Origin of the sequence: Vibrio sp. 10N.286.49.B3 (assembly GCF_002873395.1) — a bacterium.
GTDB lineage: Bacteria > Pseudomonadota > Gammaproteobacteria > Enterobacterales > Vibrionaceae > Vibrio.
On the sequence record NZ_MCUV01000046.1, the window covers coordinates 57,672 to 115,342 of the forward strand.

The 57,671-nt window shown below is 42.9% G+C and carries 47 protein-coding genes, 1 other RNA gene and 1 other annotated feature (2 of these 49 cut by a window edge); of the genes, 15 read left to right on the plus strand and 33 right to left on the minus strand.

Annotated features, from left to right (window positions below):
* Positions 1 to 155: the start of a sodium:alanine symporter family protein gene (locus BCU68_RS14580; RefSeq protein ID WP_157935205.1), read on the minus strand. The gene continues 1,279 nt to the left of window position 1, outside the view; only the first 155 of its 1,434 coding nucleotides appear in the window; the start codon lies at positions 153 to 155; its stop codon lies beyond the left edge, outside the window.
* A 711-nt stretch (positions 156 to 866) separates the two neighbouring features.
* Between BCU68_RS14580 and BCU68_RS14585 the strand changes: the two genes are divergently transcribed.
* A complete protein-coding gene (locus tag BCU68_RS14585; protein WP_102565476.1) occupies positions 867 to 1,055 on the plus strand; it encodes a DUF3545 family protein in 189 nt (62 codons plus the stop codon).
* Between the two features lie 124 nt (positions 1,056 to 1,179).
* Here the strand turns inward: BCU68_RS14585 and BCU68_RS14590 are convergent, their stop codons facing one another.
* The 4 genes from BCU68_RS14590 to nfo form a co-directional block, all read right to left on the minus strand.
* Complete coding sequence (locus BCU68_RS14590) at positions 1,180 to 1,731, minus strand: hemerythrin domain-containing protein (RefSeq protein ID WP_102565477.1); 552 nt, start codon at positions 1,729 to 1,731, stop codon at positions 1,180 to 1,182.
* Between the two features lie 153 nt (positions 1,732 to 1,884).
* The gene (ung, locus tag BCU68_RS14595; RefSeq protein ID WP_102565644.1) at positions 1,885 to 2,589 is read right to left on the minus strand and encodes a uracil-DNA glycosylase; all 705 of its coding nucleotides are present in this window, start codon (positions 2,587 to 2,589) and stop codon (positions 1,885 to 1,887) included.
* Between the two features lie 69 nt (positions 2,590 to 2,658).
* Positions 2,659 to 2,865, minus strand: coding sequence for a hypothetical protein (locus BCU68_RS14600; protein WP_102565478.1), 207 nt, complete (start codon positions 2,863 to 2,865; stop codon positions 2,659 to 2,661).
* 106 nt (positions 2,866 to 2,971) lie between these two features.
* Entirely contained in the window at positions 2,972 to 3,850 is an 879-nt protein-coding gene (gene nfo / locus BCU68_RS14605; RefSeq protein ID WP_102565479.1) for a deoxyribonuclease IV, read from the minus strand.
* Positions 3,851 to 4,185: 335 nt separating this feature from the next.
* Between nfo and grcA the strand changes: the two genes are divergently transcribed.
* On the plus strand, positions 4,186 to 4,563 hold the full coding sequence (gene grcA / locus BCU68_RS14610; protein WP_102565480.1) for an autonomous glycyl radical cofactor GrcA: 378 nt from the start codon (positions 4,186 to 4,188) through the stop codon (positions 4,561 to 4,563).
* Between the two features lie 88 nt (positions 4,564 to 4,651).
* Here the strand turns inward: grcA and thrC are convergent, their stop codons facing one another.
* Genes thrC through thrA form a run of 3 tightly spaced genes read right to left on the minus strand, consistent with a single transcriptional unit; the run spans position 4,652 to position 9,366 of the window.
* A complete protein-coding gene (thrC, locus tag BCU68_RS14615) occupies positions 4,652 to 5,935 on the minus strand; it encodes a threonine synthase (protein ID WP_102565481.1) in 1,284 nt (427 codons plus the stop codon).
* On the minus strand, positions 5,932 to 6,903 hold the full coding sequence (thrB, locus tag BCU68_RS14620; RefSeq protein WP_102565482.1) for a homoserine kinase: 972 nt from the start codon (positions 6,901 to 6,903) through the stop codon (positions 5,932 to 5,934). Before thrB ends, thrC begins: the two co-directional genes overlap by 4 nt.
* 3 nt (positions 6,904 to 6,906) lie before the next feature.
* Positions 6,907 to 9,366 carry a bifunctional aspartate kinase/homoserine dehydrogenase I gene (thrA, locus tag BCU68_RS14625; RefSeq protein ID WP_102565483.1) on the minus strand — a complete coding sequence of 820 codons (2,460 nt, stop codon included), beginning with the start codon at positions 9,364 to 9,366 and terminating at the stop codon, positions 6,907 to 6,909.
* A gap of 28 nt (positions 9,367 to 9,394) precedes the next feature.
* Positions 9,395 to 9,508 (minus strand) — a sequence feature (Thr leader region).
* Positions 9,509 to 9,758: 250 nt separating this feature from the next.
* On the opposite strand from thrA, the gene BCU68_RS14630 reads away from it, so the two are divergent.
* On the plus strand, positions 9,759 to 10,226 hold the full coding sequence (locus BCU68_RS14630; RefSeq protein ID WP_102565484.1) for a ribonuclease regulator: 468 nt from the start codon (positions 9,759 to 9,761) through the stop codon (positions 10,224 to 10,226).
* Between the two features lie 39 nt (positions 10,227 to 10,265).
* On the opposite strand, the gene BCU68_RS14635 is transcribed toward BCU68_RS14630, so the two are convergent.
* Entirely contained in the window at positions 10,266 to 10,748 is a 483-nt protein-coding gene (locus BCU68_RS14635; protein ID WP_102565485.1) for a putative 4-hydroxy-4-methyl-2-oxoglutarate aldolase, read from the minus strand.
* 615 nt (positions 10,749 to 11,363) lie between these two features.
* On the opposite strand from BCU68_RS14635, the gene arcA reads away from it, so the two are divergent.
* A complete protein-coding gene (arcA, locus tag BCU68_RS14640) occupies positions 11,364 to 12,080 on the plus strand; it encodes a two-component system response regulator ArcA (RefSeq protein ID WP_102565486.1) in 717 nt (238 codons plus the stop codon).
* A gap of 113 nt (positions 12,081 to 12,193) precedes the next feature.
* Here arcA and BCU68_RS14645 read toward each other — a convergent pair whose 3' ends face one another.
* From BCU68_RS14645 to BCU68_RS14655, 3 genes are all read right to left on the minus strand, one after another.
* Positions 12,194 to 12,658, minus strand: coding sequence for a hypothetical protein (locus BCU68_RS14645; protein WP_102565487.1), 465 nt, complete (start codon positions 12,656 to 12,658; stop codon positions 12,194 to 12,196).
* Between the two features lie 4 nt (positions 12,659 to 12,662).
* Positions 12,663 to 15,008: an aerobic respiration two-component sensor histidine kinase ArcB gene (arcB, locus tag BCU68_RS14650; RefSeq protein ID WP_102565488.1), complete on the minus strand. Its 2,346-nt coding sequence runs from the start codon at positions 15,006 to 15,008 to the stop codon at positions 12,663 to 12,665.
* A 131-nt stretch (positions 15,009 to 15,139) separates the two neighbouring features.
* A complete protein-coding gene (locus tag BCU68_RS14655; RefSeq protein ID WP_102565489.1) occupies positions 15,140 to 16,075 on the minus strand; it encodes a TIGR01212 family radical SAM protein in 936 nt (311 codons plus the stop codon).
* Between the two features lie 536 nt (positions 16,076 to 16,611).
* Between BCU68_RS14655 and gltB the strand changes: the two genes are divergently transcribed.
* From gltB to BCU68_RS14685, 6 genes are all read left to right on the plus strand, one after another.
* Positions 16,612 to 21,162, plus strand: coding sequence for a glutamate synthase large subunit (gene gltB, locus BCU68_RS14660; protein ID WP_102565490.1), 4,551 nt, complete (start codon positions 16,612 to 16,614; stop codon positions 21,160 to 21,162).
* The gene (locus BCU68_RS14665) at positions 21,162 to 22,631 is read left to right on the plus strand and encodes a glutamate synthase subunit beta (RefSeq protein WP_102565491.1); all 1,470 of its coding nucleotides are present in this window, start codon (positions 21,162 to 21,164) and stop codon (positions 22,629 to 22,631) included. Before gltB ends, BCU68_RS14665 begins: the two co-directional genes overlap by 1 nt.
* A 222-nt stretch (positions 22,632 to 22,853) precedes the next feature.
* Complete coding sequence (locus tag BCU68_RS14670; RefSeq protein WP_102565492.1) at positions 22,854 to 23,288, plus strand: DUF1499 domain-containing protein; 435 nt, start codon at positions 22,854 to 22,856, stop codon at positions 23,286 to 23,288.
* A gap of 79 nt (positions 23,289 to 23,367) precedes the next feature.
* Complete coding sequence (mtnN, locus tag BCU68_RS14675; RefSeq protein ID WP_102565493.1) at positions 23,368 to 24,063, plus strand: 5'-methylthioadenosine/S-adenosylhomocysteine nucleosidase; 696 nt, start codon at positions 23,368 to 23,370, stop codon at positions 24,061 to 24,063.
* A 24-nt stretch (positions 24,064 to 24,087) separates the two neighbouring features.
* Positions 24,088 to 25,041: a cobalamin biosynthesis family protein gene (locus BCU68_RS14680; protein WP_102565494.1), complete on the plus strand. Its 954-nt coding sequence runs from the start codon at positions 24,088 to 24,090 to the stop codon at positions 25,039 to 25,041.
* Between the two features lie 123 nt (positions 25,042 to 25,164).
* The gene (locus BCU68_RS14685; protein ID WP_102565495.1) at positions 25,165 to 25,785 is read left to right on the plus strand and encodes a TRIC cation channel family protein; all 621 of its coding nucleotides are present in this window, start codon (positions 25,165 to 25,167) and stop codon (positions 25,783 to 25,785) included.
* A 120-nt stretch (positions 25,786 to 25,905) separates the two neighbouring features.
* Here the strand turns inward: BCU68_RS14685 and carB are convergent, their stop codons facing one another.
* The 5 genes from carB to secA form a co-directional block, all read right to left on the minus strand.
* On the minus strand, positions 25,906 to 29,127 hold the full coding sequence (gene carB / locus BCU68_RS14690) for a carbamoyl-phosphate synthase large subunit (protein ID WP_102565496.1): 3,222 nt from the start codon (positions 29,125 to 29,127) through the stop codon (positions 25,906 to 25,908).
* A gap of 17 nt (positions 29,128 to 29,144) precedes the next feature.
* Complete coding sequence (gene carA / locus BCU68_RS14695) at positions 29,145 to 30,284, minus strand: glutamine-hydrolyzing carbamoyl-phosphate synthase small subunit (protein ID WP_102565497.1); 1,140 nt, start codon at positions 30,282 to 30,284, stop codon at positions 29,145 to 29,147.
* 480 nt (positions 30,285 to 30,764) lie between these two features.
* Entirely contained in the window at positions 30,765 to 31,574 is an 810-nt protein-coding gene (gene dapB / locus BCU68_RS14700; protein WP_102565498.1) for a 4-hydroxy-tetrahydrodipicolinate reductase, read from the minus strand.
* A gap of 92 nt (positions 31,575 to 31,666) precedes the next feature.
* Complete coding sequence (mutT, locus tag BCU68_RS14705; RefSeq protein ID WP_102565499.1) at positions 31,667 to 32,068, minus strand: 8-oxo-dGTP diphosphatase MutT; 402 nt, start codon at positions 32,066 to 32,068, stop codon at positions 31,667 to 31,669.
* Between the two features lie 78 nt (positions 32,069 to 32,146).
* A complete protein-coding gene (gene secA / locus BCU68_RS14710) occupies positions 32,147 to 34,849 on the minus strand; it encodes a preprotein translocase subunit SecA (RefSeq protein ID WP_102565500.1) in 2,703 nt (900 codons plus the stop codon).
* Positions 34,850 to 35,181: 332 nt separating this feature from the next.
* On the opposite strand from secA, the gene BCU68_RS14715 reads away from it, so the two are divergent.
* A complete protein-coding gene (locus BCU68_RS14715) occupies positions 35,182 to 35,649 on the plus strand; it encodes a DciA family protein (RefSeq protein ID WP_102565501.1) in 468 nt (155 codons plus the stop codon).
* Between the two features lie 54 nt (positions 35,650 to 35,703).
* On the opposite strand, the gene lpxC is transcribed toward BCU68_RS14715, so the two are convergent.
* The 16 genes from lpxC to rsmI form a co-directional block, all read right to left on the minus strand.
* The gene (lpxC, locus tag BCU68_RS14720; protein WP_102565502.1) at positions 35,704 to 36,621 is read right to left on the minus strand and encodes a UDP-3-O-acyl-N-acetylglucosamine deacetylase; all 918 of its coding nucleotides are present in this window, start codon (positions 36,619 to 36,621) and stop codon (positions 35,704 to 35,706) included.
* 98 nt (positions 36,622 to 36,719) lie between these two features.
* Positions 36,720 to 37,937, minus strand: coding sequence for a cell division protein FtsZ (ftsZ, locus tag BCU68_RS14725; protein ID WP_102565503.1), 1,218 nt, complete (start codon positions 37,935 to 37,937; stop codon positions 36,720 to 36,722).
* Between the two features lie 29 nt (positions 37,938 to 37,966).
* Positions 37,967 to 39,229 carry a cell division protein FtsA gene (gene ftsA, locus BCU68_RS14730; RefSeq protein WP_102565504.1) on the minus strand — a complete coding sequence of 421 codons (1,263 nt, stop codon included), beginning with the start codon at positions 39,227 to 39,229 and terminating at the stop codon, positions 37,967 to 37,969.
* Positions 39,230 to 39,251: 22 nt separating this feature from the next.
* The gene (locus tag BCU68_RS14735; RefSeq protein ID WP_241901386.1) at positions 39,252 to 40,004 is read right to left on the minus strand and encodes a cell division protein FtsQ/DivIB; all 753 of its coding nucleotides are present in this window, start codon (positions 40,002 to 40,004) and stop codon (positions 39,252 to 39,254) included.
* Positions 40,005 to 40,192: 188 nt separating this feature from the next.
* Entirely contained in the window at positions 40,193 to 41,650 is a 1,458-nt protein-coding gene (gene murC, locus BCU68_RS14740) for a UDP-N-acetylmuramate--L-alanine ligase (protein WP_102565505.1), read from the minus strand.
* A gap of 13 nt (positions 41,651 to 41,663) precedes the next feature.
* The gene (murG, locus tag BCU68_RS14745) at positions 41,664 to 42,731 is read right to left on the minus strand and encodes an undecaprenyldiphospho-muramoylpentapeptide beta-N-acetylglucosaminyltransferase (RefSeq protein ID WP_102565506.1); all 1,068 of its coding nucleotides are present in this window, start codon (positions 42,729 to 42,731) and stop codon (positions 41,664 to 41,666) included.
* A 45-nt stretch (positions 42,732 to 42,776) separates the two neighbouring features.
* Entirely contained in the window at positions 42,777 to 44,021 is a 1,245-nt protein-coding gene (gene ftsW, locus BCU68_RS14750) for a cell division protein FtsW (protein ID WP_198591747.1), read from the minus strand.
* 8 nt (positions 44,022 to 44,029) lie between these two features.
* Positions 44,030 to 45,361, minus strand: a complete 1,332-nt coding sequence (gene murD, locus BCU68_RS14755) for a UDP-N-acetylmuramoyl-L-alanine--D-glutamate ligase (protein WP_102565507.1) — start codon at positions 45,359 to 45,361, stop codon at positions 44,030 to 44,032.
* 30 nt (positions 45,362 to 45,391) lie between these two features.
* A complete protein-coding gene (gene mraY, locus BCU68_RS14760; protein WP_102565508.1) occupies positions 45,392 to 46,474 on the minus strand; it encodes a phospho-N-acetylmuramoyl-pentapeptide-transferase in 1,083 nt (360 codons plus the stop codon).
* Positions 46,471 to 47,832: a UDP-N-acetylmuramoyl-tripeptide--D-alanyl-D-alanine ligase gene (gene murF, locus BCU68_RS14765; RefSeq protein ID WP_102565509.1), complete on the minus strand. Its 1,362-nt coding sequence runs from the start codon at positions 47,830 to 47,832 to the stop codon at positions 46,471 to 46,473. The genes mraY and murF overlap by 4 nt, the downstream gene beginning before the upstream one ends.
* A complete protein-coding gene (gene murE, locus BCU68_RS14770; RefSeq protein ID WP_102565647.1) occupies positions 47,829 to 49,334 on the minus strand; it encodes a UDP-N-acetylmuramoyl-L-alanyl-D-glutamate--2,6-diaminopimelate ligase in 1,506 nt (501 codons plus the stop codon). Before murE ends, murF begins: the two co-directional genes overlap by 4 nt.
* Before the next feature lie 122 nt (positions 49,335 to 49,456).
* Complete coding sequence (locus tag BCU68_RS14775) at positions 49,457 to 51,199, minus strand: penicillin-binding transpeptidase domain-containing protein (protein ID WP_102565510.1); 1,743 nt, start codon at positions 51,197 to 51,199, stop codon at positions 49,457 to 49,459.
* Positions 51,196 to 51,513, minus strand: a complete 318-nt coding sequence (gene ftsL, locus BCU68_RS14780; protein WP_102565511.1) for a cell division protein FtsL — start codon at positions 51,511 to 51,513, stop codon at positions 51,196 to 51,198. The genes BCU68_RS14775 and ftsL overlap by 4 nt, the downstream gene beginning before the upstream one ends.
* A gap of 15 nt (positions 51,514 to 51,528) precedes the next feature.
* The gene (rsmH, locus tag BCU68_RS14785; RefSeq protein WP_102565512.1) at positions 51,529 to 52,485 is read right to left on the minus strand and encodes a 16S rRNA (cytosine(1402)-N(4))-methyltransferase RsmH; all 957 of its coding nucleotides are present in this window, start codon (positions 52,483 to 52,485) and stop codon (positions 51,529 to 51,531) included.
* Positions 52,486 to 52,689: 204 nt separating this feature from the next.
* Positions 52,690 to 53,070: RNase P RNA component class A (rnpB, locus tag BCU68_RS14790), an RNA gene on the minus strand.
* Positions 53,071 to 53,230: 160 nt separating this feature from the next.
* The gene (gene rsmI, locus BCU68_RS14795; RefSeq protein WP_102565513.1) at positions 53,231 to 54,094 is read right to left on the minus strand and encodes a 16S rRNA (cytidine(1402)-2'-O)-methyltransferase; all 864 of its coding nucleotides are present in this window, start codon (positions 54,092 to 54,094) and stop codon (positions 53,231 to 53,233) included.
* A 62-nt stretch (positions 54,095 to 54,156) separates the two neighbouring features.
* On the opposite strand from rsmI, the gene BCU68_RS14800 reads away from it, so the two are divergent.
* The 4 genes in view from BCU68_RS14800 to BCU68_RS14815 are tightly spaced (at most 13 nt apart) and all read left to right on the plus strand, a layout consistent with a single transcriptional unit that may run on beyond the window.
* On the plus strand, positions 54,157 to 55,968 hold the full coding sequence (locus BCU68_RS14800; protein WP_198591748.1) for a penicillin-binding protein activator: 1,812 nt from the start codon (positions 54,157 to 54,159) through the stop codon (positions 55,966 to 55,968).
* Positions 55,955 to 56,344, plus strand: coding sequence for a YraN family protein (locus tag BCU68_RS14805; RefSeq protein WP_102565514.1), 390 nt, complete (start codon positions 55,955 to 55,957; stop codon positions 56,342 to 56,344). Before BCU68_RS14800 ends, BCU68_RS14805 begins: the two co-directional genes overlap by 14 nt.
* Before the next feature lie 3 nt (positions 56,345 to 56,347).
* Positions 56,348 to 56,938, plus strand: a complete 591-nt coding sequence (locus tag BCU68_RS14810) for a phosphoheptose isomerase (RefSeq protein ID WP_102565515.1) — start codon at positions 56,348 to 56,350, stop codon at positions 56,936 to 56,938.
* A gap of 13 nt (positions 56,939 to 56,951) precedes the next feature.
* Positions 56,952 to 57,671: the 5' portion of a BON domain-containing protein gene (locus tag BCU68_RS14815; RefSeq protein ID WP_102565516.1), read on the plus strand. The gene runs 33 nt beyond the window's last position; 720 of the gene's 753 nt are visible here — the first part of the coding sequence; the start codon lies at positions 56,952 to 56,954; its stop codon lies beyond the right edge, outside the window.

Below are 57,671 nucleotides of genomic sequence, written 5' to 3' on the forward strand. Positions count from 1 at the left end.
TTACGGCTATTACGCAGTACACTGAACATGTGTCCAAAGTGTCTAAACTGGATAAAGCCTAAGCGGATAGTGAAGTAAACACCAACGCCAACCAATAAATATACCAGAATCGATCCCCAAAGAAGATCGTTCATTAAACCAATTAATTCTGTCACAAGAACCTCACATAGAGTTTAAACAATGATTTTGCGTCCTGCCTGATCCTAAAATCGCCTATGCCGTTGTCAATGTTGTGGTGGCACTGCTTTTGTGGTTATTTGGTGCGATATAGAATGTAAATTGTTGCCTCATGCATCCATTTTACGTAATCAATGTATTTTGACCGTGCGGATAATGCAGTGAGATCAAGGAAAAATCAATATGCAAACAGCTTCACTTAAGGGCTATTATTCACCATAAAATCACCTGTAGTTAACATTAAAACTAATAACCACACCATTGTGGCACACAAAAAATCAAACAAACAGGTAACATAAGCAGACATTATATGTTGGAAGGGAATTGATTTAGAAAAAACGAGCTAAACCTAATTCGGGCAAGGCATTTCCCCCACCGAAGAGAAAATTTGAAAAAGTGTAGAAGCAAGAGAGATGCAGATAAAAAGCGATGACCTTTAACATTCATCAATAAAGATTCGTTTAATCAATAAACCGAGTAATCATCAAAGTAATTTAATTATAAATATCAGTCTGTTTGATTGTTTTTTAATCGCCATTTGATGCTATAAATGTGAAATAGCCCCTAAAAGTGACCATCAAACCAAGCCAAGCGTAACAAATGCGAAATATATCAAGGTTATGATTAGTTTGAATGTGATATTAAATATATTCCACTTTAGCTGGTAAACACATATAAAGAGGTAGCTTATGGATAGCTTTCAACTCGATGATATTATGGATTTTGATTCATCAGTAACTCACAAGACACGCACAACGAAACCTGCCAAAAGAAAATGGCGAGAAATTGAAGCCATTAAAGATCGCAGGCGTTTACAAAAAGAGTTAATGGATATTGATATGGGCCTTGATTTCAATCTAGAAGATATCAAGCTATAGGTCTTTGGCGATAGCTGTCAAGGCGATACGATAGCCTCAACTCTCTCATGTTACACCGCTAAACAGGCGCTCTTGCGAGCGCCATTTTGATTCAGTGCTTAATCGTAAGCAGGTAAGCCCAAGTCTAGCAGCACTCTTTATCGACTTGCTTTACCCGTTCGGCTAACTGACGATAACGATCCGCAATTGTATTACCAAATACTGGGTCATCTTCTACCTGATCCCACTTAGATTCAACACACTGCCAATCTTGAGTCGTAAACGTCTTAGCGATAAGTGGCAGGATGATTTTTTCTTCTTGCTCTAAATGATGCTTTTGCTCTGCAACAAAGGTATCGAGGTGCTCAATAAAGACTTGATTGGGTACGACAGCATCTTGCAAAATCATATCGACAATCATCAAAAAGTTTTGAGTATTGTCCGCTAACGCCCGATGCTCTTGAGCTAAGTCGTCAACTAATGCCTCATCACCATATTTATCTATATAGTAATAATAGAGGATGTCCTCTTTAGGGTGATGTACCTTATCTGAGTGTTCGATAAAGTAATCGACGATTTCCTTAACTAAACTATAATTTATCGTCTGCTCATTACTCAACTGACGTCGTTTTTGACGTAAGATAGCCAACAGACGGACCATATAGCCATGCTCTCTGCGGATCCTTTCAATCATCATTATTGCTCTCCTTTTCCTTACATACTGTAAGTGTATACAAAAACAGCGCACTCCGCCTTGACAGTGCTCAGAAAGTAGACAAGACGAAGGTGAAGAAGATCAGGTTATACTCATTGCTGTGATGATGAGATCAAAGAGAATTTACTTTATCTACTATTCGTTTATATGAGGTGGGGTTAAGTCGATATGCCAATTAATACTCTGACGCTGTGTACTTTCTAAAATCTGATTAACCTTAGAGAAGTGCTGGCAGCCAAAGAAGCCACGGTAAGCCGATAACGGTGAAGGATGAGCCGAGGTTAGAACATGGTGTTTATCAGTGTCTATCATGCGACCTTTTTTCTGGGCATGTGCACCCCACAATAAAAAGATCACGTCCTGATGATGCTCATTGAGGGTGGCAATGATGCTATCGGTAAAGGTTTCCCAACCGGACTTAGCATGAGAGTGCGCCTTGCCTTGCTCAACCGTTAAAACCGTATTAAGCAATAGGACGCCTTGATCTGCCCAAGACTTTAAAAAACCATGCGTCGGGATTTCAAACCCTTCGATATCTTGCGCTAACTCTTTATACATATTTGCCAATGACGGGGGCGTTTTTACACCTGGCAATACTGAAAAGCACAGACCATGCGCTTGCTGCGGTCCATGATAAGGATCTTGCCCCAGAATAACGACTTTTACATCTTGAAATGGAGTGAATTCAAAGGCATTAAAAACAGCATCTTGAGGAGGATAAATAACTTTACCTAACTGACGCTCTTGCTCAACAAAGCTTAGGGTCGCTTGGAAGTAGTCTTGCTGCTTTTCTTGCTCAATGATGCTCTTCCAAGTCATCGATAGTGGAACGGTATTCATGATTAGCTCGCAGTTAAATAAACGAGGTAGCATTATGGTACTAAGCGATACCTCGTTCAATCACTACCATTAAGAAAAGCGAATTTGAGGAGTGCGGAAGTGCGCAGAGCTACGTGAGTAATGATGATGTACCATCACACGGTTTACGGCCTGGTAAGGTTTCATCTTTCGCTTATTAGCCGCCATGATATCAGCAATCTTATCTTCTTTTGTCGACTGAGGAGTCAACGCTTGAATTGGTTGTTCGATAGGACGAGTTGTAGTTGAAATAGTCATAAGCGGCACCTTTACTCTTAATTAAAGCCAGCATAAAAACAGGCAGACCTAATCACTAATGAAAGAAAGATGCCAACTTTCACTTAACCATAAAAAAAATGTGGATTTATTGAACTTGCAGGTGAAAATCGTTCAAAGTAGTAATTTCTTTCGCCCAAGATTCAGGGTCAATAGTCTCTAATATCAATGGCATAGCATCAAATCTTGGATCTTTTGCTATGTACTCAAAACAAGCCCAACCTATCTCACCTTGACCAAGGGAATGGTGTCTATCGACTCGACTTGCCAAGGCTACCTTTGAATCATTTATATGCATTGCCCTTAAATAGTGCATCCCCACCACCTGATCAAACTCAGCAAAGGTCGCATCACACGCCTCTTTCGTACGTAAGTCATAACCTGCTGTGAAGGTATGGCAAGTATCTAAACAGACGCCAACTCGGCTTTTATCTTTTACTTGTGCGATTATTTGTGCGAGATGCTCAAAGCGCCAACCAAGGTTACTGCCCTGACCTGCGGTATTTTCAATAACAGCGATGACATTAGGTACCGCTTCATGAGCGAGGTTAATCGACTCCGCAATGCGACTTAAGCATTCTTCTTCTGAAATTTTCTTTAAATGACTACCTGGGTGGAAATTAAGTAGCGTTAGACCTAACTGATCACAGCGCTCCATTTCATCAATGAATGCCGCTCGAGATTTTTCTAACTTCTCTTCTTCCGGCGCACCTAAGTTAATAAGGTAAGAGTCATGCGGCAGGATCTGCTCGGCACTGTAACCAAGCATTTTGCAATTCGCTTTAAAAGCACTGATGGTTGCAGCTTCTAGTGGCTTAGCCGCCCACTGTCTTTGATTTTTAGTAAATAAGGCAAAAGCTGTCGCACCAATTTTTTTGGCTCGCATTGGTGCCTGATCAACCCCACCAGCAGCTGAAACATGAGCACCGATGTATTTCTTATTTTGTTTTTTTAAATTATCTGTCATTGCTTTCACTTCATACTTTCAATGTATGTTATCAATTGATTGATTTTTCGTATGTAACTTAACTTTCTAACGGTCTAATGTAGTAAATTTACCACAAAAAGTGAAATATTCATTTATCATAAATTAGCATAAAAAAAATGAAAACTTTGTTTTCGAAGCTTTTATTGATTTAACGCAATAAAAATACCTTTCAAAAAATAAGGTTTTTAGTTGTAATTTGATCCAAATCAATATTATTATACTGGATATTCGCTATATAATACGTAGCTCAACAAAAATAATAGAAATTAAACATCATAATTAACAACCCACGATATGTGGACTAGGAGAGAGTCATGATCCAAGGTATTCAAATTACAAGTGCTGCAAACGCTGATCTACAAAACTCAATCTGGCTACTAGACAGTGAGAAAAACGAAGCTCGCTGTGTTGTTGCTGCTGCTGGCTACGAAGCTGACCAAGTCATCGCATCTGCTGATCTAGGTGAATTCGAAAGCCGTGAAGTTGCTGTTGAAGCAACGCCTCTTATCGAAGGTGGTCAACACCTAAACGTAAACGTACTTAAGCGTGAAACTCTACTGGATGCTGTTGAGCACCCAGAGAACTACCCACAACTGACTATCCGTGTATCGGGTTATGCTGTACGTTTTAACTCACTAACAACTGAACAGCAGAAAGACGTAATCGCTCGTACTTTCACTGATTCTCTATAATTAGTGCATTAAGAATATTGCTACTCTATTGATACGAAAAAAGGTGCTCACTTGAGCACCTTTTTTTATACATCTGACTTGGTATTAATTAGCCATACACTTTATGTAAGATCGCTTTTAAGCCTTCAAAGTCATTATCCATCTCTGCTGATAATGATTCCATTACGGCATGTTTCGCCAATGGTGCTGGTAAATCAATATCCGTGTCTAAGATATCATCCACCACTTCTTTGAACTTAGCAGGGTGTGCTGTACATAGGAATAGACCGGTTTCACCTTCTTGTAACTGTTCATCTAGCAAGCGGTAAGCAATCGCACCATGTGGCTCACATAGATAACCTTGCTCATAAAGATCTTTTACTGATGCTGAACTTTGTGCATCGGTCGCCATACCTTTACCTAAAGTATCTAAACCCCAACCCTTAATGCGGCAAAGCTCTTCAATTCGTGGCCAGTTATTTGGCTGACTCACATCCATCGCATTCGATGTGGTTGCAACCGTTGGTTTTGGCTCCCACTGACCCGTTTCTAAGTAACGAGGCACAGTATCATTGGCATTCGTCGCGGCAATAAAGCGCTTCACAGGTAAACCAAGCGCTTTCGCTAGTAAGCCTGCTGTTAAGTTACCAAAGTTACCACTTGGTACTGAGATAACAAGGTTTTCACGCTCTGCTTTACTCATCTGCGCAGCCGCTTCGAAGTAGTAACAGATTTGTGCCATAAGACGGCTGATATTGATTGAGTTTGCTGAGTTTAGACCAACATCTTCACGTAGTTGAGCATCATCAAATGATTGTTTAACCAACGCTTGGCAGTCATCAAAATCGCCATTAATGGCCACAGTATGGATATTGCCACCTAATGTACAAAATAGCTTTTCTTGTAGTGGGCTGATTTTGCCTTTCGGATATAAAATCACAACATTGATATCTTCCATGCCATAGAAAGCATGAGCGACAGCAGCACCAGTGTCACCCGACGTTGCCGTTAAGATAGTGATCTTGCCACCATCAGAAACCGCTTTTAAAGATTGCGCCATAAAACGGCCACCAAAGTCTTTAAAAGCAAGCGTAGGTCCATGGAAAAGCTCCAACGCATAAACGTCATCTTTTACTGACTTAATAGGTGCTGGGAACTGAAAGGCATTATCAACTAATTGAGCCACTTGCTCTGCTGGTAGCTCATCACCAATTAATGCTGATAAAATTTTGCTGCTGCGAGGAATGAAGCTTTCCGCTAGCAATGCATCGATATCATCAAATGCCGGTAAATCTGATGGGAAAAATAGCCCTTGATTGCGACCTAAACCTTGGCGTACGGCTTGGCCAAATGACACTTGTTGGTCGTTTTCTTTGATGTTATACAGCTTCATAAGTCACTTCCTGTTACTTTCGAGCCTTGCTTATCTAAACGACAAACATGCACGAATCCTTCTTGGTTTTGTACATAATTAGTTTCAAGCCACGCAGCAATACGTTGCGCGACATCTTCACTTTGGCAAACACTAAATAAAGTTGGACCACTACCTGAGATCCCTGTAGCTAACGAACCTGCTGACATCGCATATTCACGCGCTTGAGCAAAGCCAGGTAGCAGTTTCGCACGATAAGGTTCAGCAATCACGTCTTTGATCATCTTCGCTGCCAACTCAGGTTGATTGGAGTGACAAGCATGGATAAAGCCCGCGAGGTGACGACCGTGCGCGATAATATCTTGGCGACGGTATTGTGACGGTAAAATCTCACGCGCTTCAGCTGTCGAGACTTTAATGCCAGGATAAGCCATAACCCAGTACCAGTTATCAAAGCATGGTACTTCTTGACTAATCACGCCCAGCTCTTCAAGCATTAACTGAACGCCACCTAAGTAACACGGTGCGACGTTATCATAGTGAATACCGCCAGAGATTTTACCTTCCATTTCACCCATCAAAGCCAGTAGTTCCATCTCATCTAATGGCTGGTCATGAAAGCGGTTAAGGGCATCTAATGCAGCCACAATAGAGCAAGCACTAGAACCTAAGCCAGAGCCAATTGGCATGTTTTTCTCAAGCGTCATCGCAAGTGGTTTAAGCGTGATCTCTTTCTTTTTAAGCTCACGAGCAAAGACCAACCAGCAATCATAAACGATATTATCTTCTGGGTTCTCTGGCAGTTTAGCCACAAAGCGCCCTGACGTTTGTAAAGTAAACGGCGCCTCACCTGATTTAACCAAAACGCGGTCACCGAGCAAGGTACCATCAATAGGAGAGACTGCTGCCCCCAACACATCAAAGCCAACACTCACATTACCAATCGATGCAGGAGCATAAACAACAACGCCATCATTCATGTTTGTCATTAATTAAACCCCTAACTTCCAGCCTAAAGTACGCATAACATCAGAGAAAACACCAGCAGCAGTCACTTCAGTACCCGCACCGTAGCCACGCAATACCAGTGGAATTGGCTGGTAGTAACGGCTATAAAACGCCAGCGCATTTTCACCATCTTTAATCTTAAACATCGGGTCATTTTCATCAACCGCAAGCATTCTCACCTTACAGACTCCATCGGCAATTTCACCCACGTAGCGTAAGACTTTGCCTTCTTTCGCCGCATCCGCTACCAACTGAGCAAAGTAAGCATCAGCTTCTGGCAAGCGATCCATGAACTCACTCACTGAACCAGAATCATCAAAACCTGGTGGCAATGCTTGGTCAACTTCAATATCTTCTAACTCTAAAGCCATACCTGCTTCACGAGCTAAAATGAGCAGCTTACGCGCCACATCCATACCGGATAAGTCATCACGAGGATCGGGTTCGGTAAAGCCATTCGAGCAAGCAATTGCGGTAGCTTGGCTAAGCGACATGCCTTCATCTAACTTACCAAAGATGTAAGATAGCGAACCAGATAAGATGCCGTTGAATTTATCTAACTCATCACCCGCTGAAATTAAGTTTTGTAGGTTTTCAATGACCGGTAAGCCTGCACCAACCGTTGTTTCATACATCAGTTTACGACGTGAACGACGCGCAGTTTCACGAAGTTGGTGATAATAAGCCATGCTCGCGGTATTGGCTTTTTTATTCGGTGTCACAACATGGAAACCTGCCGCTAAGAAGTCAGCATATTGGTTAGCAATATCTTCACTCGAAGTACAGTCCACCAGCACAGGGTTAATGATGTGGTTTTGCTGAACTAATGCAGAAAGGCGCGATAAGCTAAACCCTTCACTGGCATTGACCATACGATCACGCCACTGCTCTAATGGTAAGCCTTCGCTATCAAGCAATAGACCTTTGCTGTTTGCTAGACCACAAACTCGAATCACAATTCCTTTGTTAGCCAGCTTAATTTGTTGACGTTGAATCTGGTCAATCAACTCACCGCCGACACCACCAACACCAACAACAAATACATCTAAGAAGTGCTTAGAGTTAAATAGGTTCTCATGACACGCTTTAATCGCTTCTTTAATTTTATCCGCTGGAATAACGGCAGAAATAGCACGCTCAGATGAACCTTGTGCAATCGCAACCACATTGACATGCACTTCCGCCAATGAAGAGAAGAACTGCGATGCCACACCTTGAGAAGTACGCATACCATCACCGACTAAGGTCACAATCGCCATATCATCAAGAAACTCAACCGGCTCTAATAAGCCATCTTTTAACTCAAGTTCAAAGTTCTCTTTCAATGCATTTTGCGCATTGAGTTTATCGCCTGCTTCAATACAGAAACTGATGCTGTATTCCGATGACGATTGAGTAATTAAGACAATGGAGACACCAGCAGAAGACATCGCACCAAAGACGCGACTTGCCATACCAACCATCCCTTTCATACCAGGGCCAGAGACGTTAACCATCGTTAAGTCACTCAGTGTCGTAATGCCTTTAATTGCTAGATTATCTTCACCAGTATCTTGACCAATTAGTGTTCCAGCACCTTGTGGGTTAAAGCTGTTTTTGATCAAGCATGGGATGTGGAATTGAGCAATCGGAGCAATGGTTTTCGGGTGCAGTACTGAAGCACCAAAATAAGACAATTCCATCGCTTCTTGATAGCTTAGTGATTTCAGTAAACGCGCATCTTCAACTAAACGAGGATCGCAGTTATACACACCGTCAACGTCAGTCCAGATTTCACAACAATCAGCGCGTAAACAAGCGGCAAGAACAGCGGCTGAATAATCTGAACCGTTACGACCTAAAGTGACCAGTTCGCCTTTCGCATTACCGGCAGTAAAGCCCGGCATGATATTGACATGACCTTGTGGTAATGGACTCTGCTTGAAGTTTTGCGTCGAGATCTCAACATCAACCATCGCTTCTAAGTGATCGCCTTGCGCGTAAAAATACTGCACAGGGTCAATCAATGCGGCAGGTTGACCTTGCGCCTCTAGCACTGCTTTCATTAGTTGAATGGAGATACGCTCCCCTTTACTAATAATGCGTGCGTTGACATGGTTTGGGCACATATTCAGTAGCGTGATGCCATGAACAAATTGACGTAATTGCTCAAGTGAAATCGCCACTTGCTGATCGAACCCGGTCGAGTCAATGTTCGGTACACTTGCTTTGATTGCATGGAATAGTTGATCAAAAGATAACTCTAATTCCGCAATGTGTGCCTCTGTATCCCCAGAAGATAAAGCACTATCAATGATGGCCACTAACTTATTGGTCGTTTTACCCGGTGCGGATAACACAACCGCTACTTCTTCTTGTTGAGCATTATTAGCAATAATTTCTGCAGCACGTAAAAACCTATCTGCATCAGCTAATGATGAGCCTCCAAACTTTAATACTCGCATCCCTTCCTCCAAACAATCAAAAATAGTATAAAAAAAGGCCTGTATCTGGTGGGATACAGGCCTTTTTGAAAATCTTTCGCTCAGCAGCCCGTCCCAACCCTATTAATGGTGGTAATAATCATGATGGTGGTAATGATTAAGCGACGGTTAATTAGCATACGGTTGTTTCTTCTATACTCTGCTATTGGTTATATCTACGTTTACCGAACTTCTTATTTCTAGTCAACAAAAAAAGACCATTTATGAGCATTTAGGTCTCATTTGACACAAAACGGTAACTTATTGCAAAAATCTCACTAAGTGCACAGTCTCACATAAAAATGATTTTTTTTTCTTCATAGCGGCTATAGGTGTGCTTTAATTACTTTATAAACGATGGCAAGGAGCAATACATGAAACGGGTAATATTTTTAATTGCTGCTTATTGCTCTTGCTCTGTTTATGCCAATACTTTGCCTTTACTGCCTGCTCAGCATAATCAATCTCCGCACAATCTTTTTTTAGTTAGCGCGAACCAAAGCAATGACGATTTCGATGTATGGAATATTGATGGTGGATATAGCTACACATTATTTAATGATATTGACTTGTATGTGGGCGCAAGAATAAATAATTCTGATGATGTCCAATCAAATGGTTTTTTAAGTGGGATGACCTATCAAGTCAGCGAGAGAATAAGCGTTAAAAGTACGCTTCACTCTTACCGTATTACGGATACTGAACTTAATGAAACCAGCACTAATATTGCCGCAGAAATTTCTAGCCGTTTACAACTGTCAGATAACCTTGATTTGCATGCCACGCTTGATTACCAAGAGTGGCAGCAAGGTATAGAGGTGGGGCTAGGCTTTCGGTTTTAATCGCCTATTCTCTACTATAAAGCGTTCATCAATGAGTCATTAAAACGCTAACAATTCAGATGACATCAACACCCCATTCCAGTCTGAGTAAATGTAATCGCCCGGTTGTATCATTTGATTTTGTAATGTGAGTGTTACATTTATCTCACCAGCATCTCTTTTTTCCGTTTTAAATGGGCAAGCAGCCAGTGCTTTTATACCGAGATCCATTTGTGACAACATAGCAACATCGCGGATAGCACCATAAACAATGATCCCTTCCCAGCCGTTTTCAATGGCAAGAATAGCGAGCTGATCGCCAAGTAATGCCTTTTGACATGAACCATTACCATCAATCACAAGTACTTTACCCTTGCCATTTAGTGATAACGTATCACGCACCTTAGAATTATCATGATAACAACGAACAGTAACAATTTCGCCAAAGAACGCATCGCGTAAACCAAAATTTTGTAACGGTAGCGATAAAAGCGTAACTTGATCTTCGTACTTATCACAAATATCTGGGGTTATATCACTCATATTTCCTCCTTGAAAAGGGTCATGACCCGCGCTAAATCAAAATTTAATCAAATATAATCGTTATAACTATTTTCATCGTCCTATATGATAAAAAGGCTTCGCTACAAGCTATATTTCCTTTTTCTTTCAAAGCTTAGCGAATACTTATGTTACCCATAAAAAAGAGCACATTTAAGCTAGATTTTATATGTTGATAGTTATCACGTTTTTACCCAAACTACTTTACCTACTGTAAATAAACAAAAGAAATATGAATAAAAATGCACTAGATCACATTACGCACGTCCCAATGCTATTGCTCTTTCCTATCTTAAATACACATTTGTTACAATTCATCTATTGATATAAATCAATAAATACCATGGAATTGTCTCACACCCATTGTTAGCAAGCTGTTAACATTATAAAATCTCCGCCAAGTATTGACAGAATAAGACTCGATAACAGGGAAATCGCGTTTTTTGGGCAACTAAATCACGGATGACGGGCAACGTAAGTATGTGTATTTTTGGATTTTTTCCTTTTATATCAAAAATACATTACCTGTATGTTATTTTTTTGCCTAGAATTTATTCTAATCAAGCACAATTCGTCATAAATTTTTAGGTACCGCCAATGCAAACCCCGCAGATTCTTATTGTTGAAGATGAGCAAGTAACACGTAACACCCTTAAAAGCATTTTTGAAGCTGAGGGATACGTTGTCTTTGAAGCCAGCGATGGTGAAGAGATGCACCAAGTTCTAACAGCAAATGCTGTTAACTTAGTGATTATGGACATCAACCTTCCAGGTAAAAATGGTCTATTACTTGCTCGTGAACTTCGTGAACAAGCTAACGTTGCACTCATGTTTTTAACAGGTCGTGACAATGAAGTAGATAAAATCTTAGGTTTAGAAATCGGTGCTGATGACTACATCACAAAACCGTTTAACCCACGTGAACTGACTATCCGCGCACGTAACTTGCTAAACCGCTCTATGAGCTCAAACACTACTCAAGAAGAAAAGCGCTCTGTTGAAAAATACGAATTCAATGGCTGGATTCTTGATATTAACAGTCGTTCTTTAATTAGCCCGAATGGCGAAGGTTACAAACTACCTCGTTCTGAGTTTAGAGCACTACTGCACTTTTGTGAAAACCCAGGTAAGATCCAGACTCGTGCTGATCTACTGAAGAAAATGACAGGTCGTGAGCTTAAGCCACACGATCGTACTGTTGACGTAACTATTCGCCGTATTCGTAAGCATTTTGAATCTGTTTTAGGTACGCCAGAGATTATTGCTACAATTCACGGTGAAGGCTACCGTTTTTGTGGTGAGCTAGAAGACTAATCCTCTTCGGTTTCTACACAAAAAAGGCTTGGTGAGTAATCATCAAGCCTTTTTTGTATCTGTGCTATTTAGAAATAATATTCTTCACTCTATTCATGCTAAAAATTGAAAACTTAATAGACCTTCTCAACCTTCACCTGGTTATCAACGAGAGTAACACTGGCTTGAGCTTGTTTAAGCTCCACTGCAACATCAACAGGCTTTGATTCATCTAGTTCAATATCTGACTGAAAAACCACTTCCCAACGTGCGGTGCTAAAGGTGCGCACCTCTAGGTTTTGCGCTGGAATATTCCACAACTGCCCGCCTTGGCGAATCGTTACGGCTTCAACTTCCATATCTGCAGCTAAATCACTCACACCACTCAATTGCAGTGAACCATGCAACAAAATAGCAGGTTCGCTACCCGACTCGGTGATCATAGGCATCATATTAAGCCATAAATTACTCTGCAGGCTTACTGCTGTTTGAGCCAACTCTGCGGTACTGGATTGCTGCCATTCAACGTGCTTATCTTGTTGAGATGCACAACCGACACTAGCTAACGCTAATACACATATTAATGCGACTTTCTTCATCTGATTACCTTTGGTTTAGCCATACTCTTAAGACGTCAATATCATTAGAGTATTCATTTTTAATTTCATCAATCCAGTCGGTGATATTCTCCCACCAAGCTGGCATGTCTGGTGACTGTGCTTTTTGGGCAACTTGCTGAATACGTTTAAGCCCTATTGCCCCAGCTGCCCCTTTAATTTTATGCGCTTCAGAAACAATACCCGCTTGATCTTTGGCAGTCATGTTTGAATCGAGAATCTTTATATAGCTAGGCATCATTTCTTCAAACATAGCGATATTTTCCAGCATAGGTTGTGCGCCAACAATACCAATATAAGACTCCAGCATCACAAAATCTAATAAGCTATTTTCTGCTTGGGTTAATACTCGTTTGGGTTCCGTTAAAGGGATAACGACCTCTGATTCAGCACCAAGCTCAGAGGTAATAAACTTATCGATAACCGATTGTAAGGCGGTGGTTGATAGCGGCTTACTTAACGCATCATCCATCCCCTGCTGCAGATACTCTTGCTTATTTTTTAAGACATTAGCCGTTAGTGCGACCAAAGGCGGCAAGTTATCATATTGCTGCCTTAAGCGCTGAGCAATTTCAAAGCCACTGATATCAGGTAATTGAATATCCAATAACACTAAATCGTACATTTGTGGTTGAAACTTCGCGAGCGCCTCTTCACCGGTCATCGCAACGGTCACGGTATGACCAAAGCTTTCCAATAAAGAGCATGCAACGGTTACATTCAATTCGATATCTTCAACCATAAAGATATTGATACTTTTTTGGCACTTCTCAGGAACAGCATCACACCCCTCACTATCAACAAGCGGCACACTTAAGCTCACGGTAAAGGTACTGCCAAAACCTTCCTCACTGCTAACCTCAATATCACCATCCATCATATTGATCAATTGTTTCGATACGGCTAAACCAATACCAGTGCCGACAGCATGGAGATTATCCACGCCAGATTTCACTTGGTAGTACATCGCAAAAATTTTATCGATTTCAACTTGCGGGATACCGATTCCAGTATCTTCAATTTCAAACACAATGTCGGCAAAGTCCCCTGCAATATCAGCACTCACTGTCATCACAACGCCACCTTCTTTGGTGAACTTCATGGCGTTATTAATTAGGTTCCACAGTACTTGACGTAAACGAGTCGCATCAACCTCAATGGCATAAGGCAGTTCACTTAATCGCTCTAAATCAAAACGCAGCCCTTTTTGTTCAGCCATCAAACCAGAAATGCTCTCAAGCTCAACAATAAACTCATCAAACTTCAAAGGAACGGGTAATAACTCTAATTTACGACGATCAAATTTATCCATATCGATAATGTCATTAAAAATATGCCCTAGGGTGATGGCACTGACATTGATGGTCTGCATATGCTGACGCTGCTGATCGTTCAATTGGGTATCTAATAGCATGCGACTCAAACCTACGATGCCATTAAGTGGAGTGCGCAACTCATGACTAATGGTTGAGATAAAGGTGGTTTTGTCTTGGCTGGCTTTCTCTAGTGACTGTTGATATTCCATGCGTTCGGTAATATCACGCCCAAAGCCCACAAGCCCCAAGTGACGCCCTTCTTTGCTATAAAAAGGCACCTTACGTAATTCAAAGAAATGTTTGCTGCCATCGGGATATTCTAACCACTGCTCATAGGTTAGTGACTTATTGTCATTAAAAACTTTCTGATCGGTTTCAATAATTTCCTGAGCCATCTCTTCGCCATACACCTCTAAAGGCGATAAACCAACCAGCTCTTTCTCTTTTTTACCCGTTAAGACTTCAACTGCGCGGTTACAACCAGAGAAAACACCATCAGAATTGCGGTAATAAATTAAATCAGGTGAGGCATCAATAAATGAACGTAATAATGCGGTTCTTTCGGCAAGTTCTAATTGGGTTTTTTCTCTTTGATAAACTTCATCTTCCAGATCCTGCATCGCTTCTTCGCGACCAATTTCCGCCTTTTCTCGCTCAAGATTCTGTTGATTTAATTGTTCTATATTTTGCTGCAACTTAAAGTTAAGTTCTCTATCACGTGAGCGCATGTCTTTTAGTTTGGCAACCAGTTTAGACAATCGCTGACGAGACTCTTCCAATTGATCCACCACGACCGATAAAAAATAGACAGCCCAAGGCGTAATTAATAGCCCAAAAAAAACCGAACGGATAATATCTCCGTTATCAACAAACCCTTTTAAAAAGAGCGTGACGACCACTTGAACAATGACCGCAAGCGCTACCATAGCTAAGGCAAGTAACATTGAAAAACGGACAATGCCAAGCTTTACCAACAAATCGACATAATATTGAGCTAGGTTTTTTATCGGCTTCATGTAGCGCTCCATGCAAAAAGATGAGTAAACATAGTAACTGACTTGATTAGATTTAAACAATAAACTCGCGCATAAAAATAAAAAAAGCCCACCAAAAAGATGAGCTTACAATGTCTTAAACCTTGTTATATCTACACGTTAGGTTTGGTGTAGACAAAGGCGTCGTCGATAAGGCTACCCTGCGCACCTTGCTTATCTAAGGCTCTACCTATTTCGGTCATCGCAAGCCAACGGTTTTCACACCATAATGGAGCCAGTAAGGTAGGTCTTCTTGCTGCTGATGAGACGCGGTGGAAAATAATATCAGCAGGCGTCATACGAATCATTTCGCTAGCTGTCGCAACGTACTCTTCTAGCTCTGGCGCAGTGAGTTTGCCTGCTTTCCATGCTTTAGCCATTGTACTGCCTTCAACAATATGCAGACCGTGTAATTTGATCCCATCAGTGCCGACGGCAAGAACCTTCTCTAGCGTTTCAATGTTATCTTCGCGCTTTTCTTTTGGCAGCCCGACAATTAAATGCGTGCACACTTTAATACCTAATGCGCGTGCTCGACGGGTAATACTTTCGTAAATAGCAAAGTCATGCCCACGGTTAATGCGTTTTAATGTGTCATTGTTTGCTGTCTGCAGACCTAACTCAAGCCAAATCTCATAACCTTGCTGAACATAGTCAGATAATAGGTCCAGTACCGCATCCGGCACACAGTCAGGGCGCGTACCTACGCATAGACCAACCATATCGGCTTCTTTTAAGGCTTCTTCGTACATGTTTTTTAATACTTGTACTTCCGCATAGGTATTCGTGTAGGCTTGAAAATAGGCGAGGTATTTTTTTGCTCGATGAATTTCACCAGCACGATCTTTTAGCTGATCGGCAATGCTCTGGATTTGAGTTTGTTCATCAGAAAAAGAAGCGACATTACAAAAAGTGCAACCACCACGACCTATTGTGCCATCTCGGTTGGGACAGCTAAAGCCACCATGCAGGGTCAGCTTATGTACTTTTTCACCATAGCGACGCTGTAAGTCTTGCCCTATCGTGTTTACCAGTTCATGTAGTTGCATTAGTAATTCGCTCGTCAATAAGAATGAAAATTAATCATGGAAGTGAAATTTAATTACATCCCTGCAAATTTCAGCCGCATAGTCTAACGTAAACCCGAGGCAAAAGGCAAAACGCATAATAAATATCAATAAAAATGCAAAATTTAATCATAACCTCGCGAATCTTGACCAATATATCCCTTTACTATTCATTTTGTTGCAAAAAAATGATCGACCGAGAGCAAGTTTAAATGGAATTAATTAAGACAAAATTGTAGGATACTGACACCTGTCCATTTTTTTTACGCCTAATAACAGCGAAAATAAAATTGGATAATTCGGTGATATTCGCTCCCACCTATATAAATCACTAGCATGTGATTAAAAAATAATGAATATCACTATGGAATGTTTTCCTCGCAAAATTTTCCCTGCGAGATACCGAATGGAATCAAATCAATTCATCATCGAATTGATTTAGAATCATAAATATAAAAGGACAAGGCATACTCGCTTTAAAGCAAGTTGCGCCTAGATTTAACTGGAAGGACGTATCTATGGTCGATCGAGAGCAAAATACACAAGGTTTGTATACTCCGGAACTGGAGCATGACGCTTGTGGTATCGGTTTTGTTGCTCACCTTAAAAACCGTAAATCTCATGAAGTTGTCACTCAAGCACTCGATATGCTTGCTCGTATGGAACACCGTGGTGGTCAAGGCTGCGATCCGTGTTCTGGTGATGGCGCGGGGATTTTATTGCAAAAACCGCACGAATTCTTATTAGAAGAAGGCGTGAAGTTAGGCATTAAACTTCCTTCATTTGAGAAGTATGGTGTGGGTGTTGTACTTTTCCCTAAAGACGAATATAAACGTCAACAGTGCCGTGATATTTTAGAACGCAATGCTCAACGCTTAGATCTTGAAGTTATTGGCTACCGTGTGTTGCCGGTTGATAACTCAATGATTGGTGCTGACCCTCTAAGTTCAGAGCCACAGTTTGAGCACGTCTTTATTTCTGGCGGCCCAGGCATTACTCCTGAAGAGCTAGAACGTAAATTGTATGTTTTACGTAACTACACGGTACGTGTATGTCTAGAAAGCATCTCGAATATCGGCGATGACTTCTACATCAACTCTCTGTCTTACAAAACCTTAGTCTACAAAGGTCAACTAACCACTGAACAGGTACCTCAGTACTTCTTGGATTTACAAAATCCATCAATGGTTACCGCATTGGCACTTGTTCACTCACGTTTCTCGACCAATACGTTCCCGAAATGGCGTTTAGCACAACCATTCCGTTACATTGCCCATAACGGTGAGATCAATACCGTTCGTGGTAATCTGAACTGGATGAAAGCCCGTGAAGCGATCTTAGAATCGGATCTGTTCACTCAAGCTGAAATCGACATGCTGCTACCTATCTGTCAAGAAGGAAGCTCGGATTCATCAAACTTCGATATGGCGTTAGAGCTACTGGTACTTTCTGGTCGTAGCCTGCCGCATGCGTTAATGATGATGATCCCTGAAGCATGGCAAGAAAATAAGAACATGGATCCTACGCGTCGTGCCTTTTACCAGTACCACGCCAATATCATGGAACCGTGGGATGGTCCTGCTTCTGTTTGTTTCACTGATGGTGTTCAAGTTGGCGCAACCTTAGACCGTAATGGTCTGCGCCCTTCTCGCTACACAGTGACAAAAGATGACTTCCTAGTGATGGCATCAGAGTCAGGTGTGGTGGATATCGAACCTGAGAATGTCGAGTACCGTGGTCGTCTACAGCCTGGTCGTATCTTCGTTGCTGACCTTGAGCAAGGTCGCATCATTTCTGATGAAGAAGTGAAAGATGGCATTGCTAACTCACAGCCTTATGAGCAGTGGGTAACCGATAACCTGTTAAGCCTAAACAAGCTACCAGAAGCAACGAACCAATATAGCCAACCTTCAAAAGAGCACCTACTTAACCGTCAGCAAGCTTTCGGTGTTAGCTCAGAAGAAGTGAATGAAATTATTGTTCCTCTAGCAAAAACGGCTTACGAGCCACTTTCTGCTATGGGTGCTGACTGGCCGTTAGCGATTTTATCGCACCAATCTCAGCATTTATCTAACTACTTTAAGCAACTATTCGCACAAGTAACCAACCCGCCGATCGACCCGATCCGTGAGCGTATGGTTATGTCGCTGAATACTTACTTAGGCCGAGATCTAAACTTACTGACTGAGTCTCCATTACACTGTCAAAAAGTAGAATTAGAATCGCCAGTCCTTTCAAACTCAGAACTTGAAAAACTGCGTGCTATTGATAATGAGCACCTACAAGCTAAGACGCTTGATATTGTTTTCCAAGTTAGTGAAGAAAGCGGCAAGTTAGAGCGTGCTCTTAAACGTATCTGCCAATACGCTGAAGATGCCGTTATTGATGGTTACTCAATCATTCTACTAACGGATCGTGCTGTTAACTCTACTCACGCTGCTATCCCTGCCATGCTAGCGGTTGGCGCTGTTCACCACCACCTAATCCGTAAAGGCTTACGTGCGAAGTGTGACATCGTCGTCGAGACGGGTGATGCACGTGAAACGCACCACTTTGCAACGCTACTTGGTTACGGTGCTAATGCGGTTAACCCGTACCTAGTGATTGAAACGATCGTTGATTTACAGCGTACAAATAAATTAGACCCTGAAGCGACCATCCGTGAGTTATTTGATAACTACCGTAAAGGCGTCAATGGCGGTCTACTGAAGATCTTCTCGAAGATGGGTATTTCAACGCTACAGTCATACCATGGTGCACAAATTTTTGAAGCGCTTGGTATCAGCAAATCTGTGGTTGATAAATATTTCACAGGTACCGTATCGCGTATTCAAGGTCTAACGATTGATGACATCGCAAAAGAAGTCATGATTCGTCACCGTATAGGCTACCCAACTCGTGAAATCCCAGTTCAACGTCTTGATGTTGGTGGTGTTTACCAGTGGAAACAGCGCGGTGAGAAACACCTATTCAACCCTGAAACGATTTCACTACTGCAAGAATCAACTCGTAATAAGAACTACGACCAATTCAAACAGTATACTCATGCGGTAGATGCACAAGGTGATAATGCGGCGACATTACGTAGCCAATTAGACTTTATCAAAAACCCAGCGGGCTCAATTCCACTAGAAGAAGTGGAGCCGATTGAGAACATTCTTAAGCGCTTTGCAACAGGTGCGATGTCGTTTGGTTCTATCTCTTACGAAGCTCACTCAACGCTTGCCGTTGCAATGAACCGTATTGGGGCTAAATCAAACTCAGGCGAAGGTGGTGAAGACCCAATTCGTTTTGATAAGAAAGAGAATGGCGACTGGGAACGTTCTGCTATCAAACAAGTGGCTTCTGGTCGCTTTGGTGTAACGTCTTACTACCTAACTAACGCTGAAGAGATCCAGATCAAAATGGCTCAAGGCGCAAAACCAGGTGAAGGCGGTCAACTACCTGGTGATAAAGTCGATGATTGGATTGGTGCAACACGTCACTCAACGCCAGGGGTCGGTCTAATCTCACCACCGCCACATCATGATATCTACTCGATTGAAGATTTGGCTCAGCTTATTTACGATCTAAAAAATGCTAACCGCGCAGGTCGCGTTAACGTTAAATTAGTATCAGAAGCAGGTGTTGGTACGATCGCTTCAGGTGTGGCTAAAGCGAAAGCTGACGTCGTACTTATTGCTGGTTTTGATGGCGGTACGGGTGCTTCACCAATGTCATCAATTCGCCACACGGGTTTACCGTGGGAATTAGGTCTAGCTGAAACACACCAAACACTACTGAAAAATGGTCTACGTAACCGTATCGTTGTTCAGTCTGATGGCCAAATGAAAACACCTCGTGACCTTGCTGTTGCAACGCTACTTGGTGCTGAAGAATGGGGTGTAGCAACCGCAGCACTTGTGGTTGAAGGTTGTATCATGATGCGTAAGTGTCATAAGAACACCTGCCCTGTTGGTATCGCAACACAGAACAAAACATTACGTGAACGCTTTGATGGTCGCGTAGAAGATGTCGTGACTTTCTTCCAATACATGGCGGAAGGTTTACGTGAAGTAATGGCTGAACTTGGCTTCCGTTCTATCGACGAAATGGTTGGTCAATCTCACAAGCTAAAAGTTCGTGATGACATTAAACACTGGAAATATAAAAACCTTGATCTAACGCCTGTGCTTCACGTTGAGCCAGCGCGTCAAGAAGATGGTATTTATTGCACCACTGAGCAAAACCACAACCTTGAAAACGTACTTGACCGTAAACTAATTCAAGCGGCAATTCCTGCTCTTGAAAAAGGCGAAGCGGTAACGGCAGAGTTCCCAATTGTGAACACCGACCGTAGTGCTGGTACTATGCTATCGAATGAAATTTCAAAAGTGTACAAAGACCAAGGTCTACCACAACCGATGGACATTAAGTTCTACGGCAGTGCTGGTCAATCTTTTGGTGCATTCCTTGCTAAAGGTGTCAAATTTGAAGTCGAAGGCGATGCGAACGATTACTGGGGTAAAGGTTTATCAGGCGGTACATTAGTACTTTATCCTGATGCTAAATCCTCCATTGTTGCAGAAGACAACATCGTGGTCGGTAACGTTTGTTTCTACGGCGCAACATCGGGTGAATCTTACATTCGTGGTCTCGCTGGTGAACGTTTCTGTGTTCGTAACTCTGGTGCAAAAGTGGTCGTTGAAGGGGTTGGTGATCACGGTTGTGAATACATGACAGGTGGTGTTGCCGTTATCCTTGGCTCAACAGGTCGTAACTTTGCTGCTGGTATGAGTGGCGGTGTGGCTTACGTATGGGATAAAGAGGGTAACTTTGAGAGCAAACTTAACCCTGAACTGGTTGATTTAGACCCTATTGAACAAGAAGATCGTGAGCTGCTACAAAGCATGCTAACGAAACATGTTGAATTCACAGGAAGTGACGTCGCTAAGTCTTTCCTTGATGACTTTGAGGCAAGCATTGCTTCACTCGTTAAGGTTATGCCGCGTGACTACAAAGCGGTGATGTTGAAGCGTAAAGCTGAAGCACTACAAGCAGCACAAACGGAAGAAGTGGAGGCAGTCTAATGGGTAAGCCTACTGGATTTTTAGAGCACGGTCGTGAGTTACCAAAGAAACTCGACCCTAGTGTTCGTATTCAAGATAATAAAGAATTTGTTCTTAACGAAGAGTTTGGTGACAAGATCAGCACACAAGCTTCTCGTTGTATGGATTGTGGCGTACCGTTTTGTCATAACGGTTGCCCTATCGGTAATATTATTCCTGAGTTTAATGATGCGGTTTATCGTGATAGCTGGGAAGAGGCATGGGATATCTTAAGCTCAACCAATAACTTCCCAGAGTTTACTGGTCGAGTATGCCCAGCGCCTTGTGAAAGTGCATGTGTTCTAGGTATCAACCAAGACCCGATTACGATTTGTAACATCGAGAAAACGATTGTCGAGACCGCTTATCGTGAAGGTTACGCTAAACCAAAAACGCCTCGCTCTCGTACAGGTAAGACAGTGGCAATCATAGGTTCAGGTCCTGCTGGACTAGCCGCTGCAGAGCAACTAAACAGCGCTGGCCACTGCGTTACTGTATTTGAACGTGATGAAAAAGTCGGTGGACTACTGCGCTTTGGTATCCCTGACTTTAAACTTAGCATGGACGTTATCGATCGTAAGATCGACCTAATGGCAGATGCTGGGGTTAAATTTGAAGTAAATGCCCATATCGGTGTCGACATTAACGCTCTGCAACTACGTCAAGATTTCGATGTCGTATTGCTAACGGGTGGCTCTACCGTTCCTCGTGATCTACCTATTCCAGGTCGTGAGCTAAATGGTGTTCACTTTGCGATGGAATTCTTAGGTCAAAATAATCGCCGTGCTAATGGCATGGATTTAAAAACCAAAGAAATTCACGCTAAAGATAAGCATGTGGTTGTGATTGGTGGTGGTGATACGGGTTCTGACTGTGTTGGTACTTCTAACCGCCATGGTGCGAAGAGCATTACTCAAGTTGAGATCATGCCTATTCCACCAGAAAAGCGCCCTGCCAATATGCCTTGGCCTCAGTACCCGATGATCATGAAGACAACAACGTCGCATGAAGAAGGCTGTGACCGTCACTGGAACATCCTAACTAAAGAATTTATTTCTGATGATAATGGTAATGTTCAAGGCTTACGTATTGCTGACATCGTATGGCAAGACGCTAAGCCAGGTGAACGTCCAGGCTTCGATGAAGTTGCAGGCTCTGAGCGAGTGATCCCTTGTGATCAAGCCTTCCTTGCTATGGGCTTTGTACATCCAGAACCAACGGGTGTACTTGCTCAACTGGATATCAAGCTTGATGACCGTGGTAATGTTGCAACAACCGGTTTTGCCACTAACCAAAAAGGCGTTTTCGCTGCTGGTGATATGCGTACAGGCCAATCCCTTGTCGTTCGTTGTATTAACGAAGGTCGAGAGTCTGCTCGTGAAATCGATGATTTCCTAATGGGCAATAGTAACCTTGAAGCGAAAGCAGATTCATTAATGCTTTCTGTTTAATCTTTTACTCGCTGCTTAGGTAGCGAGTAAAAGTTGTAAGATAATATCTTTCCAGACTTTTATTTTGGCCAGCACTCGATGCTGGCCTTTTTTGTTTGCTACACTAAAAAATAAATGATGCGAATAACAATGACAGTAATATCAATAACTATGAGCGGTTTATGGCATCGAATTCATTTAAATTGCATATAGAGATATAAACGACATAGGATGTTAAAAACGATGAAAGCAAACACACCTCTCATCATACTGATGCTTACTGGTACACTTACGGCCTGCAGCCAAGGATACGATAATATGCAAGATAGAACTGACTCGCCTTGTGGAGATAAACCTAACTGTGTTTCCACTCAAGACAATCGCGAGCAACACCACCTAGAATCCTTTCAACTGACAGAATCGGCCACTCTAGAAGCCATTGAACGTGTTGCCCTTTCTCAACCAAGAACCACAACCGTTGAGAAAGGTACCCACTATTTACATATTGAATCTAAAAGTAAAATCATGCGGTTTACCGATGACTTAGAGTTGAAAATTGTTGATGGCTTTTTACAGGTTCGCTCTGAATCCCGTTTAGGTCACTCTGATTTTGGGGTGAACCGTAAGCGTGCCGAGCAGTTACGCCAAGACTTACGTCAAGCTAACCTGATTAAATAGCGCATTTAACATGGCTTATCTAGGCTGTTTTTCCATGTTACAATCTGCGCATATTTTGAAATACTAAAGAGACAACATTATGAAAATCGGCATTATTGGTGCAATGGAACAAGAAGTTACCATCCTTAAAGAAGCGATGTCTAACATCACAGAGATTAACCAAGCTGGCTGTACTCTTTACACAGGTACATTAAATGGCGCTGATGTTGTCTTACTGCAATCAGGTATTGGTAAAGTGGCTGCTGCAATTGGCACAACGGTTCTTTTAAATGAATACCAACCTGATGTTGTTATCAATACTGGCTCTGCTGGTGGCTTTGATGCGTCACTAAACTTAGGTGATGTGATCATCTCAACAGAAGTTCGTCACCACGATGCTGATGTTACTGCCTTTGGTTATGAAATTGGCCAAATGGCAGGTCAACCAGCCGCTTTCATGGCTGATAAAAAACTAAAAGAAGTCGCAGAGCAAGCCCTAGCAAGCATGGAAAATAAGCACGCGGTTCATGGCTTAATTTGTACTGGTGATGCTTTTGTTTGCACGCCAGAGCGTCAAGCATTCATCCGTACTCACTTCCCATCGGTGATTGCCGTAGAGATGGAAGCATCAGCGATTGCTCAAACTTGTCATCAATTTAACGTTCCTTTTGTTGTGGTACGTGCTATTTCAGATGTGGCAGATAAAGAGTCACCAATGAGCTTTGAAGAGTTCTTACCACTAGCAGCACAAAGCTCATCTGAGATGGTGCTAAAAATGGTTGACCTACTAAAGTAATCGGCTCAAAAACGACAACAAGTGATGTCAGAGTTGTTTGCTAGCCTTTATGCTAATGGTGCTCTCCTCGTTATGTGGGGAGCGCTACTTATACATCTCATACTACCGATCCCTGACTCACTTCACCCCATGACATTATGGCGTAAGTTTGCTTTATTGCTCTCTGATAAGGTCAACAAAAATAACGCTTACTCACAAAGTATCCTATCTGGCTCACTTGCTTTATGTCTCATGATTTTGAGCGCTGTGGTTCTACTTATTGCCCTTAAAACCTTAGCGTGGCAAGCCCAACTTTTTGACTTAGCTTTACTGCTTATTGCTCTCGATTGGCGAAGCAGTGATTCTCTTTGTCGTCAATTAAGCTCGGCAATACAGCAAGATGACAAAAACAAAGCGCGTCAGTTACTCGCTGCGACTCTCAATCGAGAAACCACGACACTCTCTATGTTAGGTCTTGGCAAAGCAGGCGCTGAAACCCTCATTATTGGCTTTAGTCGTCGAGTCATTGGGGTTCTATTTTGGTATCTGATTGGTGGTGCGATTGGTGCTCTGCTCTATCGTATGATCAGCGAACTGGCTCGTACATGGTCGCCAAGTCGTCGACAGTTCTCCCCTTTCGGTTTGCCTACCATTCGCTTACTTGCCGTTATGGATTTTGTTCCATTCCGTTTTTTTGCCTTAATGATCATCATGGGTAAGCAAAGTCAGACGCTGTTTAGTCAGATGTTAGCGCAACAAAAATCATGGCCGACACCAGGTCCTGCTTGGTTATTAAGCGGAGTTGGAAATAAGTTATCTCTCTCTTTAGGTGGACCTGCGCTTTACAATAGTCACAAAGCTATTCGCGCTAAAGTAGGCGGTAGAATTGCGCCTTCTGCCCTTCATTTAGAACAAATCAACGCCTTACTTATCTCACGAGCCGGTCTGTGGATTGCTCTGCAAAGTTTATTATTTCTTGCGCTTTATCAGGGTGTTTAATCTGATTTAAATCACGGTAGATAAGTGACAAGAAACACAATAAAACACTAACGCTCCCACCTATTTTTTCGTACAATTCGCCTCACTTTCATTCCCTATAATCGATTAAGAGAATTTCGTCCTATGGACTCAATGCTGCTGTATTTTACCGACTTATTTGGTACTGCTATTTTTGCTATTTCAGGTGTATTGCTAGCAGGAAGATTAAAAATGGACCCTTTCGGTGTTGTAGTATTGGCTGGTGTCACTGCCATTGGAGGCGGTACGATTCGCGATATGGCATTAGGCGCTACGCCGGTATTTTGGATAACCGACACCACTTATTTATGGGTTATTTTAGCCACTTGTTTATGTACGATGCTGATTGTTCGTCGCCCTAAACGCGTCGCATGGTGGGTCTTACCGGTCTGTGATGCGATTGGTTTAGCCGCTTTTGTTGCGATTGGTGTTGAAAAGGCACTAACCTACCAAAGCTCAGCGCTAGTGGCTGTCATCATGGGCGCACTAACAGGGTGTGGCGGTGGTATTATTCGTGATGTATTAGCGCGCGAGATACCGATGGTGCTACGTAGTGAAGTGTATGCGACGGCGTGTATTGCCGGAGGTATCTTCCATACTGGTGCTCTGCATCTTGGCGTAGCAAGCTCAAGTGCCTTCCTGATTGGCGTAGCGACGACACTAATGATTCGTCTTTGTGCGATTCGCTGGCACCTTTCACTACCCACCTTTGCTCTCAGTAAATAATACCTCTCACAGGGTGTATTGATGCACTCAACGAATACCTTCCAAACCTGATACCACAGGCATAAAAAAACCCACTCAAATGAGTGGGTTTGCATACCTTATTAATCGCTTAGTCGAGTATTAAGCTTTAATCTTAGCATGTAGCTCTTGAATAGTATTCACAGTGTTACGACCATCAGCCGTATGTGCCATACACGTTGCAAACGCTGCATTTAGCGTTGTTGTGTAGTTTACTTTTTCAGCTAGTGCGCCACGACGTAATACCTTTGAGTCTTCAATCGCTTGACGACCCGCAGCAGTATTCACGATGTAGGTGTATTCATTGTTCTTGATACGGTCAAGAATATGAGGACGACCTTCATGTACCTTGTTCACTAGACGAGGGTTAATGCCCGCTTCGCCAAGAATAACGGCAGTACCGTGTGTTGCATCGAGTTGGTAGCCAAGTTTCGTTAGCTTAGAAGCAAGGTCAACAACGCGCTGCTTATCACCTTCACGAACAGAAAGTAATGCACGACCACCTTCAGGGTAAACATTGCCACAACCTAGTTCTGCTTTAGCGTACGCTTCTGCAAACGTTGCACCAATACCCATAACTTCACCGGTTGAGCGCATTTCAGGGCCTAACAGTGGGTCAACACCAGGGAACTTGTTAAATGGTAATACAACCTCTTTAACAGAGTAATATGGTGGGATGATCTCTTTAGTAAAGCCTTGAGACTCTAGAGATTGACCAGCCATTACACGTGCAGCAATTTTAGCAATTGGTGCGCCAGTAGCTTTTGATACAAATGGAACAGTACGTGCTGCACGAGGGTTAACCTCGATTAGGTACACTTCGTTGTTCTTAACCGCAAACTGAGTGTTCATAAGACCACGAACACCAAGCTCAAATGCTAGCTTTTCAACTTGCTCACGCATCACATCTTGGATTTCGTTGCTTAGCGTGTAAGCTGGCAGTGAACATGCTGAGTCACCAGAGTGTACACCCGCTTGCTCAATGTGCTCCATGATGCCCGCGATAACAACGCGCTCACCATCACAAATTGCATCAACATCGACTTCAATTGCGTCATCTAGGAAGCTATCAAGTAGAACTGGAGATTCATTTGATACGCTTACTGCTTCATTGAAGTAGCGACGCAAATCTTGCTCGTCATAAACGATTTCCATCGCACGACCACCAAGAACGTAAGAAGGACGTACAACGAGTGGGAAGCCGATTTCGCGAGATTTCTCTACCGCTTGCTCCATCGTTGTTACTGTCGCGTTTTCTGGCTGTAGTAAACCTAGACGGTCAACAGCAACTTGGAAACGCTCACGGTCTTCTGCACGGTCGATAGCATCAGGGCTAGTACCGATGATTGGTACGCCAGCGGCTTCTAAAGCACGAGCAAGTTTAAGTGGCGTTTGACCACCGTACTGTACGATAACGCCTTTTGGCTTCTCTACACGAACGATAGACAGAACATCTTCAAGTGTTACTGGTTCAAAGTATAAACGGTCAGAAGTATCGTAATCAGTAGAAACTGTCTCAGGGTTACAGTTAACCATGATAGTTTCGTAACCATCTTCACGTAATGCTAGTGATGCGTGTACACAACAGTAGTCAAATTCAATACCTTGGCCGATACGGTTTGGACCGCCGCCTAAGATCATGATCTTATCTTTATCTGTTGGGTTCGCTTCACACTCTTCATCAAATGATGAGTACATGTAAGCCGTATCAGAAGAGAACTCAGCAGCACACGTATCAACACGCTTATAAACAGGGTGGATATCGTGCTGGTCACGTAGACGACGAATTTCGCTTTCAGCCACACCTAGTAGTGAAGATAAACGAGCATCAGCAAAACCTTTACGCTTTAGCTTCTTCAGTACAGAGCCAGTAAGACCGGCAAAACCGTTCGCTTTAACTTCTTCTTCTAGTCTAACCAGTTCTTCAATTTGAACTAGGAACCAGCGGTCAACGTTTGTTAAGTTGAATACGCCATCCACTGACATACCGGCACGGAATGCATCAGCAATGTACCAAATACGCTCAGCGCCCGCTTCTTTCAGTTCATGACGGATCTTAGTTAATGCATCAGGTGCATCAAGATCAACCATTTCATCAAAGCCGTTCGCGCCAACTTCTAGGCCACGTAGTGCTTTTTGTAGTGATTCTTGTTGGTTACGACCAATTGCCATCACTTCGCCAACCGACTTCATTTGTGTCGTTAAACGGTCGTTAGCGCCAGCAAATTTCTCGAAGTTAAAACGAGGAATCTTAGTCACAACGTAATCGATAGTTGGTTCGAATGATGCTGGTGTTGCGCCACCAGTAATGTCATTCATTAGTTCATCAAGAGTGAAACCAATCGCTAGTTTTGCTGCAATCTTTGCAATCGGGAAACCCGTTGCTTTCGATGCTAGTGCAGAAGAACGTGATACACGAGGGTTCATCTCGATGATAACCATACGGCCATCTTTCGGGTTAATACCAAACTGTACGTTTGAGCCACCCGTTTCAACACCAATCTCACGCAGTACTGCTAGAGAAGCATTACGCATTAATTGGTATTCTTTATCTGTTAGCGTTTGAGCAGGAGCCACGGTGATTGAGTCACCAGTGTGAATGCCCATTGCATCGAAGTTTTCAATCGCACATACGATGATACAGTTGTCGTTTTTATCACGAACCACTTCCATCTCGTACTCTTTCCAACCGATTAGAGATTCATCGATTAGAAGTTCGTTGGTTGGAGAAAGATCCAAGCCACGACGACAGATTTCATCAAATTCTTCTTTGTTGTATGCGATACCACCGCCCGTACCACCCATCGTAAATGATGGACGAATGATACAAGGAAAGCCAACCATCTCTAGAACTTTGTAAGCTTCTTCCATAGTCTTGGCAGTATCAGCGGTTGGACACTCAAGGCCAATCGCTTTCATTGCTTTATCAAAACGAGAACGGTCTTCTGCTTTATCAATAGCGTCAGCAGTTGCACCAATCATTTCTACGCCAAATTCAGCCAATACACCGTGCTTTTCTAAATCAAGTGCACAGTTCAATGCAGTTTGACCACCCATAGTAGGCAGTACTGCGTCTGGGCGTTCTTTAGCAATAATATTGCGAACAACTTCCCACTGAATTGGTTCAATGTATGTCGCATCAGCCATGTCTGGGTCAGTCATGATTGTTGCTGGGTTCGAGTTTACAAGAATAACTCGGTAACCTTCTTCGCGCAGAGCTTTACAAGCTTGAGCACCAGAGTAGTCAAATTCACAGGCTTGACCAATTACAATTGGGCCAGCACCTAAAATTAGAACACTTTTAATGTCAGTACGTTTTGGCATTTGTCTACTACTCCGAATTACGCTTTATGTTCTTTAAGAAGATCGATGAAGTGGTCAAATAACGGCGCTGCGTCATGTGGACCTGGGCTCGCTTCAGGGTGACCTTGGAAGCTGAACGCTGGCTTATCTGTGCGATGGATACCTTGCAGTGTGCCATCAAACAGAGATTTATGAGTTGCGCGTAGAGTACTTGGTAGTGTCTCTTCGTCTGCTGCGAAACCGTGGTTTTGCGCAGTAATCATTACAACATCACGATCTAAATCTTTTACTGGGTGGTTCGCACCGTGGTGACCAAATTTCATTTTCACCGTTTGAGCACCAGAAGCTAGAGCAAGAATTTGGTGACCTAGACAAATACCAAAGATTGGTAAACCTTTATCTAAGAAAACTTTCGTTGCTTCAATAGCATAAGTACATGGTTCTGGGTCACCAGGGCCATTAGATAGGAAGATACCATCTGGGTTTAAAGCCAGAACGTCTTCTGCCGATGTTTGAGCAGGTACAACCGTTAGACGACAACCACGGTCAACTAACATACGTAGGATGTTACGTTTTGCACCAAAATCATAAGCAACAACATGGAAAGGTAACTCTGAATCTGCTTTCGCTTCAGGTAAACCGCCCGTTAATGTCCACGAACCCTGTTTCCATTGGTACGCTTCTTTTGTTGTTACTTCTTTAGCAAGATCCATACCTTTAAGGCCTGGGAATGCTTTTGCTTTTTCTAACGCTAAAGCTTCATCAAGATTGTTACCTGCAACGATACAACCATTCTGAGCGCCTTTCTCACGTAAAATACGCGTCAGTTTACGAGTATCAATATCAGCAATACCTACAATGTTTTGCGATTTAAGATAATCAGAAAGAGACTGTTCATTACGGAAGTTTGAAGCAAGAAGGGGAAGGTCGCGAATCACAAGGCCTTGAGCGTGAATTGCTGAAGATTCTTCGTCTTCAGAATTAGTGCCGGTATTGCCAATGTGAGGATAAGTAAGAGTAACGATCTGTTGAGAATAGGAAGGATCAGTGAGGATTTCTTGATAACCCGTCATCGAGGTGTTGAAAACGACTTCACCGGTAGCAGAACCATCTGCGCCGATAGATTCACCGTGAAATACTGTCCCATCTTCTAGGACTAGTAGTGCTGACTTACTCAAGACAACCTCCAGAATAAAAATGCATTAAAAATAATTTTATTTGCAAACTCTACCTTCCAATACGCAAAAAGTTGCGCTTTTAGGAAATTAGACAAATTGGCGGTATTTTAGTGATTGATGTGATTCATGTCAACATTTACTAAAAAGAAAAACAATGTTTTATTCCTTTCGATCATATTTTCTCTTCAAAACGCCTGAAAAAACACATTAAGTGCATTATATGTAAGCTAAAAATAGAAAATAACTATTTTCATCGATAAAAAAGGAGAGCAAAGTAGTAATAAGGATCTAAAGAACTGCGCAAACGTTCACCAAGCAAAGTTTAACCCTGCTTATATAGACTTTAGCACCAATAGATAGAAAGACGCTTATTAATGGCACATTAAGTCGGTAAAATGGCTGATTTATGATAGGAAAAAAGAAAATGAGTATATTCGTAGGGCTATATGCGCCAAGCTCTCTTGGCGCATAATTATCTATTTATAGATCATTAAGACCTAAAACATCAGTCATGCTATAAATACCAACTGATTTGTCATTTATCCACACACATGCCTTAATAGCACCGTTAGCAAATGTCATACGATTCGTTGCTTTATGCGTAATTTCTACACGCTCACCAATATCAGCGAACATTGCGGTATGCTCACCAATGATGTCACCTGCACGGATGGTCGCAAAACCAATTTCATCTTTTGTACGCTCGCCAGTAATGCCTTCACGTGACCATACCGCCACATCGTTTAACTCATTACCCATAGCGCCAGCAATCGCTTCACCCATGCCTATAGCAGTGCCTGAAGGCGCATCCACTTTATGACGGTGGTGAGCTTCAACAATTTCTACGTCACAGTAATCACCCATCACTTTGGCTGCTTTCTCTAGCAACTTAAAGACAAGGTTAACGCCAACGCTATAATTTGGTGCCATGACAATAGCGATGTCTTGTGCAGCTTGATCGATAGACTGTTTTTCTTCTTCAGAGAAACCCGTCGTACCAATCACAATTTTCTTACCGTGTTGACGGCATAGCTCAATATTGGCTAAGGTGCTCGCTGGAGAGGTAAAATCAACGATAACATCAAAGTTCGCAATCGATTTTTCTAAATTATCCACTAACTCAACGTTAAAGTTACCTTTGCCACATAATTCACCAACATCAACACCAATCAATGAGGACTCTGGACGTTCAGATCCAGCACCAACACTTGCCTGGACATTGTAGTGAGTCGCTTTAACAAGATTGCGTCCCATACGGCCCGCTGCTCCTGCAATCGCAATTCTAACCATTGCGTTATTCTCCATTTTTTAATTCAATAACATAGATAAACTATCAACTATTCATCTAGTTGACTAGCCTCTAACTAAGATTTATTCACGGTTTAACTCGTGTACTTCTTTATGACACGATGAACAATTGGCAGGTTAGCTTCAGGGAAATCAAAATTAACTAAATCGGCTACTTTTACCCATTGCCCTTGCTGCCCTTCTCTTCCATAAGGTTGATGATCAAATTCACTCACAGTAAAGAAATCAAACTCCAACGCCTTGTCGTCATAAGTAAACTCCAGAAATTGGAAATGCTGACACCCTGTAGTATCAATACCAACCTCTTCATTGAGCTCTCTAACTAAAGCGTGTTGTGCTGTCTCTCCACTTTCTACTTTACCGCCAGGGAATTCCCACAAACCACCTTTATGAGCATGATCAGGTCGCTTAGTAATAAATACTTGGCTTTTATCTGCATTAAAAATAATTGCCGCAACAATGTGTAAAGGTTTCATTTTACGCCTTCTTATTTTTTATCTACAAAAAGAGCCGCCTAAGCGACTCTTTTATCAGTTTATCTTAATCTAACACGCTTATGCGATCTGACCATGACACTGCTTGTATTTTTTACCTGATCCACAAGGACACGGTTCGTTACGACCGACTTTACGATCTTCACGTACCACTGGCTGACTATCTGCTGACTCTTCGTTTGTTTCAGAGCTTAGTTGCTGACGACGAGCAGCCTCTGCAGCTTGTGCACGGCGTTGCTCTTCCATACGATCAACTTCTTCTTGCTGTTGAACTCGAACCTTGCTCAAAATCATGATCACATCAGATTTTAAAGCTTCTAATAGCTCTTCAAACAGCTCAAACGATTCACGCTTGTATTCTTGTTTCGGGTTTTTCTGTGCATAACCACGTAAGTGAATACCTTGACGCAATTGGTCCATTGCCGCTAGGTGCTCTTTCCATAGCGAATCTAACGTTTGTAGCATTACCGACTTTTCGAAGTTACGTAGCACTTGTGCGCCAACCGTTTCTTCTTTTAGCTGATATGCCGTTACCGCTTCAGCAACAATCTTTTCACGCAATGCTTCTTCATACAATTTGTCATCAGCGTCAATCCAAGCTTGAACTGGCAATTCTAAATCGAAGTCATTTTTCAGACGAGCTTCTAACCCTGGGATATCCCACATATCATCAAGAGATTGTGGTGCAATGTATTGATCGATCATTGATTGCAATACATCTTCACGGTTATGGCTAATCATGTCACTAATATCATCAAGACTCATTAGTTCATCACGTAACTCATAAACCACTTTACGCTGGTCATTAGCAACATCATCGTACTCTAGTAGCTGCTTACGAATATCGAAGTTACGACCTTCTACTTTACGCTGCGCTTTTTCAATTGAGCGAGATAGCATACGGCTTTCAATAGCTTCGCCTTCGTCCATACCACTTTGGATAAGACCGGCCATACGATCAGAAGTAAAGATACGCAGTAGTGAATCTTCCATTGATAGGTAGAAACGAGAAGAACCCGCATCACCTTGACGACCAGAACGACCACGTAATTGGTTATCAATACGACGAGATTCGTGACGCTCAGTACCAATGATGTGTAGACCACCAGACGCTAATACTTGGTCATGAACAATCTTCCAATCAGCTTTGATTTGGTCGACTTTCTCTTGAGTAGGGTTAGTCAGTTTTTCAACTTGAGCCTGCCAGCTACCACCAAGAACGATATCGGTACCACGACCTGCCATGTTGGTTGCAATCGTTACTGCGCCAGGCGTACCGGCTTGAGCAACAATTTCAGCTTCCATTTCGTGGAATTTCGCATTTAGAACGCTATGTTTGATCTTCGCTTCTTTCAGTGCATTTGATAGCAGCTCTGATTTTTCAATCGAAACGGTACCGACTAGGCTTGGCTGACCATTCGCAACACGCTCTTTGATATCTTCGATGATGGCATTAAATTTATCCGTTTCAGTACGGAAAACCATATCTGGCATATCATTACGTTGCATTGGTTTATTGGTTGGAATAACAACCGTTTCTAAACCATAGATAGACTGGAATTCAAAGGCTTCTGTATCCGCAGTACCCGTCATGCCTGACAGCTTTTCATAAAGGCGGAAGAAGTTTTGGAACGTTATTGAAGCCAGCGTTTGGTTTTCATTTTGAATCTTCACACCTTCTTTAGCTTCAATCGCTTGGTGCAAACCTTCAGACCAACGACGACCTGCCATTGTACGACCAGTATGTTCATCAACAATAACGATTTCATTCTCTTCAGAGATGATGTAATCGACATCTTTTTCAAACAATACATGTGCACGTAATGCGGCATTAACGTGGTGTAAAAGGCTAATGTTTGCTGGCGAGTAAAGTGTGTCACCTTCTGCCATCAGTTCGTTTTGAATCATTAGCTCTTCAACAAATTCTTGACCCGTTTCAGTCAAGTGAACTTGTTTTGATTTCTCATCCATAGTGTAGTGACCATCACCACGGTACTCTTCTGAATCTTCTTTATCTTGCAGCACAAGTTGTGGAATAAGAAGGTTGATACGCGTGTATAGATCAGAGCTATCTTCAGCAGGACCAGAAATGATCAGTGGCGTACGAGCTTCATCAATTAAGATAGAATCCACTTCATCGACGACCGCGAAGAAACGCTCACGTTGTACACGGTCTTCATTGCGGAAAGCCATGTTGTCACGTAGGTAATCGAAACCAAACTCATTGTTTGTGCCGTAAAGGATATCGGCCAAGTAAGCTTGCTTTTTATCTTGAGGAGCCATATTTGGTACGTTAACACCAACGCTCATACCTAAGAATTCGAATAAAGGTCGGTTGGTCTCAGCATCACGCTTCGCTAGGTAGTCATTGACCGTAACGATGTGAACACCTTTACCTGGTAGGGCGTTAAGATAAGCAGGTAGTGTCGCTGTTAGTGTTTTACCTTCACCAGTACGCATCTCTGCAATTTGGCCGCTGTTTAGCACCATGCCGCCGATAAGCTGCACATCAAAGTGACGCATGCCATAGACACGCTTAGACGCTTCGCGAACCGTCGCAAATGCTTCAGGCAGTAGACTATCTAAATCTTCGCCTTTTTCTAAACGCTCACGGAACTCAACCGTTTTAGCTTTTAGTTCATCATCAGACAAAACTTCAAACGTTGGTTCGTAGTTATTAATTTCTTTTACAATTTTTCTAAGGCGGCGCAGTGTGCGGTCATTGCGACTGCCAATTACCTTTGTCAGCAGCTTAGTTATCATGTGCTATGAGTCTCTCTTTCTTAGGTCTTTGCTGACCTAGTTTAAATGCCATCAGTCTCTACCAGTTTTTAACTAAGGATACTGAGATAAATCACGTATCACTGATATTGTGTTGCCAGACTGTATTTTCAAGGCTCTGAATTAAATTAATCGCGCTAGTGTAAGGAATTTTGCAACGAACAACCATGCCTAAGCTGATTTGTTTGAAGCTAGTTAAGGTTTTTATCTGGTTTGTCCATAGAATAACCACACTGCAGGGCTTTGAATGCTATACCTAAGCCGATTGCTCAACTAGAATAACGATGAATGTCTGCCAATTATTGAGAATATGTATGCGTGATCATCGCCCAACCTTAACTAATGAGCTGTTATCTGATTCTCGCTGGAGTGAGCTACAAAAGCATGCCTCTGAGATTAACGAAATTAATCACGCTCTAGAAAAAATATTACCAAGGGGAACGGCTCATCATTGTCGCGCTGCAAACTTACGAGGTGGTAATTTAATTATCGATGTGGCAAGTGCTGCGATAAAAATGAAAATAGATTATGACCGCTTAATGATCTTAAACCAGTTAAGAACTGTTGGTTTTGCTCGACTGATCAGTATTGAAGTGCGCATTAACCCAAGTCTATACAAAAGTATTAGCACAGCAGAAAAGAAGAAAGCACCAGAGCCGCGTCAACCGCTTTCCGCCGCTGCAGCTGAGTCACTATTAATCACGGCTGAAATGGCACCGCCTAAGATTAAAGCTCGCTTAGAGCGTATCGCTCAATTAGCAAAAAGCAGAAGTAGCGATTAATCGCAGGTAAAAAAAAACCAGACACTGAATGTCTGGTTTTTTAAAACGATATTATTACGCAAGAACCATATTGGGTTCTGCAAAAGCAACAGGTGAGCCTGCTGCTTCTTCGAATGTTGCCCATTCCCATGCTTCTTGATCAGCAAGTACAGCACGCAATAGTTGGTTATTTAAACCATGGCCAGATTTATAAGCACGGAACTCACCCACAATGGCATGTCCACATAAGTATAAATCACCAATTGCATCTAGCACTTTATGGGTGACAAATTCATTCTCAAAACGTAAACCTTCTTCGTTTAAGATGCGGTATTCATCTAATACGATGGCACAGTCAAAGCTGCCGCCTAGACATAGGTTTTGCGATTGTAAATATTCGATATCGCGCATAAAGCCAAAGGTACGAGCTCTAGAAATGTCTTTAACAAATGCTTGAGATGAAAAATCAAACAACATACGTTGCTCATCAGATTCAATCGCAGGGTGATTAAAGTCAATTTCAAAGTCCATACGGAAACCATTATAAGGTACAAACTCTGCCCATTTATCGCCATCTTCAAAGCGCACAGGCTTTTTGATACGAATAAAACGTTTTGGCAAGTTTTGAGTTTGAATCCCAGCTTGTTGTAATAAATACACAAACGGGCTCGCACTACCATCCATAATTGGAATCTCTGGCGCATCCACTTCAACAATAATGTTGTCGATACCCATGCCCGCTAGTGCAGCATTTAAGTGCTCTACGGTTGAGATGCGTACACCTTCGTCGTTCACTAATGCTGTACACAGCACAGTATCACGCACAGAAGCTGGATCTGCAGGGAAATCAACAGGTGGATTTAAGTCAGTACGACGATAAATGATGCCTGTGTTTGCTGCTGCAGGGCGAAGAGTTAGCGTGACTTTACGACCAGAGTGGAGACCCACACCAGTTGTCTTAACTATTTCTTTCAGAGTACGTTGTCTGATCATCTGCTTGCCTCTTGTCAGTACCGCAAAACACGGTCGATAACTAAACCGACCGTCTATGCTACCAGAATTTTGAACACTGTCAAATTAATGGTTATTTGTTAATCAGCCTGACGACGCAAAAATGCAGGAATATCCAGATAACCGCTCTCTTTTTCTGCTTTTGGAGCAGCGGCAGTATTCTGACCTGAACCCATTGCTGGTTGAGCAACATTATGAGTTGTAGGTTGCGGCTTAACCTCTACTTTTTCTTGTACAGGTTGCGCTTTCTCTTCAACTCGTGCTGCTGGTTGTGCGGTAGGCTGCGCCGTTGGAGCAACTTTCGCTTTACCACCAGCAACTAAAGTAATGTCTGGTTTTTTCTCTGTACCGATACCTGTTGCAACAACAGTAACACGAATTTCATCGGTCATATCAGGGTCAAGAGAAGTACCAATTACCACAGTTGCGTTGTCTGAAGCGAAGGCTTTAACTGTATTACCTACCGTTTCAAACTCATCAAGACGCATGTCTAAACCAGCAGTGATGTTAACAAGTACACCACGAGCGCCAGCTAAATCAATATCTTCTAATAATGGACTAGAAATTGCTGTCTCAGCCGCTTCTTCTGCACGATCTTCACCGCGAGAAACACCGCTACCCATCATTGCATGGCCCATTTCCGACATTACAGTGCGTACATCGGCGAAATCGACGTTAATCATACCTGGACGAGTAATCAGCTCAGCAATACCTTGTACTGCATTTTTTAATACATCATTCGCGCTAGCAAAAGCTTCAAGTAAGGTAATACCACGACCTAATACTTTCAGTAGCTTTTCATTTGGAATCGTAATTAAAGAATCAACATGCTTTGATAATTCTTCGATTCCTTGCTCAGCAAAAGCAAGACGCTTCTTGCCTTCAAAGCTAAATGGCTTAGTAACAACAGCAACGGTTAATACACCGAGCTCTTTTGCTACTTCAGCAATAACAGGTGCTGCACCAGTACCTGTACCGCCACCCATACCTGCTGCGATAAATACCATATCGGCGCCGATCAGAACTTCTTTAATTCTTTCACGATCTTCTAGAGCGGCTTCACGTCCCACTTGTGGGTTAGCGCCTGCACCTAAACCTTTGGTGATATCGCCACCAATTTGAATAACACTATTTACACTTGTTTTCTTCAGTGCTTGAGCGTCAGTATTCACGCTAATGAATTCTACGCCTTCAATAGACTCACGTACCATGTGCTCAACGGCATTACCGCCACCGCCACCAACTCCAACGACTTTAATTACTGCTTCGTCAGACATTTCCGTAATCGGTTCAAACATTGTTATCTCCGTTTATCCTGCAATCCAGGTTAAAACTCTTTTTGTATCCAGTTACGCAACTTTGCAAATAAGCTTGATACAGATGAATGCTTTGGTTCGCTATATTCACCCTCATCACTTATTTGGCAATCTTTTGCGTAATGAAGTAAGCCAACAGCCGTAGAATGACACGGCTCTTTTACATAATCGGTTAGGCCACTCACTTCAAGTGGTTTGCCTACTCGGACTTGGTTGCGGAATACTCGTTCCGCACACTCAACTAAACCTTCAATTTGTGCCGCACCGCCGGTCAAAACTACTCCAGCAGCAAGGTGATGTTTAATCTCGTTTTCACGCAATGTGGTCTGCACAGTGTTAATCGTTTGATTAACAAGACCCATTAATTCAGCATAGCGTGGTTCGATAACTTCAGATAAAGTTTCTCGTTGTAAACTTCGTGAAGGTCGACCACCTACGCTAGGTACGTTAACCGTATCATCCTTGCTCACTAACTCACTTAGTGCACAGCCATATTGAACTTTTATCTCTTCGGCATCACTGACAGGAGTGCCAAACGCAAAAGCAATATCACTGGTTACGGCATTTCCTGCATAAGAAAATACTTCGGTGTGACGTAAAGCGCCGCCAGTCCATATGGAAACATCCATAGTGCCAGCACCAATGTCTACCATGCAAACACCCAGTTCACGTTCATCTTCAGTTAAAACAGCGTGACTTGCTGCTAAACCAGAAAAGACGATTTGTTCAACATTTAAGCCACAACGCTGAACTGCTTTAATAATATTACGTGCCATATCATTATGACACGATATTATGTGCACGCTCACTTCCATACGAACACCGGATAAGCCAAGTGGATTTTTAATGCCTTCTTGGTAATCAATCGTGAACTCTTGGGGTATCACATGTAAAATTCGTTGTTCATCGCCAATCTTAATTGATTTGGCGGTATGGATCGCACGATCCATATCATCTTGGGTAACTTCTTCGTCTGATATCGTACCCATGCCTTTTTCTATTCGGCTTGAGATGTGCTTACCTGATAAAGAGATAAACACTCGACGAACCTGACATTCAGCCATAAGGCCAGCTTGGTTAACGGCGCTTTCTACTGATTTAACAACCGATTCAAGATCGTTAACACCGCCTTTATCCATACCTCGAGACGTACTTGAACCCGACCCAAGGATATTGATTTTACCGTCAGGTAATACTTCACCCACTAATGCGGAGACAGTGGCTGTGCCAATATCGAGACCAACAATAATATTGTCATCTGTGACCTTAGTCATCTGTACTCTCTCATTCTGAACTTTATTCTGAGAGCCAACCTATGGCTGCTCCCGTATCGTATCTTAGATCTATATAGCTCACTTGTTCAGATTCGCTACCTAGACGATTGTATAATGAGATAAAGCGCGCAAGACGTTCATCCAGCGACTCTTTTCCAAGCTCGAGACGAATCCCATTATCTAAAATCATTTGCCAAGCTCGACGCTCATTTAAAACAACTGAGGTAATAGATAAACCTAATAAGCTTACTTTAGGGCTCACTTCACGCCAGACGTTCAACACCTCATGGCTACTTCCTTCTGGCCCATAAAGCTTTACCCTCTCACCGATGACCTGACCGAGGTCACCATGAAAAATGTCGCCTTTATCATCTAATAACGCATTGCCATTCCAAATCGCTGCCGCTTGATACTCAGTTAAAAAAATCTTAACGGTATCCGGCCATTGCTTTCGGATTGAAGCATGAGAAACCCACGGGATCTGCTGCACAACGGTTTGCAACACATCAATATCTTGAGACATAAAAGTGCCAATATGATCCAGCTGCGCAAAAGACTGCTGAACATCTTGAGCACCAACGTGAGTTAACTCTCCCTGTAAAATAATTTTAGATAAAGGTAGCCTTTCTTCATCCCACATCCAAGAGAGCGTGGAATGCAAAAGCGAACCGATTAATAACAGCACCATTAATAAGAAGATCATGCCACCAGCATGCTGTCTAATTACTGGGTAGGTGGTATTTGAGCGGTCTTCGTTAAGTATCATATCGACCAAGGTCCGCACCTCTGTTATGTGTTCGCTATTTATTCTCTAGTTAATCATAGAGGTAAAGCCATCATTATAACTTCAAGATTATACTAAGCTTAAACAAACTATCAAATGCTGATATCAAAAAATATCAGCATATATTCAACTATTATTAAATCTGAGCACTAGAACACAGTACGTGCAGATTCATATAATTAGTTTTGCATTTTATTGATATTTAACTCTAGTTGAGCCAATTTCTTAGCAATTTTACCAACATCGCCTGCGCCCTGTGTAAGCACCAAGTCATCATGCTGGACAATATTGGCTAGCGCTTCTGGTAAATTATTGATGTCTGAAACAAAAATTGGTTCTAATTTGCCACGACTACGAATCGTACGACATAAAGAACGCCCATCCGCACCCGCTATTGGTGTTTCACCAGCTGAATAGACATCGAGCATAATCAGTACATCAACTTCGTTTAATACGTTAGCAAAGTCATCATAAAGATCACGAGTACGCGTGTAACGGTGAGGTTGGAAAATCATCACAAGACGCTTATCAGCCCAGCCCATACGAGCAGCTTTAATCGTTACATCAACTTCTGTTGGATGGTGACCATAATCGTCGACCAACATTGCAACACCATTACCAGTGTCAAATTCTCCTAAATGCTCAAAACGACGCCCAGTTCCTTGGGTTCCAACCATGGCGCGTAAAATAGCCTCATCAGAGATATCATCTTCCGTTGCAACGGCAATCGCAGCAGCAGCATTCAATGCATTATGACGACCAGGTATATTAAGCGTAATCGATAGATCAGCTTTACCATTTCGCACAATCGTAAACTGACCTTGCTGACCATTCTGGCTGTAGTTCTCTAGACGCACATCCGCATCTTCGGAGAAACCGTAAGTGATCACTTGACGACTTACCTTTGGAATCAATTCACGAACCACAGGATCATCAATACACATGACGGCTTGACCGTAAAATGGCAAGTTATGTAAGAAATCAATAAAAGTCTGTTTTAATACTTCAAAGTCACCACCATAAGTATCCATATGATCGGCTTCAATGTTAGTCACGATGCTTACCATTGGCTGCAGGTGTAAAAATGACGCATCACTTTCATCCGCTTCTGCAATCAGAATGCGACTTGAACCTAAACGGGCATTAGTACCAGCACTTTTAACTAATCCACCATTTACAAACGTTGGATCTAGTCCAGCTTCAGAATAAATCTGAGTCACTAGAGCGGTGGTTGTCGTTTTACCATGTGTACCAGAAACCGCAATACCATGACGAAAACGCATTAATTCAGCCAACATTTCAGCGCGGCGTACTACCGGAATACGTAACTCTCTTGCTGCCACTAACTCGGCGTTATCTTCCGCAATTGCCGTCGATACAACGACAACACTCGCTTGTTCAACATTGCTCGCTTGATGGCCAAAAAAGATCGTTGCGCCTCTATTGGTTAAACGCTCAGTCACAGGGTTTGCTGATAAATCAGAGCCGCTAATTTGATAGCCTTCATTTAGCAGTACTTCGGCAATACCACTCATGCCTGCTCCGCCAATACCAACAAAGTGGATACACTTCACTCGGCGCATTTCTGGAATCATCGCGCGAATTTGAGTTAAGTTTTGAGTATGTTCAATGGTCATCAATGTTTTCTCATTATTCTGTTAAGGCAACAATAGCCTTGGCAACGGTTACATCGGCGTCGAGTTTTGCGGCTTGACGAGCTTGTGTAGCCATTGCAAGTAAATCGTCACGATCTAGACCTTGAATGATTTCGGTCAATTTTTCAACAGTAAGATCGCGTTGTTCTATCATTTCTGCGGCTTTGCACTCAACTAAGTGATCAGCATTCAACGCTTGTTGGCGATCTTTGTGCATAAATGGGATAAATATTGCCCCAACACCTGCGGCTGATACTTCTGAAACGGTTAGTGCACCCGAACGACATACTAGCAAATCCGCCCACTGATAAGCTTGAGCAACATCATCAATGAACTCAACCACCTCAACATTGCCCTGTTTATCATCATGAGCACGATAAGCCTCAATGACACCTGCTTGGTTATTTTTACCCGCTTGGTGAAGGACAGCATAATTGTCACCTAACTGAGCAAAAACATCCGGCATTGTGGTATTGAGGATTTGTGCACCTTGACTTCCCCCCATCACAAGAATGCGGATAGGTCCAGTACGCTCATTTAAACGTTGGGCTGGATCGATAATCGCCACTACATCTTCACGTACCGGGTTGCCAACAACAGGTGCATTCGGGAACGCGCCAGGAAAAGCTTGAAAGACTTTTTTAGCGATTTTAGATAGCCACTGATTGGTTAACCCAGCGACGGCATTTTGCTCATGCAGTACAACAGGAATGCCTAATGTCCATGCCGCAATACCACCAGGTCCACTGACATAGCCACCCATACCAAGTACTGCATCTGGCTTCCAACGCTGCATATGACGACGCGCTTGCATGATGGCATTAATAATTTGAAATGGTGCTTTTATTAGCTTGCCCAAACCTTGACCTCGAAGACCTTTCACCTTGATGAAATCAATCTCAATGCCGTGTTTAGGAACTAATTCCGCTTCCATTCTATCTGCGGTGCCTAGCCAACGAATATCCCAGCTTTGTTGCTGTAATTTCTTTGCTACGGCTAAGCCAGGAAAAACATGTCCCCCAGTACCACCAGCCATAACTAATAAGCGTTTATTTTTATTCATCATTATCGTCTAACTACTGTCTGTTTATTACGTTAATTATGAGAGTTAACTCGTCGGTTTAGGTGCTTCTAATGCTTTAAGTTCCGCTGGCGCTAATGCTAGCAATGCCTCAGGATCGGTTTCAGGTTGAATCACTTTTATACGGCACTCATGATCGATGCGCAGTAAGATAGCAACCGCAACGGACATAACAATAAGACTTGAACCACCATAACTGATTAATGGCAGTGTTAAGCCTTTGGTTGGCACCATACCAGACGCGGCCCCGACATTAACTAAAGTTTGGAAAGCAAACCAAATACCGAACCCAAATGCCACATAACCACCAAATAACTCATTTTTCTCAAAGGCTCTTTTACCAATAAAGATCGCTTTAAACACTAGGCTAAAAATCAACAGTAAAATACAAGTGACACCAATAAAGCCCAACTCTTCAGCCATTACAGCAAAAACAAAGTCAGTATGCGCCTCTGGCAAATAAGCAAGCTTCTGAATAGAGTTACCTAAACCTTGCCCTGTCCACTCTCCACGTCCAAATGCCATGAGTGATTGGGTTAACTGGTAGCCCTCACCAAATGGTGTACTCCATGGGTCCAAGAACGAGGTAACACGGCGAAGTCGATAAGGCTCAAAAAGAATGAATCCAACAATAACCACAACACCAGCGCCAACCAAAGCCATAAACTGCATCAATTTCGCTCCAGCAATAAACAACATGCCAAAGACGGTAATAAACATCACCACGATCGTGCCTAAATCTGGCTGCCAAATCAGTAGCACACCTAACAGAGAAAAAACGAAAATCGGCTTACCAAAACCATGTTTAAAGTCCTTTCGTACCCGATCGTTTTTACGAGTTAGGTAATTAGCCATATAGATAAAAAGCGCTAACTTGGCCACTTCTGCAGGTTGTAGATTAAACAGCCCTAAAGGTATCCAACGAGAGGCACCATTAACTGAATTACCTACCGCTAAAACCGCGCTTAATAACAAAATAGAGATGCCCAATAAGTGTGGTCCATATTTAAACCACAACTTTATAGGTATTTGTACAATAACGCCGGCAGCCCCCAAGGCTAAAACCAAAAACACCGCATGACGAAACATGAAGTGAAAAGGTTGATCGGTCAGGCGGTTACTAATTGGAAAGGAAGCAGAAGTCACCATCACCAGCCCAGTGAGCATTAGAGCCAAGGCAATCCACACTAACTGACGATCGAATAAAGCTTCTGTCGGCTTTGTCGTCAGCCAATCTATTGTTCGATTTTTTATATGATGAAAACTAACCAAATCGCTACCTATCCCTGAATTGATTGTGAGTAGTGCTGAGCAAGTTGTGTAAACGCATCGCCTCTTGCCATGAAATTAGCAAACTGGTCAAAACTCGCACAAGCCGGTGATAGCATAACCATATCACCAGCGACTAAATCTTCTGAGTAGCTTTCAAGCGCTGAACCCATATCAGCAAAATACTGGCTTGAAGGATGCAAAGGTAAAAACTCTCGACCATCTTTACCAAAACAGCCCAGCTTAACATTTAACTCTGTGAGTATTGGTGCCAACTCAGAAAAGTCCGCCCCTTTACCAACACCACCTACCAATAGGTAGAGAGTGCCTGCATAGTTAAGCCCAGATAAAGCGGCTAATGTGCTCGCTACATTGGTCGCTTTGGAGTCATTAACCCATACGATGCCATTATTATTGGCAACAACTTGGCATCGATGTGTCAACCCCGTGTAAGACTTAAGACCATCCAAAGCTTTTGCGTAATCAACGCCACACTGTTCCAGTAACGCGAGGGCTACAAGCGCATTAGAGAGATTATGACGACCAACGAGATTCAATTCAGATGCGGCAATAATTGGCTGCCCATCGCGAGATAACCAACACTCACCCTCTTGCTCTAATAAGCCAAACTCTTTGTTATCAAAACCAAAGGTAAGCGTATTAATTTGCGTATGTTCAGGGAAGGTCTGCCTATCATCTCGATTCACAATAGCCGTTTTTGCATGTTCAAAGATTCGCAGTTTAGCTTGGCGATAATCATCCATGCCTTGATAGCGATCCATGTGGTCTTCAGACAGGTTTAAAAACGCTGCGGCCTGCAATACAAGCGATGAGGTAGTTTCTAATTGAAAGCTGGATAATTCTAGAATATAAAGGTCAGCATCAAGCTCTAATAGATCCAGTGCTGGAATCCCTATATTACCGCCAATAGCGGCATCAACACCTGCTGATTTGGCCATCACTCCCGTTAAATCGGTAACGGTACTTTTACCATTCGAGCCTGTAATGGCGACGACCGGCTTATCAACAGCCCACGCAAAGAGCTCAATATCACCGACAACGGGTATACCTTGATCAATAACGGCTTGTATCTCAGGTGTCGCTAAAGCAATTCCTGGATTGGCAACGACAAGATCAGCATGAGCAAGCCAAGTGTTATTCCAACCACCGCAATGTAATTCAACACTAGAGGGTAAAAGCTCTCGACTCGGCGGATTAGCGCGCGTATCAATCACTTTAACCTGAAGATGAGGTTGGTACTTAGTTAAGTGTTTAACCACTGATAAACCAGTGATACCAAGTCCTACAACCACTACATGACGAATCTGTTCCCAAGCTTGCATGCCGACTTCCATTGTTCTCTACTGTGACGATTAACGAACTTTCAGTGTCGCTAAACCAATTAAAACTAATACGATAGAAATAATCCAAAAACGCACGATAACACGTGGCTCTGGCCAACCTTTTAGTTCGTAATGGTGATGGATAGGTGCCATGCGGAAGATACGTTGACCACGCAGTTTATAAGAGCCAACTTGTAAAATTACCGACAAGGTTTCCATAACAAAAACACCACCCATGATAACCAGTACAAGCTCCTGACGAACCAATACCGCAATCACACCCAGTGCGCCGCCCAATGCTAATGAACCAACATCGCCCATAAAGACTTGCGCTGGGTAGGTGTTAAACCATAAGAAGCCAAGCCCTGCACCAACAATGGCGGTACATACAACAACAAGCTCTGAAGCGTGAGGAATATAAGGAATATGTAGGTAGTCGGCAAAATTCACATTACCGGTCGCCCAAGCAATAATGGCAAAGCCTGCAGCTACCAGTACGGTAGGTAAAATCGCTAAACCATCAAGCCCATCGGTTAAGTTAACCGCGTTACTGGTACCAACAATCACAAAGTAAGTTAATACAATGTAGAAAAGTCCCAATTGCGGCATGACATCTTTAAAGAACGGCACAACGAGCTGAGTTGCAGCGGTGTCATGACCATGCGCGTAGAGAGCAAAAGCAATCACAAGTGCAATAGCCGATTGCCAAAAATACTTCCAACGCGCCACTAGGCCATCGGTATTTTTACGCACGACTTTACGATAATCATCCACAAAGCCAACCGCACCATAACCAAGTAAGACAGCCAAAACAGCCCAGACATAAGGGTTAGATAAGTCTGACCATAGTAAAACGGTTATCACGATGGACGCTAAGATCATCACGCCACCCATGGTTGGCGTACCACGCTTACTAAAGTGAGACTCTGGTCCGTCGTTACGTACAACTTGACCAATCTGCATCATCTGTAAGCGGCGGATCATTTTTGGTCCCATCCATAGGGAAAGACCTAATGCCGTTAAAATACTCACAATGGCGCGAAATGATAAATATTCGAATAATCGAAAAAAAGAAAAATATGGCTGTAGTAATTCAGAAAGCCAAATAATCATGAAAAGTTCTCCTGTAAAGCAACCGCTACTTGGCTCATGCCTGCACTATTTGCACCTTTAACTAATAAAGTATGCGTCTGATTTTCATCTTGTGCTAAGTGTTGCTTAATGTATGTAATCATTGCGCTGTGGGTCTCAAAATGTTGCCCCCCACAAACCTCACTAATCACCTTAGTATCCTTACCATAAGTAAGAACATGCTCAAATGCGAATGGGGCAGCATATTCCCCGACTTGACGGTGAAGTGCAAGACTTTCGTCGCCTAATTCCGCCATATTACCCAAAATAAGCCAACGCTGACCGGCAAAGCTAGCCAGTAAGTCTACAGCAGCCTTCACTGCTGGCACACTGGCGTTGTAGCTATCATCAATGAGAGTCACACCTTCTGTTAACGACTCAACATCCACTCGCCCTTTGACTTTCATTAAATGAGTTAAGCCCGTGACAATGTCCGATAAGCTCGCACCCAATTGCGTTGCTAAAATAGCCGCAGCAAGGGCATTAGCCACATTGTGTGCACCGATAATGGTCAACTGGATCTCAGCATGCCCGACTGGCGTATGCAAAGTAAAGCTTGGCTGGCCCTGTTTATTTAACTCAATATCGGTGGCAAAGTAATCCGCTTGGTGATTGGACTTCGAAAAAGTGATCAGATTTTTATCCGCTAAAATAGCCTGCCAGTGCTGCTCACCGTGACTATCTAAATTAATCACAGCCGTTGCATTTTCCGCTAAGCCTTGGAAAATTTCACCTTTCGCCTTTTTAACCCCATCTAATGAACCAAACCCTTCAAGATGGGCAGCAGCAACATTGTTCACTAAGGCAACATCTGGCTGTACCAATTGAGTGGTATAAGCTATTTCATGCTGATGATTCGCACCCAGCTCAATAACGGCATAATCATCTTGCGGTGTTGAGCGCAATAATGTTAATGGCACACCAATTTCATTATTAAAATTACCCGCAGTAAACAGCACCTGACCTTTTTGCATCAGAATACTTGCCGTCATCTCTTTCACGGTTGTTTTACCACAACTGCCAGTAATCGCGACCGTCGGTGTATCACATTGCTGATGTACCCAAGCACCCATTTTACCTAATGCTTGCTGAGTATTATCAACCTGAATTTGAGGAATATTAAGCGCTAATGGTTTCGACACGAGTAATGCACTCGCGCCATTATCGACCGCTTGCTGAGCAAAATCGTGAGCATCAAAACGCTCACCAATTAATGCCACAAACAAGGAGCCTGTCGTCACTTTACGTGTATCGGTGGATACATCATTAATCACACAATCATCACCAATAAGCTGACCGTCTAAAACCGCAGCTAATTGCAATAAAGAAACTGGTATCATGAACTTAATCCTAAAAGTTGCTGCGCTGATTCACGGTCAGAGTAATGAATAGTACGACCTTGCATGATTTGATAGTCCTCATGCCCTTTCCCCGCTAACAATATAATATCATTAACCCCGGAATGTGCTAAAGCGTGCTGCAAGGCTTGTGCTCTATCATGCTCAATCACAACATTGTCGGTACATGTCATACCCGCTAACATATCGCGAATAATTTGCGCTGCTGATTCACTGCGCGGGTTATCATCGGTTAAAATACAGCGATCGGCATACTGCTCGGCTATCGACGCCATCATCGGTCGTTTACCAGCATCTCGATCACCGCCACAACCAACAATCACCCACAACTGACCAGAACAATGCACTCGCAGAGCCGATAATGCTTTTTCTAATGCGTCAGGAGTATGCGCATAATCAACCACGACTTTCGCTTTATTGGCTGCTTTAAATAGCTCCATACGACCCAGTACTGGCTGTAATTTCGCCGCGCTCGCCATCAGTTGTTGAGAGGAATAACCTAAACTCAGTAGCGTTGCAAATGCCAGCAAGACATTACAAGCGTTGAACTCACCAATCAGTGGCGTACTAAGTACCCCCGATTGCCAAGTGCCATCAAACTCGATGCGAATACCTTGCTCGGAATAGTCGATATGCTCTGCCCATAAACAACGATGCTTGGCTTTATGCTCTGTCGCAATTGGGGCAAGAGAGACAGCAATCGCATTATCAACTTCATCTAACCAACGCAGCCCGACCTCATCATCAATATTAATCACGGCTTGTTGGCAGTTATGCGCTGTAAACAAACTCTGTTTAGCCTCTGCATAAGCCTCCATTGTGCCGTGATAATCAAGGTGGTCTCGACTTAAGTTAGTGAAGATACCAGCAGCAAAAGAGAGCGCTTTAATTCGCCCCTGCACTAAGCCATGTGAGGATATTTCTAAAGCAGTATAACGTGCACCTTGCGCAGATAACTGACTAAGGGTGTGCTGAATTTCTAACGCACTGCCTGTGGTATTAGCCGCTGGCTGTAAATTATCTAAAAAACCATTTCCTGTTGTTCCCATGACGGCAGCAGGCTGATCAAGTAACTCTAACCACTGAGCGATTAACTGCGTGATTGTGGTTTTGCCATTTGTGCCTGTCACACCAATCAGAGCATTCTCACTTGCTTGCTGATGATAGAAGCGTCCGGCAAGAGCGGATAAGTGCTGATTTAATTCTTGAATATAAACAATGGCAACACCATCCACCCACTCAATGCTACCGTGAGGATTACGCTCGCAAGCTTCAGCAATAACACTGGATGCCCCTTGTGACAGTGCGCTTGAAATAAACTTTCTTCCATCGACCGCATGACCGATTACTGCCACAAAAGTGTCCCCACTGCCAACCTTACGACTATCAAGTTCAAGGTGGGAAATAAGTAAGTTATGTACAGGAGAGTCGCTTATATCCACCCAAGGTGAAATTAGGGTAGCAAAGCGCATCGTATGGCTCATATGGTCACCGATTAAATAAATCATCAAAAAAGGGGCATGAATCACTATGCCCAATTAAATTTCCTACACAGTATTGTAAGTAAAGCAATCTTTTTAATACTCTGCGGGAAAGTCGTTACGTTTTATTGTTTAAATTGATTGCCATCAGGTGCGACATTTAAAATTTGCAACGCACCCTTCATTATTTCAGAAAAAACAGGGCCAGCAACAGCACCACCATAGTAAAGATCACCCTGTGGCTCATTTACAATCACAACCAATGACACTCTTGGGTTCGATACCGGAGCAAACCCAGCAGTCACAGCAACATATTCATCACTATATCCACCAGAGGTCGCTTTACGTGATGTACCTGTCTTTGCTGCAATGCGATAACCTGGCACTGCCGCTCGAGTTGCTGTTCCCCCTTTTTGAGTCACGCCCTCAAGCATACTAATGACTTTATCAGCACTATCTTGGCTAATAACTTGCTGTGAGAGGTTTTGATCATTTTCGGCAATCAAATGAATAGGCTCATAAAGACCACGGTTCGCCAACGTTGCATAGGCATGAGCAAGTTGAATAGGCGTCACTGAAATACCGTAACCGAAAGCTAACGTCGCAATTTCAAAATCAGACCAACGGCGACGGTTAGGGAAGATACCGGTTACTTCACCGATTAGGTTCAAACCAGAGACTTCTCCAAAACCTACCCCACTATATAAACCCAGCAGATCGTCTAGCGGCATATCGAGTGCCAGTTTAGCCACGCCAATATTACTGGATTTTTTTAAGATAAGTGCAAGGTCGGCTTTGCCAATTTTCGAGGTGTCACGGACTCGGCTACCACCAATTTGCATAATGCCGTTGCCGGTATCAATAATACTATCCATATCGGCAATACCATTATCAAGCGCAGCAGCAACCACAAAAGGTTTGATGGTTGAACCCGGCTCCATTGAGTCAGTGATAACTCGGTTACGCATCTTAAAGCTTTGTAGGTCACTACGGTTATTCGGGTTATAAGAAGGGGCATTGACCATAGCTAATACTGCACCCGTTTTTACATCCAATAAAACGGCCGAGGCTGATGTGGCGCGATAGTCGGCAACCGCTTGTTTAACCGCGCGGTAAGCAATCGCTTGTAGGCGCTGATCGATAGTCAGCTGCAAAGGGCTACCTTGTGTGCGCTCTTCTAGCGAGATATTTTCCACCACTTGACCAAAGCGATCCTTACGAATGGTTTTAGCGCCCGCTTCACCGGTCAAATGCTGGTTGTAGCTGTGTTCAATCCCCTCAAGACCAGCACCTTCAATATTGGTCACACCAATCAAGTGTGCACTCACCTCACCCGTTGGGTAGTAGCGGCGAGATTCAGGTCTTAAACCAATGCCTGGGATTTTTAACTCACGGATATAATTGGCCATAGCAGGGCTTACTTGGCGCTGCACGTAGATAAAACGGCGGGTTTTGCTTGAAGTGAGTCTTTCGATTAATGCTTGGCGGTCTTGACCAAGTACATCGGCTAATGCAAACCAGCTCTCTTCGTGAATACGATCGCCTGCGTCATAAATCACCTTAGGATCGGCCCAAACGGCTTCCACTGGCACACTGACCGCTAAAGCTTCACCATTACGGTCGGTGATCATACCGCGTGCTGAATGCAGTGTTTGAGTTCGTACTGAACGCATGTCACCTTGACGAATTAAATTATCTGGTTCAATGACTTGGATATAAGCAAGGCGCGCAACCAGACCTAAGAGAATCAGACCGGCACAAAAGAGAATAAAGTTAAAACGCCACTTAATTAATACTGGACCGGTATCTTCAACAGTTGGAGGGGCGATACGTTTATTGCTTGTCTTCCCTGATTTTTTATCATTCATCTTAATGAGATCACTACTTCTTTATCGGCATCTGGACGCTTCATATCCAGCTCTTTTCTCGCCATACTTTGCACTCGACTATGCTCGGCAAGTGCTGTTTCTTCTAGAATAAGGTTACGCCACTCATTATCAAGGCTATCGCGTTCAGTTAGCTTTTGATCGCTCTCTGAAATCGCTAATCGTGTGTGATGGGTTGAAAACACCACCGCCATTGCTGATAAAAAAATACAAAGCAGTAACAGTAATGGCACGCGCCCGACTGTGACAATATCCATTGCAATTAATTTCGCTAAATTTGGCGATGATGATTTCATACGACTTCCTGAGTATTAAGCCGGTAGCTTTTCAGCAATTCGTAATACTGAACTACGCGAGCGAGTGTTCACATCCACTTCATTTTCTGAAGGTTTGATAGCCTTACCAACCGGTTTCATGTTTGGGCTACCTAACGCTTTGATTTGTGCTTCTGTCAAAGGGATACCGTGTGGCACTTGTGGGCCTTGGCTTTCTTTACGAATGAAACGCTTAACCATGCGATCTTCCAGCGAGTGGAAGCTGATAACCGATAGACGTCCTTCAGGAGCAAGAATGCTTGCCGCCCCTTTTAACGCCGTATCAATTTCTTCTAATTCACTATTGATGTAAATACGGAAAGCTTGGAAAGAGCGTGTTGCTGGGTGCTTTTTCTCTTTAAAGCTTTTTGGCGCGGCATCTGAAATCAGTTTTGCCAATTGACCTGTGCGTGTTAGTGGCTCTTTTTCTTCGTCATCACGGTGAGCAATGATCGCTTTTGCAATACGGCGAGCGTGTTTATCTTCACCAAACTCACGAATAACCCAAGTCACATCATCTAAATCCGCTTCTAGCAACCACTGAGAAACCGGAATACCTGATGTTGGGTCCATACGCATATCAAGTGGACCATCTTTCATGAAGCTAAAGCCACGCTCAGCATCATCAAGTTGTGGTGATGACACGCCTAAATCCAATAAGACACCATCGACTTGACCAACCAGGTCATAACGCTCAGCGTACTCTGCCATGCCCGAAAATGGACCATGGATAATCGTAAAGCGAGGATCATCAATTTTTTGCGCTTCTGCTATCGCTTGAGGATCACGGTCAATACTAAATAAACGACCATTTTCACCCAGTTTCGATAAGATGTTACGGCTATGACCGCCACGACCAAATGTGCCATCGATGTAGGTGCCGTCTGGCTTAATTGCTAATCCGTCTATCGATTCATTAAGAAGTACGGAAATGTGTTGGAATGATTCTGTCATAGTGTTCTCATTGGCGAATTTAAGCCATGGTTAGGCATAGGCTATCGTTTGACGATACTTTAGTGTACTGATTTCACGCAGTATCGCCACTAATTGCAGCGTATATGTGAGAATGTTATGCGAGTTTATGACAATTGCGTAGGAATTAAGTCAATAAAACGCAAAAACCCACCATCACGATAACGTAATGGTGGGTCTTGGAATAGGTGGAGTTGACATCATAAGCCGGGTTCTGTTCCGCTTGCGCGGTGATAGCCATTCGTCTAGGCCAGCAATCGCTCACTGGCTCAAGCAACCTACCCGCCTCCATACGCGAGCAACGCAATGTGAAGGCCTATTTGGTCTTGCTCCGGGTGGAGTTTACCTTGCGATAGACTGTTACCAGCCATCCGGTGCGCTCTTACCGCACCCTTTCACCCTTACCTGTGCCCGAAGGCCATCGGCGGTTTTCTCTCTGCTGCACTTGTCGTGGGCTCGCGCCCCCCAGGCGTTACCTGGCACCCTGCTCTATGGAGCCCGGACTTTCCTCCCCTCCATCAGTCTCCCAAAGGACATCAATGAAGCAGCGACCATCCAGTCAACTCCGAGGCGGATTGTATAGACAAAGATCCTCAGTGTCTATCCTCATCCGCGAATCAAGCTTGATTTCAGTTTAAATGCACAAAAATAGAGCAAAAGCGATTTATCTACCGTGAAAATCCACCTCAAATAAACTCAAAATCTCACTTGATGACGACAATGAAAACTACAAACCGTTTTCCAATCCCCATTTATACAGGGCATTTTTTTTCAGGCTGTAGATTTCAGCCGTCATTGCTGCCGCTTTTTTCAGTGGCAATTCTTTAACGAGAATACCCAAAGTGCGTGTTGCTTCGCTTGGTAAATCGTCACTTTTATCACTACGGAAGCCGTGAATAAGCAGCACCATTTCGCCACGTTTACGGTTATCATCCTCTTCAATCCACGCAATTAGCTCGCCTAACGGTGCTCCATGGATAGTTTCGAAGGTTTTAGTGATCTCACGCGCCAATACAACTTCGCGATCTGGACCAAGTACCGCTAACATGTCTTGTAGGGAATCCATAATGCGGTGCGGTGACTCATAAAAGATACAAGTACGCTCAGCTTCGATAATTTCAAGTAACTTATCACGGCGTCCTTTGCTTTTTGCTGGTAAAAAACCTTCAAAGCTAAATCGATCTGAAGGTAAACCTGAAGCACTTAATGCGGTAATAACTGCACATGCACCAGGTAATGGCACAACTTTGACGCCAGCTTGACGACATTGTGTCACCAGATGGTACCCTGGATCACTAATAAGCGGAGTACCCGCATCAGAAACTAAAGCGATAGATTGACCTTCAAGTAACTTTTCTACTAGCACTTGTGCTTTTTGTTGCTCATTATGGTCATGTAGGGCAAACGTTCTGGTTGGGATATTGAAGTGTGCGAGTAGCTTACCTGTATGACGGGTATCTTCTGCAGCGATAACATCAACACTCGATAGCACCTCGATGGCACGTTGGGTTATATCACCCAAATTACCGATTGGGGTGGGTACAATATAGAGGGTTGGGATCTCTGCAGGTAAAGTTTTATTATCTGTCATTTGTTTACCATCACTTCAACGATTAATATAAAGACAATTTTACACGGAATTATAAAGAACTCATGGCAATGATGAACCACAAGAGACTCAGTGTACCACGCTTACTAACTCCGATTGCACTAGCAATTGCATTAGCGGCGTGTTCTTCACAACCAACGCGCGTTGAAACGCTGGATATTACCTCTATGCCAACGCAATCAAGCCAATCTTATCTGATGCAAGCCGATAGCTCTGAAGGTAGCTTGCAAAATGACTTGCTGATTATGGCATTGAAGGCATCGTTGCAAGATGGCAATACTCAACAAGCTGACTTGCTGATTAAACGTATTTCAAAGCAAAATTTATCGCCTTTACAACAAGCAGAATGGCTACTGCAGCGTGCACAACTACAGCTCATCAATGGTCAACCGGAAGCCGCTTATAGCCAACTAAATTTCCGACAATCATGGACACTAACGGATAATCAGTGGAAAAGTTACCACCAGATAAGAATTCAAGCATTAAATGAGTTATATAGCCCATTTGAGGTGACACGAGAAAGTATCGCGCTAAGTAAGTATCTATCAAACAGTGAGAAAGCGGACATTGCCGAGCAAGTGTGGCAGAACTTAAGTAGCTATTCGCTTGCCGAACTTAATGCATTACCGACGAGAGCGAGTGATGTCGTGCTTAACGACTGGATTGAACTCGCGACGATTATGAAGAGCCTAAACCACTCTCTGCTTCAGTTACAAACAACAGTACAGCAGTGGCTTAATGATCATGACACGCACCCAGCGAACCTCTACACACCAATCGCGATTCAAGATGTCTTAGCACTAGAGATAACCAAACCAACGCGCACAGCATTACTACTGCCGTTAACGGGGCGATTTGCTCAGCAAGCTCAACTGGTTCGTGATGGTTTCATTCTCGCTATGATGGAAGATTCCGATCGTGACCCAAACGCAACCTTAACCGTTATTGATACCAATATTCATAGCGCAGATGAAATTAAAGCTAAGGTACGTGAAGCCAATATCGACTTTCTTGTTGGTCCATTGGTAAAAGATAATATTGAGCTCCTACAAGAAGCCCAATTAAAAAGTAATAACCCAATTCCAGCACTTGCGCTTAATATACCAAGCACCATTGAAGCGGGTACAAACACATGTTACTTAACACTATCTCCAGAACAAGAAGTGGCACAGGCAGCTAAATATCTATTTGAACAAGGCTATGAATTCCCACTAATTTTAGCACCTAAAGACAGCCTTGGTGAACGTGTCGTTGATGCCTTTAAGCAACAATGGAAAGAATACAGCGATCATGATGTTGCAGTGAGCCGTTTTGATAAAAAACAACAGTTACAGTTGAACATCAATAACGCTTTTGGTCTGCAAGATAGCCAGCAACGTATTGCTCAAATCGAAAAGTTAATGGGTGTACCACTGGAAACTCAAGCTCGTAGCCGTCGTGATATTGATGCTGTTTATATTGTTGCAAAAAGCTCTGAGCTAACGTTAATTAAACCGTTTATTGAAGTGGCGATTAACCCAGATACTAAGCAACCTCAACTCTTTGCCAACTCACGCAGCAATACCGGTAGCAAGCAATACGAAGATCTTACTGGCGTTATTTATAGTGATATCCCAATGCTAATCGATGAGGATGCAAAGTTAGATAGCTCCCTTGAGCCACTATGGCCAAATAGCTCAAATGCAAAAAAACGCTTACAAGCACTGGGAATGGATGCTTATAACTTAATGGGTGAACTTCCACAAATGAAAGCGATTGAAGGGCATGAACTAAAAGGCAAAACGGGCATATTGACCATTAATGATCAGTGTGTTGTACAGCGAGAAATTAGCTGGGCAACCTATGGGGCTCTTTAGTCGCACTAAACAAGCTCAACATACCCGCCAAATTGGCAATCAATATGAAACCTTGGCTGAGCAGTACCTCGCTCGTCAAGGACTTATCTTGCTTAAGAGAAATTTCATCGCCAAATGTGGTGAAATTGATCTTATAATGCGAGACACCAATACGCTTGTGTTTATCGAAGTTAAATATCGTAAGCACACTCAGTATGGTCATGCAGCACAAGCGGTTAATGCCAAAAAGAGACAACGTTTGATTAATACCGCACAATTGTGGCTCATTAAAAATAATTTATCTGTTCACTCAACAGACTTTCGCTTCGACGTCATGGCCATTCATGATAGCGGCAAAGAGATTGAGTGGATAAAAAATGCGATTACTCAAGGATAATCAATGCACGATAGCATTAAAGAAAGTTTTACTGAAAGCATTCAAATTCAAATTGCAGCAGCAGAAGCCCTGCCTGATGCCATTACTCATGCCGCTCAAGCGTTAGTTTCAAGCCTACTTAATGGCAGCAAAGTACTGTGTTGTGGTAATGGTGGTTCTGCCTCAAACGCACAACAGTTTGTATCTTGCCTATTAAATCGCTTTGAAACTGAGCGACCAAGCTTACCAGCCATGGCACTCACAGCAGACAATACCACACTGACTGCCGTAGCAAATGACTACCACTATGAAGAGATCTTCTCTAAACAAGTACGCGCTTTTGGTCAACCTGGCGATGTGTTGCTTGCTATTTCAACCAGTGGTAATAGTAAAAATGTTATCAAAGCGATGGAAGCGGCAGTAACTCGTGATATGACGATCATTGCCTTTACCGGTAAAGATGGTGGTGAAATGGCAGGTCTACTCGGTGAACATGATGTGGAAATTCGTATTCCTTCTCATCGCACTGCACGAATTCATGAAGTTCACATGGTGACGCTACACTGCCTGTGTGACCTTATCGATCAAGTATTATTCCCTACTCACGAAGAGTAATTAGAGGTAAACAATGACGTTATTTAGAAGTGCTTTATTAATGATTGCTGCACTCAGTTTAACAGGGTGTGCTGGGTTATTTATTGCTGGGGCGACCACGACCGTTAACCTAGTTACCGACCCTAGATCAACTCAAGAGATCTGGCAGGATAACAATATTGATTTCGAAATAGCGTCCATTAGTAATGACCCAGCGTATCGCAACAAAGCAAGAGTTTTAGGAAGCACCTATCGTGGTAGCATCGTATTGATGGGTCAAGCGGAAACCGCACAACTTTCTCAGCAAGTTGAACAAAAAGCACGTGAAGTAAAAGGCGTGAAAAAAGTGCACAACCAAGTGCGCATCAAGGCACCACTAACGGTTTCTCAAATTAGTAATGATACTTGGATAACCACTAAAGTTAAGTCTGCCCTGTTAACTAAGACTGAGCTTAATGGCATTAAAATCAAAGTTATTACTGAAGATAGTGAAGTTTTCTTATTAGGTTATGTCAGTAAAGAACATGCTCAAATTGCTTCTGATATCGCTCGTAACACCTCTGGGGTAAAGCAGGTTATCCTCGGCTTTCAATACAGTGAAGATCAAGCTGTCGAGTCGCAACCAGCAGCGACAGAGTCAGAACTAAAAGAGAGCAAGCCAACACCTGTTGCTGAGTTATCTGAGCCAATGGCTGAAGCTGAATTGCCGCAGGAAGAGCTCAAACAACCAGTACCCATTCAAACAGTCTCTGAT

Excerpts from the sequence above, each read along its gene's own strand:
- BCU68_RS14585 (WP_102565476.1), top strand. The coding sequence starts at position 867 with ATGGATAGCTTTCAACTCGATGATATTATGGATTTTGATTCATCAGTA.
- BCU68_RS14590 (WP_102565477.1), bottom strand. The coding sequence starts at position 1,731 with ATGATGATTGAAAGGATCCGCAGAGAGCATGGCTATATGGTCCGTCTG.
- ung (WP_102565644.1), bottom strand. The coding sequence starts at position 2,589 with ATGAATACCGTTCCACTATCGATGACTTGGAAGAGCATCATTGAGCAA.
- BCU68_RS14600 (WP_102565478.1), bottom strand. The coding sequence starts at position 2,865 with ATGACTATTTCAACTACAACTCGTCCTATCGAACAACCAATTCAAGCG.
- nfo (WP_102565479.1), bottom strand. The coding sequence starts at position 3,850 with ATGACAGATAATTTAAAAAAACAAAATAAGAAATACATCGGTGCTCAT.
- grcA (WP_102565480.1), top strand. The coding sequence starts at position 4,186 with ATGATCCAAGGTATTCAAATTACAAGTGCTGCAAACGCTGATCTACAA.
- thrC (WP_102565481.1), bottom strand. The coding sequence starts at position 5,935 with ATGAAGCTGTATAACATCAAAGAAAACGACCAACAAGTGTCATTTGGC.
- thrB (WP_102565482.1), bottom strand. The coding sequence starts at position 6,903 with ATGACAAACATGAATGATGGCGTTGTTGTTTATGCTCCTGCATCGATT.
- thrA (WP_102565483.1), bottom strand. The coding sequence starts at position 9,366 with ATGCGAGTATTAAAGTTTGGAGGCTCATCATTAGCTGATGCAGATAGG.
- BCU68_RS14630 (WP_102565484.1), top strand. The coding sequence starts at position 9,759 with ATGAAACGGGTAATATTTTTAATTGCTGCTTATTGCTCTTGCTCTGTT.
- BCU68_RS14635 (WP_102565485.1), bottom strand. The coding sequence starts at position 10,748 with ATGAGTGATATAACCCCAGATATTTGTGATAAGTACGAAGATCAAGTT.
- arcA (WP_102565486.1), top strand. The coding sequence starts at position 11,364 with ATGCAAACCCCGCAGATTCTTATTGTTGAAGATGAGCAAGTAACACGT.
- BCU68_RS14645 (WP_102565487.1), bottom strand. The coding sequence starts at position 12,658 with ATGAAGAAAGTCGCATTAATATGTGTATTAGCGTTAGCTAGTGTCGGT.
- arcB (WP_102565488.1), bottom strand. The coding sequence starts at position 15,008 with ATGAAGCCGATAAAAAACCTAGCTCAATATTATGTCGATTTGTTGGTA.
- BCU68_RS14655 (WP_102565489.1), bottom strand. The coding sequence starts at position 16,075 with ATGCAACTACATGAACTGGTAAACACGATAGGGCAAGACTTACAGCGT.
- gltB (WP_102565490.1), top strand. The coding sequence starts at position 16,612 with ATGGTCGATCGAGAGCAAAATACACAAGGTTTGTATACTCCGGAACTG.
- BCU68_RS14665 (WP_102565491.1), top strand. The coding sequence starts at position 21,162 with ATGGGTAAGCCTACTGGATTTTTAGAGCACGGTCGTGAGTTACCAAAG.
- BCU68_RS14670 (WP_102565492.1), top strand. The coding sequence starts at position 22,854 with ATGAAAGCAAACACACCTCTCATCATACTGATGCTTACTGGTACACTT.
- mtnN (WP_102565493.1), top strand. The coding sequence starts at position 23,368 with ATGAAAATCGGCATTATTGGTGCAATGGAACAAGAAGTTACCATCCTT.
- BCU68_RS14680 (WP_102565494.1), top strand. The coding sequence starts at position 24,088 with ATGTCAGAGTTGTTTGCTAGCCTTTATGCTAATGGTGCTCTCCTCGTT.
- BCU68_RS14685 (WP_102565495.1), top strand. The coding sequence starts at position 25,165 with ATGGACTCAATGCTGCTGTATTTTACCGACTTATTTGGTACTGCTATT.
- carB (WP_102565496.1), bottom strand. The coding sequence starts at position 29,127 with ATGCCAAAACGTACTGACATTAAAAGTGTTCTAATTTTAGGTGCTGGC.
- dapB (WP_102565498.1), bottom strand. The coding sequence starts at position 31,574 with ATGGTTAGAATTGCGATTGCAGGAGCAGCGGGCCGTATGGGACGCAAT.
- mutT (WP_102565499.1), bottom strand. The coding sequence starts at position 32,068 with ATGAAACCTTTACACATTGTTGCGGCAATTATTTTTAATGCAGATAAA.
- secA (WP_102565500.1), bottom strand. The coding sequence starts at position 34,849 with ATGATAACTAAGCTGCTGACAAAGGTAATTGGCAGTCGCAATGACCGC.
- BCU68_RS14715 (WP_102565501.1), top strand. The coding sequence starts at position 35,182 with ATGCGTGATCATCGCCCAACCTTAACTAATGAGCTGTTATCTGATTCT.
- lpxC (WP_102565502.1), bottom strand. The coding sequence starts at position 36,621 with ATGATCAGACAACGTACTCTGAAAGAAATAGTTAAGACAACTGGTGTG.
- ftsZ (WP_102565503.1), bottom strand. The coding sequence starts at position 37,937 with ATGTTTGAACCGATTACGGAAATGTCTGACGAAGCAGTAATTAAAGTC.
- ftsA (WP_102565504.1), bottom strand. The coding sequence starts at position 39,229 with ATGACTAAGGTCACAGATGACAATATTATTGTTGGTCTCGATATTGGC.
- murC (WP_102565505.1), bottom strand. The coding sequence starts at position 41,650 with ATGACCATTGAACATACTCAAAACTTAACTCAAATTCGCGCGATGATT.
- murG (WP_102565506.1), bottom strand. The coding sequence starts at position 42,731 with ATGAATAAAAATAAACGCTTATTAGTTATGGCTGGTGGTACTGGGGGA.
- murD (WP_102565507.1), bottom strand. The coding sequence starts at position 45,361 with ATGCAAGCTTGGGAACAGATTCGTCATGTAGTGGTTGTAGGACTTGGT.
- mraY (WP_102565508.1), bottom strand. The coding sequence starts at position 46,474 with ATGATTATTTGGCTTTCTGAATTACTACAGCCATATTTTTCTTTTTTT.
- murF (WP_102565509.1), bottom strand. The coding sequence starts at position 47,832 with ATGATACCAGTTTCTTTATTGCAATTAGCTGCGGTTTTAGACGGTCAG.
- murE (WP_102565647.1), bottom strand. The coding sequence starts at position 49,334 with ATGAGCCATACGATGCGCTTTGCTACCCTAATTTCACCTTGGGTGGAT.
- BCU68_RS14775 (WP_102565510.1), bottom strand. The coding sequence starts at position 51,199 with ATGAATGATAAAAAATCAGGGAAGACAAGCAATAAACGTATCGCCCCT.
- ftsL (WP_102565511.1), bottom strand. The coding sequence starts at position 51,513 with ATGAAATCATCATCGCCAAATTTAGCGAAATTAATTGCAATGGATATT.
- rsmH (WP_102565512.1), bottom strand. The coding sequence starts at position 52,485 with ATGACAGAATCATTCCAACACATTTCCGTACTTCTTAATGAATCGATA.
- rsmI (WP_102565513.1), bottom strand. The coding sequence starts at position 54,094 with ATGACAGATAATAAAACTTTACCTGCAGAGATCCCAACCCTCTATATT.
- BCU68_RS14800 (WP_198591748.1), top strand. The coding sequence starts at position 54,157 with ATGGCAATGATGAACCACAAGAGACTCAGTGTACCACGCTTACTAACT.
- BCU68_RS14805 (WP_102565514.1), top strand. The coding sequence starts at position 55,955 with ATGGGGCTCTTTAGTCGCACTAAACAAGCTCAACATACCCGCCAAATT.
- BCU68_RS14810 (WP_102565515.1), top strand. The coding sequence starts at position 56,348 with ATGCACGATAGCATTAAAGAAAGTTTTACTGAAAGCATTCAAATTCAA.